Below are 52919 nucleotides of genomic sequence, written 5' to 3' on the forward strand. Positions count from 1 at the left end.
TGCTTGGTCAGGTCTATCAGATGCAGCGAACCACAGGCGAACGTGTTGACAATATCGTCATCATGGGCTCAGGTGAACCTCTCGACAATTACGATGAGTTCACCCGTTTTATCCGTATGATTTCCGATGAAAACGGCCTCAATATATCAAGACGAAACATTACCGTTTCCACCTGCGGACTTGTACCAAAGATTCGCGAACTTGCAGATGCCAACTATGGCATAACTCTGGCTTTGAGTCTTCATGCGCCAAATGACGAAACAAGAAAAACACTTATGCCTATTGCGAATAAATACTCGCTTTCAGAGATCATGCCTGCAATAGAATATTACTTTGAAAAGACAGGTCGTCGCGTAACCTTCGAGTATTCTGTTGTCGAAGGTGTCAACGACAATAGGGATGAGGCTCAGCAGCTTGTACGTCTCATACGAGGTATGAAGGACAATGGCAGACTTCAGTGCCATGTTAATCTGATTCCTGTAAACCCTATTAAGGAACGCGACTGGAAGAGACCCGATCGTACAAAGATCGAAGCGTTCCAGCACATTCTTGAGAGGAACGGCATAGCAGCAACCATTCGCCGTGAGATGGGCTCAGACATTTCCGGTTCCTGCGGACAGCTTCGCAGAGACTATCTTGAAAATGAAGCTTGATTTAAGGAGTAGATGATGGACTTTTTTGCAAAAACGGATAAGGGCCGCAAAAGACGTGTTAATCAGGATTACGTCTTCGCGACCGGTCAACAGATAGGAGCATTACCCGACCTTTTCCTTCTTGCCGACGGCATGGGCGGACATAAGGCCGGAGATTTCGCTTCACGTTTTGCTGTAGAAGAGTTTAAAAAATATATATCAGAAGATACATCAGAGACGCCGGCCATCCAGCTTATCCAGAACGGTATCTCATCTGTAAATGAACGTCTCTTTATTCTGTCTCAGGAAGATGAGAATCTCAGTGGCATGGGAACAACCTTTGTTACCGCATTTATCGACGGAAACAATCTTACTGTCTCCAATATCGGAGATTCCAGGGCGTATCTCATACATGGTAATACAATCAAACAGATCACAAGGGATCATTCTTACGTTGAGGAGATGATAAGACGCGGATTTATGCGCCGCGGTTCAAAGGAATATCTTGATTCCCGGAATATTATCACCCGTGCTGTAGGCATTGAACCGCATGTTACTGCTGATTTCTTTGAGATCGAGATCACTGAAGGGGACTATCTCCTTATGTGTTCGGACGGACTCACAACCATGGTCGATAATGAATCCATCCGGAATATCATTTGCGAACGAAGTTCTGTATCGGATAAGGTACAGGCACTTATTGATATCGCCAACATAAACGGCGGCAAGGACAACATTGGAATCGTACTTGTAGATCCTTTTGGAGAGGAGGTGGCATCATGATAGTTCAGGAAGGACATATTCTCGATGAACGTTATGTAATCGACTCTCTCATAGGTCAGGGCGGCATGAGCTTCGTATATCGTGCCACAGATAAGAAGATGGGCCGTTCTGTTGCCATCAAGGTGCTGAAGGAAGAGTACTGTGAGGATGAAGACTTCATACACAAGTTCCAGAATGAAGCACAGGCGGCAGCAAAACTCAATCATCCAAACATCGTTGCGGTTTACGATATTGTTGATAATCATAAAGACAAACTTCACTATATAGTTATGGAGCTTGTTGAAGGTATCACTCTGAAAACCTATATACAGCGCAAGGGCCGAATGGATTCAAAAGAAGCCATAGCCATCGCTCTGCAGGTTGTGGGAGGTATCGAGCAGGCTCATAAAAACGGCATTGTCCATCGTGATATCAAACCGCAGAACATGATAGTTTCCGGTGACGGGACTGTTAAGGTAGCTGATTTCGGTATCGCAAGAGCAGCCACACAGCAGACTGTGAACACAACAGTCATGGGTTCTGTACATTACATATCACCTGAACAGGCCCGCTCAGGAAAGTCAGATCAGCGCTCAGATATATACAGCTTTGGATGTACACTATATGAGATGCTCACAGGTAAGGTTCCTTATGATGGCAGCACTTCAGTAGCTGTGGTTTTTGCCCACCTTGAGAATTCTATCCCAAGAGTAAAGGATCTTGTACCTGATGTTTACCCTGCACTTGACGTCATCGTCTTTAAGTGCATGCAGAAGCGCCCCGAAAGACGTTATCAGCATGTGGATGAACTCAGAGAGGATCTTCAGAAGGCTGTAAAGGATCCGAGGGGATCATTCTTTAAAGGAAACATACCAGAGGATCTCAACGAAACAAGGGTATTGTCAGCCTCTGAACTTGAAGACATCAAGGCAATGCAGAAAGATTCGGCAAATAACGGATCTTCATCTGATGATATCGATGAACACAAACTTCTCAATGAACGCACACTTTTGATCTACCGTATCATCTCGATCGTTTGTGTGATTGCAATACTTATCCTTGTATTGGTCATAGGAAAGAGTGTCATCAGTTTCTTCAGACACAGTGATACAACACTTGAAACTACTGTAGCAGCAACAGAGCAGACAGAAACCAGCGAAGTGAGCATTACCATTTCAGCACTTGAGACTCATCTGCAGGGCATCATCGGTCTCACTGTTCAGGAGGCCGAAGAGGAATTGCATGAATACAATGTTCACATTGTTTCTGTAAAAGAAGAGTACTCAGACAGATATAACGAGGGTGTCATCATAAGTTATCCGGACAAAAACTACAGAACCGGAGATACCATTGAAGTAACAGTTTCAAAGGGAGCCGAAACCATCGTATTTTATGACAAGAACGATCCGGCAAGTTTTGATGAACTTCACTCAATAAATATACAGGATCTGGAAAATCAGCTGACTGACAGGGGTGTCAAGTATAAGATTACAGAGACATTCTCCGACACCATCCCTGCCGGATATGTCATCAGCACCAGCAGACCGGATTCATCAGGAACCGACACTCTTGAAATCGTAGTTTCAAAGGGACTCAATGAGAATGCTGTTACCGTTCCGGATCTTAAGGGATACAGTGAGAGTGATGCCTTAACCGCATTATCTCTTCTCGACCTTGTTTCCGGTGATATCACCTACCTTCCCGACAACGCTGTAGAAAAAGGCAATGTCATCGGGCAGTCACTGGCAGCAGGCTCATCCGTTCCAAAGGGAACCTCTGTCAATCTTACTGTTTCAGCCGGTCCTGACGGAGAAGTCAGTGTTAAGTCTGCAGAAAGCGAAAGCTCTACGCGCAGCTCATCTTCTGATGATTCTGCATGGTATGGTTCTATCAACACTGTTGTTCCTATCGGCACAGCACTTGAACCGGGTTCAAGCAGTACGATACTGATTTCCATCAGACTTCGTCAGGATGTCAATGGTGAGGAGCATTACAAGACACTTCAGAGTGCACGTTCCTACGCAGTCGGAACCGAGCTTCAGGTACTGTTCCCGAATATCAAGGGAGAATCAGGAATACCTTACGGTGTGGTTGAAGTAGTGGATGCAAGCACTGATACAGTCATTGCCTCCTATGAATGTGCATTTGCCCCGAACAAATGATGAAACATTCCGGAGTGCCCCAATGCCTGTTATAGCGTTGGTGTCACAGTATTGAGGAGTAGTGATTGCCACTTACATAGTGTAATGTGCTGATAATTTATGATTAATCTATGAGGTAAAAATGCCGTTAAAAGGAAAAATATACAAAGGAATAGGCGGGTTCTACTATGTTCATACTCCGGAAGGTGACTATGAGTGCCGCGCAAAGGGTATCTTCAGAAACAGAAATGAGAAACCCCTTGTGGGCGATGATGCAGAGATAGAGCCTGTACAGGACAGTGAGAAGGAACGCGAGGGGTCTGTCATCAGGATTCTTCCGAGAAAGAACCAGCTTATACGTCCTGAAGTTGCCAATGTTGATCAGGCAGTTGTGGTGTTTGCATTGAGACACCCTGACCCTAATCTGAGTCTTTTGGATCGCTTTCTGATAAACATGGAACAGCGTGACATTCCTGTGGTCATCATTTTTAATAAGGCCGATCTTGTAGACTCCGGCGATGATGATACTGCCGATACAGAGGATGAAGAGATACCTGAGTACAAAAAGAGGAAAAGAGATAAAGCAGCCTTTGTTCCGGAGATTCATTCCGATCATCCGGAACTTATCCCGGGAGTTTACAGAAAAGCCGGATATAAGGTGCTTGAGATCAGCGTGAAAACAGGAGACTGCTACGAAAAAGTCATGGAAGTTCTCCGCGGCAAGACAACCGTTCTTTCCGGGCCGAGCGGCGTAGGGAAATCCTCACTCACAAATCTCATTCATCCTGCAGCCAATATGGAAACCGGAGAACTCAGCAGAAAGATTGAGCGAGGAAAAAACACCACCAGACATTCGGAGTTTTTCTACATCGATGATGACACCTATGTTCTTGACACTCCGGGATTTACCTCTCTTTATATCAACGATATAGAACCCGAACGTCTCATGTACTATTTCCCGGAGTTTGAAGAGTACAGACACGACTGTCGCTTCAAAACATGCATTCATATAGGCGAAAAGGATTGCGCCGTCAAGGATGCCGTAGAAAAAGGGCTTATTTCAAAAGAGCGCTATGAAAGCTACGTTTTACTTTACAATGAACTGAAATCACAAAGGAGATACTGATTTATGAAGAGTTACTTATCACCATCTATTCTGTCTGCCGACTTCGGCAACTTAAGAAACAGCATCATGGCAGCAGAAGAAGCAGGTGCAGAATATATTCACTTTGATATGATGGATGGAACTTTTGTTCCTAATATCTCTTTCGGTGCTCCTATCGTAAAGGCAGTCCGCAAGGATTTAAAGGCATTCTTTGATGTCCATATGATGGTTCAGGAACCTATCAGATATATTGACGATGTGGCAGCAGCCGGAGCAGACGGAATCACTGTTCATCAGGAGGCATGCCTTCACCTTGACCGTACCATCGCAAAGATAAAAGAGACAGGACTGAAGGCCGGCGTTGCATTGAATCCCGCAACTCCTGTAGAAACCCTTTCCTGCATTCTTCCTATGGTGGATCTCGTTCTCATCATGACTGTGAATCCGGGATTCGGCGGACAGAAGTTCATTCCATATACCCTCGACAAAGTTCGCGATCTTCGCCGTATCGCAACAGAAAGAGGTCTTGACCTTACCATCGGTGTAGACGGCGGAGTAACACTCGCCAATATTAAGGAAATAGAAACCGCAGGCGCCAATTTCTTCATTGCAGGTTCAGCCGTATTCAATCCTGTTGATAAGATTGCTGAAAATGTCAAGGCATTTAATGCTCTTCTTAAAGGATAAATCACCTGCCCGTTAATAATACAGCCAATATATAGTTATACTTTAGCAGTACATACTTCATGTCACTTTCTGCTGAAGTATATCTTTATTTTACGGAGAATGTTTTTATTATGAAAAAATTAGCAATCATCAACGACCTCAGCGGTGTTGGCAGAAGCTCCCTTTCCATACAGCTTCCGGTTGTATCCTGCCTCGGAATCACCGCCTGCCCTGTTCCTACTGCCATTTTAAGCAGTCATACAGCATTTAACGAGGTTTCAAAAGTAAACTTCAGCGATCATATGACAGCATACTTTGATGCCTGGGACAAAAATGATTTCAGATTTGACGGAATACTTATAGGGTATCTCGGAGATGAAAACGAGCAGAAAATCATAGAACAGTTTATAGTTAAGCAACGAGAAAAGAATCCTGATGTGAAGGTCATCCTTGACCCTGTTATGGCAGACCACGGCAAACTCTACAGACACATGTCTGACAGGAATATTTCGGCACTTCGTTCCCTTGCAAAACATGCCGACCTGATCTGTCCGAATCTTACAGAAGCTGCATTTTTGGCAGACTATGATTACGAAGGTTTAAGGGAAACATTGGACAGCTGTAACCATGACTCTGCAAAAGCTATAGTTTTCAACGCTTTACTTTCCGCACTTCATCATATCACGAACGGTACTGTGGTCATCACGGGAGTGGAAGACATTTCAGAAAATGATGAAGACTGTCTTTTGAATGTTCTTTCCGAGTCTGACGGAGATGTGCGCTTCATCAGAAATCCGAAAACAGGAAACAACCGTCCGGGAACAGGTGACCTTTTCAGTGCGATCCTTGCTTCAAAGCTTATTAAAGGAACCGAGCCTGAAAATGCATGCCGAACCGCCTCTGTTTTCGTAGGACGTGCAATCAGGCACTCAGAAAACGAACATGTACCGGTTACAGAAGGTGTACAGTTTGAAGATCTGCTTCATCAGCTTTCAGACTAATTAAAACGCGCCGCCCTTGAAAAACCGATGAAATAACGCTATAGTAGTTAGGTGTGTATATTTTCATATATAGTTTTCTGTATGATATATGTAGATTTTTACACATACTTTTATTCAGATAATTTCCGGGAGGAGAGAGGATCTTATGTTAGACATAAAATTTGTCAGAGAGAATCCTGAACTTGTAAAAGAAAATATAAAGAAGAAGTTCCAGGATGAGAAGCTTCCACTGGTTGATGAAGTCATCAAGTACGATGCGGAAGCCAGAAAGTGCCAGCAGGAGGCTGATGACCTTCGTGCAAAGAAGAATGCAACTTCCAAGCAGATTGGCGCACTTATGGCACAGGGTAAGAAGGAAGAGGCTGAGCAGGTCAAGGCTGAGGTATCTCAGTATTCTGACAGACTTAAGGAGCTTGAGGAGTTACAGCCAAAGCTCAATGAAGAAATCACCAAGAGAATGATGGTGATTCCTAACATCATCGATCCATCAGTTCCTATCGGTCCGGATGATACTCACAATGTTGAGAATGAGCGTTTCGGTGAGCCTGTTGTTCCTGCTTTCGACGTTCCTTATCATACAGACATCATGGAGTCTTTTGGCGGTGTTGATATGGATGCTGCAGGACGCGTTGCAGGAAACGGTTTCTACTATCTTGTTGGTGATATCGCACGTCTTCATTCAGCAGTACTCAGCTATGCGCGTGACTTCATGATCAATAGAGGCTTCACTTACGTTATCCCTCCATACATGATTCGTTCAAAGGTTGTTGACGGCGTTATGTCTTTCGCTGAGATGGACGCTATGATGTACAAGATCGAAGGTGAGGATCTTTATCTTATCGGAACATCAGAACACTCAATGATCGGACGTTTCATCGATCAGATCCTTCCTGCTGACACTATGCCGCTTACACTTACATCATATTCACCTTGCTTCCGTAAGGAGAAGGGTTCACATGGTCTCGAGGAGAGAGGTGTTTATCGTATCCACCAGTTCGAGAAGCAGGAGATGATCGTTGTATGTGAGCCTGAAGAGGCTATGGACTGGTACGAGAAACTCTGGAAGAACACTGTTGATTTCTTCCGTTCAATGGATATTCCTGTAAGAACACTTGAGTGCTGCTCTGGAGACCTTGCAGATCTTAAGGTTAAGTCATGTGACGTTGAGGCATGGTCACCTCGTCAGAAGAAGTACTTCGAGGTAGGCTCATGTTCTAACCTTGGCGATGCGCAGGCAAGACGTCTCAAGATACGTATCAAAGGTAAGGACGGCAAGATTCACCTTGCCAACACACTTAACAACACTTGTGTTGCTCCTCCACGTATGCTTATCGCATTCCTTGAGAACCACCTTCAGGCAGACGGTTCTGTTACTATCCCTGAGGTTCTTCAGCCATACATGGGCGGAACAAAGATTCTCACACCTAAGTGGAACTCAATTGAGGGCAAGAAGAACTGATTCTGTTTTAAATCACCGTATTTATAGCAGAGGATTTTTGCATTCCCCGGCATTTTATTGATATTTATGAAAACACTGATTATATCAGTGTTTCCTCAGAGCCTCCGGCGTCGGGGCACGGATTTTCAAAGGAATTTGATGCTTCGCATCGAAAATCCGGCCAGAGAAACGCTTTAATCAGCGTTTCCCTAATTTTCCATAGAGCATAATATCAAAACAGCCTTGTCGCTGATCTGCACTCTTTACTGATGCAGGTTGGATTCAAGGCTGTTTTTTTACACTGATTCCTCTGTTTGTCTGTCATACCACATATGATGACGTGAGTGTCAAAAGAATTTTCCACTCACTGATTAGTGCCAACGCACACATTCGTGTGCAATGTGCTGCTGATATGATTTTTTCGTCTTTAATTCTTTCAAAATCCCGCTAACCTTAACAGCATCTTCAAAAAACGTTCAAAATTTCATAGATTGTATAATCATTATCAATAGCCTATAATTGTACTACAAAACAAGGAAAGTAGGATTATAATTGGAACCACTGATAAAAGTGCGGGATCTGTATAAAATCTTTAATATAGGATTGAATGCCGTCCCGGCTCTGAATGGAGTTTCTTTTGATATATATAAGGGTGAGTTTATCGCCATCGTCGGCACATCCGGATCCGGCAAATCCACCTGTCTCAATATGCTTGCAGGACTCGAAGCTCCCAGCAAAGGCATCATTCAGATCGCTAATAAGCGAATCGATCGAATGAATGAAGCTCAGCTTGTAGCATTCCGTAGGCAAAATGTCGGTTTTATCTTTCAAAGCTACAATCTTATTCCATCCATGAATGCCCTGGAAAATGTTGCCATGCCTCTCATGTTCAGAGGTGTGGACTATAAAGAGCGCACAAAAGCGGCTAAACATTATATGGAACTCATGGGGATAGGAGACCAGTGCTTACATATGCCGAATCAGATGTCCGGTGGACAACAGCAGCGAGTCGGTATCGCGAGAGCTTTGGTCATTGACCCAAAGATCATCTTTGCAGACGAGCCAACCGGAAATCTTGACTCACACACCACAGATGATGTTCTCACACTTATGAAAAAGATTGTGTCGGAAGAGCATCGTACACTGATAATGGTAACTCACGATCCCCACATCGCTTCATGGGCCGACAGGCAGATACGTGTAGTCGACGGTCACGTAGTAGAAACGGTGATCAACAATGAAAGTCCCATCGAGATGGAAATCCTGAAAGAGAATGGTGAACCGCCATTCTGTGAAGTAAAAAAGGCCGATTAGGGAACGCCTGTTATATAAGTATTCCATCAGATATCAACCTGAATATAGTACAAAAGAATGTTCCCTGAACATTCGGAGGCAGTATGAAAAAATATAGTTATTTCTGTACAATCAATATCCAAAAGCAGACAAGAAGCATGCTCATCAGCTTCTTTTTCTTTATAGCAGCTTTAGTCATATTCGCACCAAAAAAGACTTTTGCTTCTTATGTAGACACCAATCTCAACACCTTTGTACATGATGCCGATCCCACGCCTGAAGGTATGGTGGGACAGGATATGCAGCTTACTGTACGAATCGGATATAACGGCGTAAATGGTCTCTACAATCCTGATTCCGAAGAAATCAATAACGTCAGAGTCCGTCTGTCTCAAGACCAGAATCTGGTTAATACAAACGGTATCGTTCCAAATGCCAAAAGTTCCAATCCATATGATGAGGATGAGGAATCCTCTGAGTCTGAAGCCTATAACGAAGGCTATCAGGCCGGAATGTCTCGTGCCTACAATGCTTCCCTTGGTCTTACATATCCTGTAGACGGAGGTAAATATCCTCTTGAGATCAATTCATCAACCATGACTCAGGAGAAAAAACTTGGCACACTGAAAAAAGGGGAATATAAGGAAATTACCTTCAATGTTCATATCCGAAGTGATATAACCGCAGGATACTATGCTGTACCCATCTCCATTTTCTATGATGTTCCATATAACTCATCCGGGTCATACGGAAGCTTAAACAGAGCCGAATTCATAAACATTGCCGTACTGTCTCAGGGCGATGTGTCCAACCCTGCCACAACAGAAAAGCAGGCAGCATTCGTAGTGGGGGAGAACCAGACCACACCTGCTGCAAACTATCCGGGCAACCTGAATTTCTCTGTGGATTTCCGTAATCAAACAAACCGTACCTTATATGATGTAACGGTCCATATGGAGAATTCTCTAGGAGATAATGCCGAGGTTCAGAATACAGCACTTGCAAAGACAGCAGCATCAAAACAGTTCCCTTTTGAGATAAGCAAGTCGAACTATGATCAGAACTTCACTTCTGTTGCACCGGATGAAACAGTAAGTCCATCTTACTCCATGGCAATAAAACGAAATGCCGCCAGCGGCTACTATCCGATATCCTACACAGTAACCTACAAGAGCACACCGGATGCAACGCTGCAGTCCAGGGAAACTCATGTATTTTATGTGAACATCAACAACCAGACCATGAATGACACAGAGGACTCCGATTCTACGAGAGAGTTCAATGCAAATGACCGTACAAAAGCACGTCTCGTTGTCGGATCATACCGGACAGAACCTGCCGAAGTTTATGCCGGTCAGGCTTTCAGACTGGTGGTTGAAATAAAGAATGCCAGCACAGATATAAATGCAAGCAACATTCTGCTCACCCTTGATTCCGAAAAAGTCGATAATTCCAATGTTTTCTCAACTGAAAACGGTGCCAATTCAACAGTTATCAACGCACTTGCAGCAGGTGAATCAAAGGAAGTAACCTGGCCGATGATAGCATCTGCCGGAGTGGACCCACGATCCTACGGTCTGATCATTAACGAAAAGTATGATTCACCGGAGTTTAAAAATGCCGAAGAAAAGATCACTCTGGATGTGCCTGTAAGGCAGATTGCCCGACTTTCCTGTACCGGTTTCGATATCACCCCTAATCCTGTGGAAGCAGGCGGAGAATCCAATGTCATGTTTAATATAAACAATACCGGCAAAGTCATTCTTTACAATGTCACTGTAGATTTTTCAGCAGATTCCATTCAGGGAACAAGTACCTACGTCGGAAACATTAAGCCCGGTGATTCAGGTTCCGTTGATGCCATGGTTCAGGGTATCAGCCCTACGATGGATGACGGTAGCATCAATGTAACCATAACCTACGAAGACATAAACGGAGAGCAGCAGACCCAGGAGGAAACCATCAATCTCATTGTCATTGAACCGATTGAGGATGACTCCGACTATATTGGCGATGACATGAATGAACAGGAACCGACTCTTTTCGATAAGCTGAAGATTCCAGTTGCCGTCGTACTGATTGCTGCAGCTATAGGCGGAACCTCATTTGTCATCGTAAAGAAGAAAAAGAACAAAAAGAAGCAGGAACAGGATATAGATGAAACTATCTGATTTATTTAAGCTGGCGGTCAGTAATCTGAGAAGACGCAAAACCAGAACCTTACTAACCGTGCTCGGCGTTGTCATCGGAACTGCTTCCATCGTTGTCATGGTGAGCCTTGGTCTCGGAATGAGCCAGATGATGCTTCAGTCCTTTCAGGATGAAGGCTCTCTCACCATGATACGTGTGTACGAAAGCTATGACCGTGGTGACAGTGGAAAAGCAAAAGACAAGCAGAAAACCGAACTCACAGATGACAATATCGCCATGTTCGGTACCATTGACCACGTTGTCGCAGTCAGTCCGTCCCTTGAAGTCAATGTTTCAGCTAAATGTAACGGCTATGAAGGCGGTTTCACCATATGCGGGGTATCCCAGTATTATCTTTCACAGTTAAAGCTTAGAGAAGGCGGCAAAATCCCCGGGCATGACCAGAATGAGTTAAGCCTCGTATACGGAAATCAGATCCTGTACAATAGCTTTTACAAGCCTTCCAATTACGATACATATACTGTAAATCCGGACAAGGATACTATCTTTATTACTTTTCCGACGTCATCCTACAGTGAAAAACCGACTAAAACCGATTCTGAAAGCAGCAAACCGAAAGAACCCAAGAAATATGTCATTCCTGCAAGCGGAATAATTGCAGGTGGTGAAAACGACTGGTCTTCCTACAGTTACAATGTCTATGCGGATCTTGATACGTTTAAACGTTTCCTGCGAAAGCTTTATAAAAAAGCTCTTGTGCCTGATCCGAGAACACGAAAGAACGGCAAAGCCTACAATTATTACGTTTACGATGCCGCCTACGTTTTCGTTGATGACATGGATAATGTTCAGACAGTTCAGGAACAGATATCAAACCTGGGTTTCAATGTCAGTTCCAATATGGAATGGCTTCAGTCTGCTCAGGAACAGCTAGGAATGGTTCAGATGGTTCTCGGTGGTATAGGCGGAGTTTCTCTTTTGGTTGCCGCAATCGGCATCATGAACACCATGATGATGTCCATTTACGAAAGAACCAAAGAGATAGGTGTAATGAAGGTTCTCGGATGTGATATGTCCGATATCAGAAACATGTTTCTCTTTGAATCCGGTATCATCGGTTTCCTTGGTGGCATAGCAGGCATCATTGTAAGCTACATCATCTCTTTCGTGATTAATTTCTTTACGTCCTCGGGAGGCGATGACACTATGTCAATGTTCTTCGGATACGGTGAAGGAGGTTCACTTTCCTTTATACCTGTATGGCTTGCCGCATTTGCCATAGTCTTCGCCATAGCTGTAGGTTCCCTTGCCGGATATGTACCCGCTGTGAGAGCCATGAAGCTAAGCCCTCTGGCTGCTATCAGAAACGAATAAAATCACATTCATTCCCGGAACAGCATCCTTGTATGTTGTTCCGGGAATATCTGTTATTCTCGATTGTCACATATAGATATATTGTTTAAAAATATCTTAAATGCTATAATCTCAAATCATATTATTCAATTTTTCGATAATTGCGGGGAAATTGTGTCCTTCCCTCAGTGTAAGAGCTGTTGCTTTTTATCAGCCGCATGACGTCGAAACATTGAACAGAACAATCTATAATGCTGAGAAGAATGTCAGACAGATTCATACGCTGACGTTCAAGAATAGGGGAGTAAAATTATGATCAAAGTAGCAAAGTTTGGTGGTAGTTCCTGTGCATCTGCAGAACAGTTTGAGAAGGTAAAGAATATCATTCTTGCCGATAAAACAAGACACTATATCATAGTATCTGCTCCGGGAAAAAGAAACTCTCAGGACACCAAAGTAACCGATATGCTGTATCAGCTTTACAATGCAGCTTCTTCTGAGCAGAATTTCAATCCTATTCTTGCAAAGATCAAGACCCGTTATCAGGAGATCATCGATGGTCTCGGCCTCAAGCTCAGCCTTGACGAGGACTTTGACAAGATCGCCCATGACCTTCTGGATGGTGCAGGAAAGGATTATGCAGCATCCCGCGGTGAGTACCTTAACGGTAAGCTCATGGCAGCATATCTCGGATTTACATTTATTGACTCCGCTTCATGTTTCGTATTCAACAAGGACAGAAGCTGTAATTTCGAAAAGACCGAGGCTGCTATACATGAAGCTCTTACAGATGTTGATTATGCTGTATTTCCCGGCTTCTATGGTGCCAACGAGGATGGAGATATCGTAACATTCAGTCGTGGCGGTTCAGATGTGACAGGTTCTCTTATCGCAGCAGCAGAGCATGTTGATCTCTATGAGAACTGGACCGATGTATCCGGATTCCTTGTAGCTGATCCCCGTATCGTAAAGAATCCCGAGGTTATCGACTACATCACATATCGTGAGCTTCGCGAGCTCAGCTATATGGGTGCCGGAGTTCTTCATGAGGATGCTATATTCCCTGTACGTAAAGAAGGCATTCCTATCCAGATAAAGAACACAAACCGCCCTGATGATCACGGCACACTGATCGTTCAGGATACCCTTAAGAAGCCTCGTTTTGTTATCACAGGTGTCAGCGGAAAGAAAGATTTCTGTGCTCTCAACATTGAAAAGGCCATGATGAATGCAGAGATCGGTTTCGGACGTAAGGTTCTCAGTGTTCTGGAGGATAATCATATTTCTTTTGAGCATCTGCCATCAGGTATCGACACCATGACTCTTGTTATCCATCAGGAAGAGCTTGAATGCTGCGAACAGAAGGTTCTCAACGGAATCCAGCGTGCGGTAAATCCTGATCTCATCGAACTTGAGTCAGACATCGCTCTTGTTGCTGTAGTTGGACGTGGAATGAAGTCTTCACGAGGTGTTGCAGGAAGAATCTTCTCTGCTCTTGCACACGAGTATATCAATATCAAGATGATCGATCAGGGTTCAAGTGAGTACAACATCATCATCGGAGTCAGAAACGAAGACTTTGAGAAAGCTATAAAGGCAATCTACAATATGTTTGTATTAAGCGCCTCCAACTGATCGGAGATCCGGTTAATACGCATCCGGCCAGGGAACTGCTTTAATCATTGTTTCCCTAATATTTCACCTCCTGTATCGGATACGGTACAGAAAGTATGAACATCATAAAATCCAGTCGTCAGAGACTAATTGATATTGCCACCCCCAAGCAGGACACAAAGTATAAAACCTGCCTGGGGGTATTTCCTTGTCCAAAATAGTAAGATAAAACGACAGATCCGGTTCTGAAAGTGGGCTCATTTACACTTTTGCTCTTTTTTTCATCACTTTTTCCGAAGTATAATTACAATAGATTTGAAGATATAGGCATTATATGTTATATTGCTTTTCCGACAGTAGATGTCATGTGAGCGGAACGACTACGTTATTCGTGTCCGGTCGGGTCATAATATAAGATGTAGCATGACATATATCAGGATATTCACATATATCAGTATAGTTTCATAGTGAACTTCTATGAGGAAGGAAACAGTAAATAATTGAAAATATATATAATCGGCGGCGGGGCAGCCGGTATGCTCGCAGCAATAGCCGCAAAGGAATCAAATCCGGATGCCGAAGTGCATCTCATAGAAAAAAATGATAAGCTCGGCAAAAAAATATTTATCACCGGAAAGGGTCGCGGAAATATGACGAACTCTCTTTATATCGATGAGTTCTTCAAGAACTATGTTACCAATCCAAGGTTTCTGTATTCCGCACTCTATGATTTCACCAATCAGGATATAATCGACCTGCTTGAGAAAAACGGATGCAATACCAAGACAGAACGAGGTGGACGAGTATTCCCTGTATCGGATCATGCATACAGCATAACAGATGCATTGAAACACTATATAAAGAAGCTCGGTGTAGAGATACACTACAAGACAGAGGTACGCGGCATACGCTATAAGAACGGTTCCGTATGCGGTATAGACACCTGTTACGGAAACTATACTGCAGACCGTATCATCGTTGCCACCGGAGGACTTTCATATCCGTCCACCGGCTCAACAGGTGACGGTTACAGATTCGCGAAGGAGGCCGGTATGACGGTTACCGAAACTTATCCTTCTCTAGTCTGCCTCAATGTCCATGAAAATGATATATATCGTTTAAAGGGTCTCACTTTAAAGAATATAAAAATAAACATAACAGATGACGACGGAAAGAGTTATTATAAAGACTTCGGAGATATGGACTTCATCGAAGAGGGGCTCAGAGGTCCGGTCATCATCTCTGCTTCGGCAGTCATCACAAAATATCTCAATGCTTCTGACCACAGTAAGCGAAAGATACTCACAGTCCATATCGACCTGAAACCCGCATTGACCGATGAGCAGCTTGACGAGAGAATACTTCGTGATTTTAAGGAGTTCCGAAATAAAGAACTCAGAAATGCTTTTTCCAACCTGCTTCCGTCACAGCTTATCCCTGCATTTATCGCAAGACTTGAACGCCGTGGTGTAGATATCAACAAGAAAGTCACTGAAGTGGATCGTAATGCCCGTAAACAGATTCTCTCACTTTTGAGAGATTTTGAATTCACCATCAGCGGCACAGGAAGCTTCAAGGAAGCCATAGTCACTCAGGGCGGCGTATCCGTAAAGGATATCAATCCAAAGACCATGGAATCAAAAAAGGTCTCAGGTCTTTATTTTGCCGGTGAAGTTATAGATGTAGACGGATATACAGGGGGCTTCAACATGCAGATGGCCTTCTCAACAGGACATCTCGCCGGACTCTCAGCGGCACAGGAATAAACATTATCATAAAGAAGGGAACATTACCCTCAGTATAATAATAAACATAAGAAAGAGGTCATCATGCCATATAGTATTGCTATAGACGGTCCTGCAGGCGCAGGAAAATCAACCATTGCAAAAGCAGTTTCAAAGGAACTCGGTTATGTTTACATCGACACGGGTGCCATGTACCGTACAGTCGGACTTTACTGCATGGACAACAGCATCCCTGTTGAAGATGAATCCAAAGTTGTAGAGAAAATAAAAGATATAGACATTTCCATAGCCTATGATGAACAGGGCGTTCAGCAGGTTTTCCTTAACGGTGATAATGTCAGCACAAGGATACGTACTCAGGAGGTTGGCGCTGCGGCATCCACTGTTTCCCAATACCAGCCTGTAAGAGATAAACTTGTGAGCCTCCAGCAGAAACTTGCCTCCACAACTTCAGTAGTCATGGATGGAAGAGATATAGGCTCAAAGGTTCTCCCCAATGCGGACACAAAGATATATCTTACTGCATCAGTTAAGGAGCGCGCCAGAAGACGTGCCAATGAGCTTAAGGAAAAGGGTATCGACTGCGATATAAATGAAGTCGAAAAGGAAATCGAAGAACGTGACTATAGAGATATGCACAGAGCCAATTCGCCTCTTATACAGGTTCCTGATGCTGTTCTTGTGGACAGCTCTGACCTCACTATAGATGAGACTATAGACGCAATTCTCGACATTGCAATGAAAAGGAATTAACTACTGACATGAATGTAACACTTGCTAAAACAGCCGGTTTTTGTTTCGGCGTTCAACGTGCTGTTGATACGGTATACGAGATAATAGACCGTGAAAACAAAAAGCCGGAAGAGGAAAGAAAACAGATCTACACATATGGACCTATAGTTCATAACGAGAATGTAATAGAAAAAATTTCTTCCTATAATGTCAAGATATTAAACAGTGAAGAAGAATTACGGGCTCTCAGGGATGGCATAGTCATCATACGTGCACACGGAGTGGGCAGAAATATATATAAGATTCTGAAGGAAAGAAATATTGAGACCATCGATGCTTCCTGTCCTTTCGTCCAAAAGATACAGAAACTAGCCTATAAGCATACATTCGAAAAAGAAAAGGTCTTCATCATCGGAAATCCTGCTCATCCTGAGATAGTTGGCATCATCGGATGGGCAGATGGTGATATTTCAGCCATTCCGGACATTGAATCCGCAGAAAATCTACCCGACGGTAACGGTCAGAAGGTAGTTGTTCTAGCTCAAACAACATTCAATGCAGACAAATTTAAACTAATTATTGATATTTTGAAAAAAAAGTTTTATGATGTTAATGCTATTAATACGATTTGTAACGCGACTTTCGAGAGACAGTCAGAAGCAAAGGAACTTGCAAGACATTCCGATGCTATGATCGTCATTGGAGGAAGCAGTTCATCCAACACGAAAAAGTTATATGAGATTTGCAAAGACCAGTGTCCAGTTACCCAGTTGATACAGACGGTTCACGATCTTAACTTTAGTTACGATGGCGCGATTCAAAACGTAGGTATTACAGCTGGGGCAAGCACCCCGAAAGAAATTATTGAGGAGGTTCAAAATTATGTCAGAAATGAGTTTTGAACAGATGCTTGACGCATCATTAAAATCTATTCATGCAGGGGAGATTGTTACTGGTAAGGTTATTAGTGTTAAGCCTGACGAGATTGCACTCAACATTGGGTACAAATCAGACGGTATTATGACAAGAAGCGATTACAGCGCAGACAATACATTAGACCTCACCACAGTAGTCAATGTCGGCGACGAAATTGAGTGCAAGGTAAAGAAAGTCAATGACGGTGAAGGCCAGGTAGCTCTTTCTCACAGAGAGGCAATTGCATCTAAGGCATCAGAGGAGCTTAAGGAGGCTTTCGAGAACCAGACAGTTCTTACAGGTAAGGTTGTTCAGGTTGTTAAGGGTGGTCTTAATGTAGAAGTTGATGGTGCAAGAGTATTCATTCCTGCATCACTTGTATCAGATACATTCGAGAGAGATCTTACTAAGTATCAGGGACAGGATGTTCAGTTCGTTATCACCGAGTTCAATCCTATGAAGCGTAGAGTTATCGGTGACAGAAAGCAGCTCATGACTGCAACAAAGAAGGAGCAGCATGATAAGCTTTTCTCAGAGCTTCACGTTGGTGATGTTCGTACCGGTGTCGTTAAGAACCTTACAGATTTCGGTGCATTCATCGATCTTGGTGGTGCTGACGGTCTCCTTCACATCTCAGAGATGTCATGGGGCAGAATTGAGAATCCTAAGAAGATCTTCAAGCCGGGTCAGGAAGTTACTGCACTTGTTAAGGAGATCAACGGTGAGAGAATTGCTCTTACACGTAAGTTCCCGGATGAGAATCCTTGGAAGGATGCAGAGGTTAAGTTCGCTGTTGGTACTACTGTAAAGGGTACTGTAGCACGTATGACTGACTTCGGTGCATTCGTAGAGCTTGAGAAGGGCATCGATGCACTTCTTCATGTTTCTCAGATCTCTAAGGAGCATGTAAACAAGCCATCTGATGTTCTTACAGTAGGTCAGGATATCGAGGCTAAGATCGTTGACCTTGACGTTGACAATCACAAGATTTCACTCAGCATGAAGGCACTTCTTCCTGATGCTGATGAGAACGCTGATGTAGCTGACGTAGATATCAACGCAGTTGCAGATGCAGAGTAATTGATTAGATCGATAGAGTCGGACTTCAAGCCCGACTCTATTTTTTTATTAATATCGCAGGAATAAACCGGTACAATTCTATAGAGACTTTAATCAGGAGAATAAAATGGGTGTAGAAATAGAACGAAAATTTCTGGTCAGGGAGCTTCCTCATGATCTTTCTGTATATCCGGTTAGATTATTGGAACAGGCATATCTTAACTTCACACCAACAGTTCGTATAAGACATGATCAAAGCGCTGCCCTGGATAAATATGAGCTTACATACAAAGGTAAAGGTGATTTTTCACATGAAGAGTACAATCTGCCTCTTGACAAGGATTCATATGAGCACCTGCTTGAAAAGCACGATGGGACCATCATAAGGAAAAAGCGCTATATGATTCCTGTAGGTAAATACACTGCAGAACTTGATATATTCGAAGGCGCACTCGATGGATACCGGCTTGTTGAAGTCGAGTTTGATTCAGTCGAAGAGGAAATGGCATTTATTCCACCGCCCTGGTTCGGAGATGATGTAACAGCCGGTGGTGAATACAGCAATGCAAGACTGGCCAGAGGCATTTTGCCTGTTCAAAAATCCTTGCGATAAAAGAAAGTACGTGTTATACTTTTTTACCGAACGTGTTTACGCACGGGAGAAGTATGCGCATTTCCCCTGTGGGTTACATATAAAAATTAAGAAACGATAAGTTTTGGAGGTACTCTTAATGAGCGTTAAAGTTGAAAATCTTGAAAAGAATATGGCCAAGTTGACCGTAGAGGTAGAGAATGAGAAGTTCTTAAAGGCCATTGATACAGCATATAACAAGAACAAGAGCCGTTTCAATCTTCCGGGTTTCCGTAAGGGACATGCACCAAAGGCAATGATCGAGAAGATGTATGGCGCACAGGTATTCTTCGAGGATGCTCTCAATGTTATTCTTGATGAGACATATCCTGAGGCTGCCAAGGAGTCAGGTCTTGAGATCGTTTCACGTCCTGAGATCGGTGTTGACCAGATCGGCACAGACAAGAACCTTATCTACACAGCAACTGTAGCTGTAAAGCCTGAAGTTACACTTGGCGAGTACAAGGGTGTAACAGTAGAAAAGGCTGATACAACAGTATCTGCCAAGGAAGTAAACGAGAGACTTAAGCAGGAGCTCGAGAAGAACGCCCGCGTTATCGATGTTGACCGCGCAATCAAGAAGAACGATATCGCAACAATCGACTTCGTTGGATCTGTAGATGGCAAGGAGTTCGAAGGCGGAAAGGGTGAGGATTATCCTCTTACAATCGGTTCCGGAACATTTATCCCTGGTTTCGAGGATCAGCTCATCGGTCACAAGGCCGGCGAGACTGTTGATGTAAATGTAACATTCCCTGAGGAGTACGGTGCAAAGGATCTTGCAGGCAAGGCAGCTCTTTTCAAGGTAGCCATCAAGTTCGTTAAGGAGAAGCAGGTTCCTGCAGCTGATGATGAGTTCGCATCAGAGGTTTCAGAGTTCGAAACTCTTGATGAGTACAAGAAGGACCTTAAGAAGACTCTTAAGGAGGCTAAGGAGAAGTCAGCCACAACAGCAAATGAGAACAGCGTTATCGCTAAGGTTGTTGAGAACGCTACTGTAGAGATTCCACAGCCTATGATCGATGCACAGCTTGATAACATGGTATATGATTATCAGATGAGACTTCAGCAGCAGGGCATTCCTATGGATCAGTACCTCAAGATCACAGGACAGACTGTTAACGACATCAGAGAGCAGATGAAGCCAAATGCTGAGAGAAACATCAAGACATCTCTTGTTATTGAGGCTGTTATGAAGGCTGAGAACATCACTGTATCAGACGAGCGTGTTGAAGAAGAGTTCAAGAAGATCGCTGAGCAGTATAAGATGGAGTACGCTGATCTCATGAAGAATGTTTCTGATTCTCAGAAGGAGAGCATGAAGAAGGATCTTGGATTCCAGGAGACTGTAGATTTCCTAGTTTCAGAGGCAAACCTTGTAAAGCCTGAGAAGAAGTCCAAGAAGGCTGAGAAGGAAGAGGAAGAGACATCTGAGAACTAATTAACATAGTTCACTTATACTTATATGTATTAATCAACGGGCGATGCAGTTAGTTTTATCTGCACCGCTCGTTTTATATCTGATATAAGTCTGCTCCGGCAAAGTCAAGTGATTCATTACCAGCTTTGATACTTGCTTATATTAATGTTTTGTGTGAATCTTAAAGCCTTTTTCACGGCTCAGGTTTCACATACCACGTACATAGTGAAGTACCACTTTATTGTTTTCATTTTCAGAAAATAGTACAATATTCCACAATGGAGGATGAAATATGAACTTTAGTGATATTACAACAATTCCTTATGTTATTCAGTCAACATCAAGAGGCGAGCGTTCTTACGATATTTTTTCAAGGCTTTTAAACGAGCGTATTGTTTTCCTTGGAGACGAGGTTAATCACGATACTGCCTCTTTAGTAGTTGCGCAGCTTTTATTCCTTGAGTCAGAGGATCCTGATAAGGATATCAGTCTCTACATCAACAGCCCTGGCGGGGTCATCACTGACGGTATGGCCATTTATGATACCATGCAGTATATCAAGTGTGATGTATCAACCATTTGTGTGGGTATGGCCGCATCCATGGGTGCGTTTCTTCTTGCCGGCGGAACAAAGGGCAAGCGTATGATTCTTCCTAATGCAGAGGTCATGATTCATCAGCCTTCAGGTGGAGCTCAGGGTCAGGCTACCGAGATTCAGATAACAGCAGAGTGGATCTTACGCACAAAGAAGCATATGGCTGAGATTCTTGCAGCAAACTGTGGTCAGCCTTTCGAAAAAGTTATGGCCGATACCGAGCGTGATCACTGGATGACAGCAGAGCAGGCTCTTGAGTACGGTATCGTAGATCATATCTTCAAGTCACGTGACCAGGGTCTAGCAAGCAAAAAAGATTGATTATCCTGAAACTATTTAGGAATATATGAGGTATATATATGGCTATGAAACCAGAAGACAAAATCCGCTGTTCTTTTTGCGGAAAGTCTGCCAAGCAGGTTCATAAATTAATTGCCGGTTTAAACAACACCTATATCTGTGATGAATGTGTTGATTTATGCCAGGAGATTCTCGACGAGGAAAACGGCTCAGAAGAGACAACTACAGATACATCTGATATCCGCCTTCTGAAGCCAAAGGAGATCAAGGAATTCCTCGACGAATTTGTTATCGGTCAGGATGAGGCAAAGAAAGTTCTTTCTGTTGCCGTCTATAACCATTACAAGAGAATCACTTCCAAGATCAAAGACATCGATGTACAGAAGTCAAACATTCTCATGATCGGACCTACAGGTACAGGTAAGACTTATCTCGCGCAGACACTTGCCAAAATTCTGGGTGTTCCTTTTGCGATTGCAGATGCTACAGCGCTCACTGAAGCCGGCTATGTCGGAGAAGATGTTGAAAACATTCTTTTGAAGCTTATACAGGCTGCCGATTATGACATAAAGCGTGCAGAGATAGGTATCATCTACATCGATGAGATCGATAAGATCACAAAGAAATCAGAGAACGTTTCCATAACAAGAGATGTTTCCGGAGAAGGCGTACAGCAGGCGCTCTTAAAGATTCTTGAGGGTACTGTTGCATCTGTCCCTCCTCAGGGCGGAAGAAAACACCCTCAGCAGGAACTTATACAGATTGACACCACCAATATCCTCTTTATCTGTGGAGGTGCCTTTGATGGTCTGGAGCATATCATTGAGAAGCGTATAGCATCCGGATCCATTGGTTTTGGTGCGGAGATTGTTGAGAAGAACAAAGAGAACTATGATGATGTCCTTAAGGAGGTTCAGCCTGAGGATCTCGTTAAGTTCGGTCTTATCCCTGAGTTTATCGGAAGAGTTCCTGTGGATGTAACATTACAGTCACACGATGTGGATACTCTCAAGCAGATTCTTACAACTCCAAAAAATGCACTTATCAAGCAGTATCAGAAGCTCTTCGAGATCGACGGTGTTAACCTTGAGTTCACAGAGGACGCTGTTACAGCCATTGCCCAGAAGGCCGTTGCAAGAAAAACAGGTGCAAGAGGTCTGAGATCCATCATGGAAGATATGATGACAGATATCATGTATGAGATTCCATCCGAACCGGATATTTCAGTCGTAGAAATCACAGAGAATGTGGTTAATAATAGCGCCGAGCCGGTTGTAACACATAAGGATGAAGAAGCTCTCAAGTCATCAATCGCACATAACGGTTCTCCATTCTTTGACAAAGATGAGGATCAGTCAGCCTGATAACTGACTGTTTCATAAAGGAGTATACATTGAAAATAGTATCAGTTAATCTCGAGCAGGTACTGGGAGTCAAATCAGAACTTCCTTCAACCGGAAAGCCTGAGTTTGTCATGGCCGGCAGATCAAATGTTGGTAAGTCATCATTTATCAATGCATTTGTAAACCGCCGCAATTACGCACGTACCAGTTCCACTCCGGGAAAAACAAGAACTATCAACTTTTATAACATCAACGACAGCTTTTATCTTGTTGACCTACCGGGCTACGGATATGCTTCTACGGGAGCCGTAGAGCAGGAGAAGTGGGGACGCATGATCAACAAGTATCTCGAGACCTCAGAGGATATAGAAGAGGTTATACAATTTGTTGATATACGTCATGAGCCATCAAAGCAGGATATGCAGATGTTTGACTTCATCAAGCAGACAACTGGTTTTGAACCTATAGTTATCCTTACAAAGGTAGATAAGATCAAACGATCACAGGTCAAAAAGCAGGTCGCGGATATACGGAAATGCCTCAATGCAACACAAAATTGTGTCATGATTCCATTTTCATCATCCACAAAGCAGGGCTTGCCTGAGATATATGCCATCATAGATGATATCATTGAAACTCCGGACAAACCGGAAAGCTGATGCATCATCGGCATATTCGCACACTATATCATTCTGAGGAAAAACGATTTATCCGATGTTTCTTCAGAGCCTCAACATAGTGGCAATATAATTATGGATTTTGATACATAGTACCAGAATCCGACAAGGGATACGTTTCAATCACAGTTTCCCGTATTATACACATATAACGACACTGTTATTTCCACATAAAATGACGTGAATGTCAAAAGTATCTGTCACTCACGGATTAGCGCCAAAGCACAACATTCGTGTGCAATGAGCTGCTCAAAAAATTACTTTTATATTTTCGCTTGACAGTATGAATTGTCAGTGATAAAATTTCAAGGTCGTTTAAGACACAGGAAAGTAGGTATCCACCTCACCTCGGCAGTACGATACTGACCCGGGTTCATATTTGATTATTACTTCGTGTATTTTCATTATGGTGGATTTGGCTTACAATCCACCATATTTTTGTATGTACAGATGCAACATGGAGAGGAGTTTATGGCTATTAAGAAAAACGCAGACATCGAAATCAATGAACAGATCAGAGACAAAGAGGTAAGAGTAATTGGAGCAAACGGAGATCAGTTAGGTGTTATGTCCTCCAAGGATGCTTACATGATGGCTAAGGAAGCAGATCTTGACCTTATCAAGATTGCAGCCAATGCAACGCCACCGGTTGTTAAGATTGCCGATTTCGGTAAGTATCGTTATGAGATGATGCGCAAAGAAAAAGAGGCCAAGAAGAACCAGCACGTAACCGAGATCAAAGAGATCCGTATGACACCTAATATCGACACCAATGATCTCAACACAAAGTTATCTGCTGCAAGAAAATTCCTTGAGAAGGGCAATAAAGTAAAGATTGCCCTCAGATTCAGAGGCCGTGAGATGTCACGTATGAATCAGTCCAAGTATATTCTGGACGAGTTTGCAGAGAAGTTAAAGGATATTGCCATCCTTGACAAGCCTGCAAAGATCGAAGGCAGAAATATGGCGATTGTTATAAGTCCTAAAAAGTAAATTCACAGGAGGCTAATATGGCACAGTTAAAGCTTAAGACAAAGAAAGCCGCTGCTAAGCGCTTTAAAGTTACCGGTACTGGTAAGCTCGTAAGAAACAAGGCTTACAAGTCTCACATTCTTACAAAGAAGACAACTAAGCGTAAGAGAGGTCTTCGTAAGGACACTGTTGTTGATGCAACAAACGTAAAGACAATGAAGAAGATTCTTCCATATCTTTAATTTGTAGGCTTTAGAGGAGGAAATTAAAATGAGAATTAAGGGCGGATTAAACGCTAAGAAGAAGCATAATAGAGTACTCAAGCTTGCTAAGGGCTACAGAGGATCTCGTTCAAAGCACTATAGAGTAGCTAAGCAGAGCGTAATGAGAGCTCTCACAGAGTCATACAGAGGACGTAAGGAGAGAAAGAGACAGTTCAGAACTCTTTGGATCGCTCGTATCAACGCTGCAGCAAGACTTAACGGTCTTTCATACAGCAAGTTCATGTTCGGTCTTAAGTCAGCTGGTGTTGACATGAACCGTAAGATGCTTTCAGAGGTAGCTATCGCTGATCCAGAGGGATTTGCAAAGCTTGCTGAGACAGCAAAGGCTCAGATCAACAAGTAATTTTGAGACATTCAATCCCCGGTGTTATTACACTGGGGATTTTTTCATGTTTACATCATTCTTATTAATGTACAGAGTTATTCTTATCTCATTAAGTAGATGTGGTATTCCTATTGAATTCAGCCATGCAGCTTTAACCTGATTAAATGGACATTCATAATCCGGATAGTGAATATTAACTCGGTCATACCATATGCGACATTCCCAAAAAAGCTTACTGGCATGATGCATAAGGTATTTTTCCAGATATGAGACATATGGTATTTTGCTGTTGACGCAAGAATCCTAATATGCTAATATTTAATGGTTCGCGGAGGTGGCGGAACGGCAGACGCGCACGGTTCAGGTCCGTGTGAGGTAACACTCTTGAGGGTTCAAATCCCTTTCTCCGCATTAAAGGCATCGGATTTATCCGATGCCTTTTTTTCAGCTATAATAGTTCAGCCTGGGATTATGTTCTGATTCGAACTTATTTATCCCATTGCTGAGCTTATTCTATTTCTATCAACGAATCACAGATCCTAATAATCCATAGGAAACTATCGACATAATAACAGAAGCAATAATCAGGCCGACACAGATAGCCATCATTGACTTTCTTCGACGCATGTGGAGAAGACCGGCAACAATAGAACCTGTCCATGCACCGGTTCCCGGCAGGGGAATACCGACAAAAAGAACGAGTCCCCAAAAATCATATTTTTCAATTGCGGCCTGATTCTTCTCAACCTTGTTTCTAAGCATCAGCGCAATCTTCTTTGTTGGTCCGAATTTCTCAAGAAGGATCACTATTTTTTCTATAAACAACAACACAAACGGGATTGGCAGAAGATTGCCGATGATGCATATCGTCAAAGCCTTCAGGTATTCAACATTAAGAAAAGAAGCCGCCAATAGTCCGCCTCTAAGTTCCAAAACCGGCATCATGGAGATCACAAACACAATTGCTTCTTTTGAAAGAAGTCCCTTCAGATTTTGAGTTAAAAAATCAACTAAAGTTTCCATTATCCTCCTCATTCAACCGGTCGTTAGTATATATATGGACATTATCCGGCCGGTATCAAATGCTTACATTTTCATTACGCAAGGTGTCATAAAGCTCAAGGTTATCTTCCTTGAATGCCCCCATGAGATGTGCTAAACTTAACTGATAGCTCAATCTCCGGTACTATGTTCTTTTGACACTCTGCTGATTCTAAATGATACATTCATAAGTGTCAAGGAAAGCACATTCTGCTGCTTACCGGATTTGTTCTAAAAGAAAGATGTATATATGATTAATTACGAAGAAGAGATAAATCGTTTTAAACCAAGTCTGGATGTTGACCAGATAGAAGATGCAATAGTAAAAGTAGACCTTACAGATATGAACGACATCATGACAAAGCTTATAGAAGATGCCATCGCAGAGAAGAAGGATACTGAGAAATGAACTATGACGTAACTCTCGCACGTATTGCAAACTGCTATTACAATCTTGGTCTTGAAAGAGCAAAACTGCGCGATTTAAGCGGTGCTGCAGAGCTTTTGAAAAAATCGCTTCAATTCAACAAGTACCAGAAGGATGCCAGAAATCTTTTAGGCCTTATTTTCTTTGAGTGTGGTGAGACTGCAGATGCATTGGTACAGTGGGTCATAAGCATGAACCTGCTTCCGGATGACAACATCGCCGATCACTATCTTGATGAGATTCAACGTAAACCTGCCATACTCCGTATCTGTTCCGACAATGTTCAGCGCTACAATCAGGCACTTAACTATGCTCAGAACAACAACGAAGATCTGGCGATCATGCAGCTCAATCAGGTTATTCAGGACAGTCCCAACTATATAAAGGCGCATATCCTTCTCGCCCTCCTTTACATGAAGCGTGAAAACTGGGTTAAAGCAGGACGCAGCCTTTACAAAGTACTAAAGATCGACAGAAATAATCCAAAGGCACTTGTTCTGATGGATGAAGTAAAGCAAAACACCGGCCGTAAGGAAGTAGAACAGAGCAGACTGAAGAATGCTTTTTCTCACAGAAAGATGACCGATGATGACGTTATAGTACCGCAGGAGGTCAAGGAAATATCTCCGTGGATGGTAGTTGTCAACATACTTATCGGTATCATACTAGCATTATTTATCTTCAATCTTTTAGTACTACCTACCAAGACCAAAGCACTCAATGCCAGCAACAATCAGGAACTTATCTCGTATACAGAGAAACTTGATATGGCAAACAGAGAGTACAGCGACCTGAAAACACAGTACAGTGCTTTGGAAAAACAATACAATGATGCAGCTCAGCAGATACAGCAGTATGAAAATGCCAACGAGTCTTTTATTGGCCAGTTCCGTACACTTACTCAGATTTCCAAGGCATATGAGAGTGGTGACGTAGAACTTGCCGCACAGCTGTATACAGGCGTAGATGCTTCACAGATCACGGATGAGAATCTGCTGTCCCAGTATCAAGAGATAAAACACATCATGGAGACTTCTGTATATCAGAAGCTTGCAAGTGATGCCTATGACATATGGAACGGTGGAAACAAGGATCGTGCCGCAGAGCTATATGCCCTTAGCATCGCACTCCATGAAGACCCGGAAAACATGTATTATCTTGCCAGAATATATAAGACATCGGGACGTGTGGAAGAAGCAAATATTTTATTTGATAAGATCATCGGTTCTTATCCAAGCAGTGATTTTGCAGAAAAAGCAAGAACCGAAAGAGGTTACTGATTAACTACTGATAATTAGTGATTTCCGGATAGAACAGCCGTTAATTACGAGGCCAGATATATGTTAAATGTTGAAAAGATCCGACTCATGACTCAGCTTTCGATATATGAAAAAAAAGAAGGCAAGGGAATCATAGAAACCAGCAAATATTTCAAAGGTGACTATATATCCCGAGGGATTCTTACTGCAGCCATATACTATACATTGTGCTATATACTTATCGCCATCGTATATTGCATAATCAATCTTGAAGAGATATTGCTCAAACTTAACATTCCTTTTATCATGTCCATGCTCCACACCATAGTAGTTATCTATCTTGCGGGGCTTGTACTCATGATATTCTGTGCCTATATACGATACAACCATAGATATGATTCTGCTCACAGAAAGAGTTTATACTACACAGCAAAGCTCGATAAGCTGCTTCGCATGCAGGAAACCGAGAACGGATTTCTTGACATAACAGAAGACGAAGCCGAGTACTACAGGGAAACCGGTGGGAAAATCAGAATTTACGATGATTCAAAAAACACATGGCAGACCATAATGCCTCAGTTTCACACTATCGTAAAATCAGAAGCAGATATTACCTCCGGCAGTAACAAAAACAACGATCTCGACTTTGTTCCTATAAACAATGGTCGCATAAACAGTTCATCCCAGTCCGGATATTTAAAATCTCATCCGGATGCTTACCACGGTTCTTACGAACCGGAAGGCGGATGGCTGGATGATCCTGTTCCTTCCGGAACTCGTGGTGACACTTCCGGGAAAGACATTTCCACTCCTCCTGGAGGATGGCTGGATGAAGACATTTACGATGATGACGGCCTGGATGTTCTGAGCATTCATAAAAAAGACAAATGAAAGGCATGGCGTATAAATGTTACGATTTAAAGAATCTTTGCAGAAATTCTATACAGAAAACGATTTTTGGGCACTGCCTGTTATTAAAGCCGTTATTGCTTTTCTGTGTTTCTTCACAGTAAACAGCCGTGTGGGTTACAGTGACGTTTTGTCTCATCCCGTTGTCTGCTTTGCAGCCTCAGTTCTTTGCTCATTTTTACCATGGACGTGCATACCTGTATTCTTCGGTATGTTTATCCTTGGAAATGCATATGCCGCATCTCTTGATATAACCATCGTTGCCGTAGCTGTCCTGATGCTTGCCGCACTTATACAGTCAGCTTTCCGTGCAGGAAGCTCACTGCTCATCGCTTTGGTACCTTTATTCTTTTATATTCATATACCTTATGTCATTCCGGTCATTGCGGGCCTGACTGTCGGCCTCATGTCGATAGTGCCTGTATCCATAGGTGTTATGCTGTACTATTTCATTGAATACATGTCTACCCAGGCAGCATATACCGCCGCTTCATCCGAAAGCGACATCACCGCCATGGCAACCGCCTATGCCGGACTGTTCGGAAATCTGTTTAAAGACAAAGAAGCTATAGTGGTGATCATAGCATTTGCATTCTGCATCATCATCACATTTATCATCAGCCAGATATCCTTTGACTACAATTGTGTAGTCGCTGTCATTGCGGGAATACTGTCTATGATCATTTCATCAGTGGTGGGCCACATGCATTTTGAACTTTCATTTTCAATCATAGGTATGATGCCTTCACTTATTATTTCATGTCTGATTTCGCTTGCTTATGTTGCGGCATTTCATGCCGTGGATTACCAACGCACAGAACGCCTTCGTTTTGAAGACGATGATTATATTTATTTTGTTAAAGCTATTCCTAAACTGAAGTCAAAAGATGAGGATGAGAATTAATGCCTGAGTTGTTTTCAAAAATGCGGAGCTGGTTCAGCCTGTTGCCGCCATTTTACCAGAATAATATTATGGAGATCATAATCCTGGCAGTTATCGTATACGAATTCCTGCTGTGGATTAAAAACACACGCGCCTTTGAGTTACTCAAAGGTCTTGTTGTTATAGGTGCCTTCATCATAGTCGCATGGTTTTTCAAACTGACCTCTATCATGTGGATCATTGAAAAACTCTCTACCGCTTTTATCATCGCCGCTGTTGTTATCTTCCAGCCGGAGATCAGAAAAGCTCTTGGTCAGCTTGGCAGCCGTAACTTCATAACCAGTCTATTCCCTAATGCCAATGTAGAAGACTCGAGTGTGAACACCATAAACGAGATCGTCAAAGCATCTTTCGAGATGGCAAAGAAGAAGACAGGTGCTCTTATAGTCATTCAACAGGGTCAGTCTCTGAATGATATTGCTGAAACAGGTATCCTTATAAACGGAATCGTTTCCTCGGCACTTCTGATTAATATTTTCGAAAAAAACACACCTCTTCATGATGGAGCAGTAGTTATAGTTGGAGATCGCGTTGTATCCGCAACCTGTTATCTTCCTTTATCAGAAACCGAGATTTCAAAAGACTACGGAACACGTCACAGAGCCGCATTGGGCATTTCAGAAAACTATGATGCCGTGACTGTAGTTGTATCAGAAGAAACAGGTCGTGTTTCAGTAGCCATTAACGGTATTTTGAAACGTGCCATCGATGCAGAATCTCTTCGTGCGATGCTCCCTGTGGCCGAGAGTAATAATGATTCAGATTCAGCCACTCGTTTCCGTTTCCTTCGTGGCAGCAGAAAGGAGAGGGTAAAATGATCAAACGTTTTTTTACCGAAAATCTGTCTCTTAAAGCTGTCAGTCTGATCCTCGCATTTGTTATCTGGATCATGGTTGTCAATGTTTCGAAACCAGAGATAAGTGATACAAAGAATGTCCAATTGGAAGTTCTGAATCAGGATATATTTGAAGAAGATTCAAAAACATGGTCAGTGGATCGTTCAAGTGTAAACATCACCTATAATGTAAGAAGTGATGTTCGTTCTTCTATATCAAGTTCGGATTTTCATGCCTATATAAAACTCTCCGATTTCAGTATCACAGGTTCAGTACCTGTTTACGTTGAAGTTCTGAACGGAAAAGAATCCATAATCGGGGACGTTTCCCCACATCCATCGGTAGTCAGAGTTTCCATCGAGGATGTACAGAAAAAGAAATTCGATATCAAGAAGACAACAGTCGGGGATCCGAAGTCAGGCTATAAGGCAGCCAATATTATGCTAAGTCCGGAGTCCGCTTACATAACAGGTCCGGAGTCCGAGATAGGCCGTATATCATCTGTGGGAGTAGAGATAGACATTGCCAATATCTCATCCAACCAGGATGGTGTAGCAAAGCTCACATATTATGACGCAAATGGCAACACTCTCTCAGGATTACAGGGTGTTTCTGCCAATGTCGACGAGATAAACTATTCTGTGACGGTTCACAAAGAGAAGACCATCAATCTGTTATCATCAGTGACCGGAACACCGGCTGCCGGATATCAGTATGAGTCTACAACTGTATCACCTGACAGCGTAACTCTTGCAGCTGCTCCGGGCGTCATTGACAGTATGACCGTCTTTGAGCTTCCTGAGATCAATCTTAATGATGCGACCGAAAGTCTGAACATCACTTTTAATTTATCTCAGTATCTTCCTGCTGGAGTAGAACTGGGGGATGATCAGGATCCTCAGGTAAACGTTCTGGTGCGTATCGAGAAACTACCTGATACTGGCGGCAATCCACCAAACGGAGGACTGGCACCGGCACCTTTACCGGCACCTACAGAAGGTCCCTCGGGAAACAATTCCTCTCAGGATCAGAAGCATAACGGTGATAACGAAACATCGGAAACTTCTTCCGAATCATCAGCTTCACAAAACGAAACTCAGAACGGGGTGTCCGGAGAAAAAGAATCTTCCGGAGATGATGATTCTGAGCAGTCCAAAGAAACTTCTACTTCAGAGAGTACAAGCAATCAATCATGACCGATTTCAAAAACCTACTTATTTATACAGCAGCCTATCTGATAAGTTTTATCACGGGGAGAGCGGGAATATCCGCTCTTTCCTCTATCTTTCTCATAGGCATTGCTGTATTTTTTTATTTAACCGAATACAAAAAGACCGGAGAAATTCTAAATCTAAGAGGACTCATGGCCCTTGGTCTTTTAGGCGGAGAGGGTATCTCCAGGTTACAACTCAGCCGTTTGTCCACAGAATGGACTATATCTACATGGGCTTCATTTTTCTTTTTTTATTTCATTTTTTATCTAACTTCAGGATTATCTGAAAATATATTGAGAAAAAGGATCCACAAAAAGAAAGAAACCCCTTCCGCTTTTACCCTTGGACTAGCAAAAAGATTTTCTATCACTTTCCTATATAGAATAATCATCCTTTCCATCATTGTTTTATCCTGGAGCGCATTTATATTCGAAGCTATAAAGTTAGGGTTCGTCCCTCTGTTCACAGTGGACACTCCGCATGCATACAGCTACTTCCATCTTAAAGGAATACACTACTTTACAACTCTTGCTATCCTGGTTCCGGGTATATCAATGCTTTATCTTGAATACCGGAAAACAAACGGTCTTCGCCCGGACATCATTTCCATACTTGGCATCATCATGCCACTTGTTATAAGTGTACTTCTGGTTTCCAGATTCCAGTTTATGTTTGCAGCGATACTTGCACTGTTTGTCGCCGGCCTTTCCGGTAGAAAATACAATCTTTGGCAGATATGCCTCATTTTCCTGCTTCTTGTTTCGGTTTACGTCATCATAACCATCGAAAGAGCACACTCAGTAGAGTATCTTAACGGAATATTTGAAATGAAGGATCCAAAAACTCCGATTTTCATCACCCAGCCTTACATGTACATAGCCAACAATTTTGATAATTTTAATGTCATGACAGAAAAGCTGACTGTTCATTCCGGAGGACTCAGGATGCTGTATCCGTTCCTTACATTGACAGGACTTAAGTTCATGAACCCTGATTTCGGAATGGCTTTTCCTCTTTTCACAACGAAAGAGGAGCTTACAACCGTAACTCTTCTGTATGATGCATGGTATGATTTCGGACTGCCGGGCATCATAATCTTCGGAGTGATACTTGGAGTTGTCACCGGCTTTATTCTTTTTGAGCACAAGAACAATTCCAATCCATTCACAAGACTGATATACGCAGAGCTAGCCTTTTATTTTTCCGTATCATTCTTCACAACCTGGTTTTCAAACCCTGCAACCTGGTTTTATCTTGGTTTCAGCGTGTTGTTTTATCAGCTTTATTGACAAAGCAAAATAGCAGAAATATAATTTTAAAAGTAGAATATTTTTTCATACATTTGGAAAAGGGAGATACGCAAATGGAGAAGAATGTAAAAACAATGGAAGTCAAGGATGAAGCCCTTAGGCAGTCCTTTGCCGAGATCAAAAAAGAAGTAAAGAAGGCCGAAGCTTCTGAAAAGAAAGAGGCTCCTGTCAAGAAAGCCACTGCAAAAACTGTAGAGAAGCCTGTTACAGAAAAGGCCGCTGTAAAGGATACTGCAGCTAAGGCTCCTGTTGAGAAGCCTGTTGCAGAAAAGACTGCTCCTGCAGAAAAGAAGGAAGCATCTAAACCTGCAGCAAAGAAGACAGCTGCAAAGAAGACAGAGACCAAGCCGGCCAAGAAGCCAGCAGCAGAGAAGGCTCCTGTTGAGAAGAAGGAATCCCCTGTAGAAAAGAAGAGTATAGTAAAAGAAGAAGTTTCAACCTTTGTGACATTACAGCTTAACGGTCAGGATTATGAGCCTGCAAAGATTCAGGATCAGGCCATAGCCGCTGCAAAGAACATCAAGGCTGATGTTGAAAAGGTTGATGTATATATCAATGTTGCAGAGTCAGCAGCTTATTTCACAGTAGATGGTGTAGGAAGCGCAGACTACCGAATCGACCTTTAATTTGTACATGTTATTGAGAAACGGTACGCTTATGTGTACCGTTTTTTTATTAGGAGATTATTTATGCCCGTTACATTACCAAAAGAATTTCTGGACCGCATGAGATTGCAGATTCCTGATCCTCAGGAATTTGAAGCATTCATCCAAAGTTACGATGAAGCTCCCGTCAGAGGGTTACGTTTAAATCTGAAAAAGCTTCTCGAAAATGAACTCCATCCATCTGAGAATAATATCACCTATGACAGACTGGTGGCGGAATGGAATCTCATTCCATTAAAGGATGCCAGCTTTGCTGTATATAACGGAAAGAAATATTTCCGCGAGTTCTATATGGACGAAGAAATGCTTAATAAAAAGGGCATACGTCCCGGAAGACATCCATACCACGAGGCCGGTCTTTACTATATTCAGGGAACTGAAGCCATGCAGGCAGTAACCCATCTCGACATACGTCCTTTTGACAGAGTAGCAGATCTTTGTGCCAGCCCGGGAGGAAAGTCCACACAGGCCGCAGATATGCTTTCACTGGATGCGGGTGGATTCCTTATCTCCAACGAATACGTTGCTCTCAGAGCAAAAACATTAAGTTCAAACATCGAAAGAATGGGTATACGAAATGCTGCTGTCCTTAATGAAGACACCGGAAAGCTTGCACAGTTCTTTCCTGAATATTTCACAAGAATAATCGTAGATGCGCCTTGCTCCGGCGAAGGCATGTTCAGAAAAGATGAAACCGCTGTTACTGAGTGGTCTCCCGAAAATGTCTCTCTGTGTGCCGCCCGTCAGAAGGAGATTGTCTCCAATGCCTGCCGCATGCTCGCTCCCGGAGGAAAGCTATGTTACTCCACATGTACCTTTGAAAAAGAGGAAGATGAAGATATACGTGATTTCATTCTTGAAAACCACAGCGATATGAAACTTATATTCGAAAAAAGAGTATGGCCTCACAAAGAGAAGGGAGAAGGACACTATATCTCAGTATTTATAAAGGATGGATTGGATCCTTTTGAAAAGGAACTTGAGAAATACGGGGCCGTGATAAGCGCTCCCGAAGGAAGCATCAACACTCAGGATCTTAAGGAAACCAAAGTAAAGGATCAGATATATCTCGTGCCAAAGGTTCTGCCGGATTTACGAGGATTAAAGTTTTTCCGTACAGGTATACTGAAAGCTACAGATCTCACCAGGCGAATCGAACCCGAACACTCACTTACTCACGCCATGAGCATCCATGATGATAAGGAACTGAAGCACTTTGATTTTACCGTATGTGATTATTCATCCGGTGATCCCAGAACAGAGCAATACCTGAAAGGTCTTCAGATACCCGCACCGCAAGATATAAGTGGCAAAGGCTGGTGCGTAGTATCCTGTGACGGTGTGGCACTGGGTCTCGGCAAACTCGTCAACAGTCAGATAAAAAACCATTACCCTAAGGGCCTGCGATTTAATTGATTGAATATATCAGTGTTTCCCTAAATAAAGAATACCGGAATCGACTGTCCTGTCTTAAATACTTAGCCAAAAGGCCAGGAATATAAGTATACCTTTTAGCTGATAGCCCATATAGCAAAAAACTATTGTTTATATGGCATAACTTACATAAAGCACGAAATAATGTGGTTTATGAATGGATATTTTAACGATAAAATATTGTCATTTTTTTAACATGGCTTATAAAATATCGTAAATTTATATTGAAATGCACATATGTTTCGTATACAATATATTCGACATAAACCGGGGCAAATTATGCCCCTTGTTTATATATGAAATGGAGGATAAAACATGGATAATCAGTCAACATCATCAGCTCTGACAAGAATACAGTCACTGCTCGATGAGTTCAGCTTCGTTGAAGTTGGTCGTCTTGTTGAGGCAAGATCTACAGATTTCAACCTTGCTGAGAAGAAAGCACCATCCGATGGTGTAGTAACCGGCTATGGAACTATCGACGGTAACCTTGTGTATGTATATGCACAGGATTCTGCAGTTCTCGGCGGTTCGATCGGAGAGATGCATGCCAGAAAAATTGCCAACATTTACTCAATGGCAATGAAGAATCAGGCTCCTGTGATCGCTCTTGTAGATTGCTCAGGCGTAAGACTTGAGGAGGCAAATGATGCCTTATTCGGTCTTGGACGTATTTATAAGAAGCAGACACTTGCAAGCGGACAGATTCCTCAGATTACAGCCATTTTCGGAAACTGCGGCGGCGGACTTACCGTTCTTGCAGGTCTTTCCGATTATGTTCTCATGGAGAACACTACAGCAAAGGCATATGTAAATGCTCCTGATGCTGTAATTGGCAACAAGGACGACGAGATCGCCAAGGCTGCAAAGCGTGAAGAGTTTGGACTCGTTGATTTCGATGGCACAGAAGAAGAGATTTTCGCTCAGATTCGTAAGTTAGTTGCTGTATTACCTGGAAATAATGAAGACGGTGGAGTTCTTGATGAGACAACAGACGATCTCAATCGTGCTGTTCTTTCATTCGACACACTTGATGCTGATGAAGCTGTTAAGCAGCTTGCAGACAACGGTATCTTCCTTGAAACAAAGAAGGGATACTCAAGTGATGTTGTAACAGGTTTCGCTCAGATTGGCGGCGAGACAGTTGCCATCGTTGCAAATAAGAAGCAGAAGCTCACATGGAAGGGTGCTGACAAGGCTGCAAGACTTGTGTCATTTGCCAACGCTTTCGATCTTCCTGTAGTTTCAGTTGTAGACGTGACCGGATACTGCAACTGTGAGTGCACAGAGAAGCATATGCCTACAGCAGCTGCAAAGCTTGCTTATGCATACAGCAATGCTGATGTACCTGTTATCACAGTTGTTAAGAATGCACTTGGTACAGCAGGTCTTACATTTGGTGCCAAGGCTCTCGGTGCAGATATTGTTTATGCATACAACACATCAAAAATCGGTGTTATGGATGCTGACAAGGCTGCAAAGGTTGTAGCTGACGGTGATGCTGAGCTTGCAAAGGAATTTGCCGAGAAGAACACTGCACTTGCAGCAGCAAAGAGAGGTTATGTAGACGAGATCATCGCTCCTGAGGAGACAAGACAGAGAATTGCTGCTTCCCTTCAGATGCTTGGTTGGAAGAGTGTTTACAGACCGGACAAGAAGAACGGAACAGTTTGATGAGAGGAGACAGAATGAAACAGTGGTTTAGAAAAGCTGCTCTCTGTTTAGCTCTTGTATTTTCCGTTATCACACTCGCAGCTTGCGGAAGTTCAAACACCAAGGCGGTTGAGACTATCGAGCCAACCATCAAGAGTGCTCTCGAACAGCAGGCAAAGCAGTATGCAGAGCAGAGTATCTATACTCTTACAGAGGAAGATATTCAGAAGCAGATAGATTCTGCATACAAGACAAAGGATGCCATTACATTCAACGGTCTTACAAACTACAAAAATGATCTTGATCGTCTGGGTGCCTTTAAGAGTGTAGATAGCGCAGAAGCTTCAAAAACAGAAGACGGCTATCAGATCGTAATCAATTCCACATTTGAAAATAGAGAACTTAAGCTTACTCTCGGCATCAATGAGATGACCGGTGCAACAACTGAGATGACATTCGAGCCTCAGTACTCTATGAGCGAGCTCATGGGTGATGCAGCAGGAAACCTTGTTGTTGGTATGGGTACTGTATTTGCAGTTCTTATCTTCATTGCATGGATAATTTCACTTTTCAAGTTCATCGGTGTATTTGAGAAGAAGATGAAGGAGAGCAAGACTCAGAAGGCAGCTGCATCTGCAGCACCAAAGGCAGAGGCTCCTAAGGCTGCACCTGCTCCTGCAGTATCTGCTCCAACAGCTACAGATGATACAATACAGGCCGTTATTGCAGCAGCTATCGCTGCTTACGAGGCTGATACAGAGACAGCCGGAGCAGGAAACGGATTTGTACCGGGTCCTACACTCAATAACAATCTTCGTGTTCGCCCATTAAGAAGTCGCAGCTTTTCAGCAGCAGCTCCGGTAGAGGCAGCACCGGTTTCAGCTCCGGTAGTTACTTCAGTTGCTCCTGCAGCTGCTCCGGCACCTGCAGCTGCTCCAAAGGCAACAGGAACACAGGGCTCTGTCAAAGTAGATGCACCTATGCCCGGTAAGATTCTTGCTGTCAAGAAGAATGTCGGTGATGCCGTTAAGTCAGGCGAAGCCATCCTTGTTCTTGAGGCCATGAAGATGGAGAACGAGATCGTTGCTCCTCAGGATGGCACAGTAGCTTCTATCAACGTTTCTGTTGGTGATGCTGTAGAATCAGGTTCAACACTTGCAACTTTAAATTGATACGGGCGATTGCCCTTATGTAACTTGTATCAGGTTTCCTTTGAAGCCTGACATGTAGCGACGGCTCTTCGCAAGGCGAAATATCAATGGGCCGTTGTTCCCAACGTGAGAGGTATTAATATGAAGAAATATACTATTACAGTTAACGGCGTCGCTTATGACGTAACAGTAGAAGAGGGTGGCAGCGCTGTTTCTGCTCCTAAGGCAGCTGCACCTGCAGCAGCACCGGCTCCTGCAGCAGCTCCTGCACCTGCAGCATCAGGCGCTCAGGGTTCAGTAAAGGTTGAGGCTCCTATGCCTGGTAAGATCCTTGCTGTTAAGAAGAAGGTTGGCGAGGCTGTTAAGTCAGGTGAGGCCATCCTTGTACTCGAGGCTATGAAGATGGAGAACGAGATCGTTGCTCCTCAGGATGGCACAGTAGCTTCCATCAATGTTGCAGTTGGTGATGCAGTAGAGTCAGGTGCAACTCTTGCAACTCTTAACTGATCGATATATCGATAGTATAGATTGCATTAAGTTGATTTGATTTGCTGTACTGGAGGTTATTAAAATATGAACGCATTACAAACATTTTCAAACCTGCTCCAGCAGACAGCCTTCGTAAGCATGACATGGGGAAATATCCTGATGATTTTCGTCGCTTTTATTTTCCTGTATCTTGCTATCGCCAAGGGATTTGAGCCACTTCTTCTGGTTCCTATCGCTTTTGGTATGCTGCTTGTTAATATTTATCCGGACATCATGATGGCTCCGGAAAATTCAATTAACGGAACAGGCGGATTACTTTGGTACTTCTTCCATCTTGATGAGTGGGCTATTCTGCCATCACTTATCTTCATGGGTGTAGGTGCTCAGACTGATTTCTCACCGCTGATTGCAAACCCGATCACATTCCTGCTCGGAGCTGCAGCTCAGTTCGGTATTTATTCAGCTTACTTCATGGCCATCTTCATGGGATTCAATGGAGCTGCAGCGGCAGCCATCTCCATCATCGGTGGAGCTGACGGTCCTACATCCATTTTCCTTTGCAACAAGCTTGGTCAGACATCACTTTTAGGACCTATCGCAGTAGCAGCTTACTCCTACATGTCACTGGTTCCTATCATTCAGCCTCCTATCATGAAGGCTCTTACAACAGAAGAGGAGCGTAAGGTAAAGATGCCTACACTTCGTCCTGTATCAAAGCTTGAGAGAATTCTTTTCCCAATCGTTGTTACAGTAGTAGTATGTCTCCTTCTTCCTACAACAGCACCACTTGTTGGTATGCTTATGCTTGGAAATCTCTTCAAGGAGTGCGGTGTTGTTAAGCAGCTTACAGAGACAGCTTCAAATGCTATGATGTACATCGTAGTTATCATGCTCGGAACTTCTGTAGGTGGTGCAACATCAGCCGAGGCTTTCCTTAATGTTGATACCTTAAAGATCGTAGCTCTCGGTCTTATCGCTTTCGCATTCGGTACAGCTGCAGGTGTTATCATCGGAAAGCTCATGTATGTTCTTTCAGGCAAGAAGATCAATCCTCTGATCGGTTCTGCTGGTGTTTCTGCCGTTCCTATGGCTGCCAGAGTATCACAGAAGGTTGCTGCCGAGACTGACCCTACAAACTTCCTGCTCATGCAGGCTATGGGTCCTAACGTTGCCGGAGTTATCGGTACTGCCGTTGCAGCCGGTACATTTATGGCCGTTTACGGCGTTAAGTAAAAAGAGGAGATAAAATGGCTAAGGTTAAAATTACAGAAACAGTACTGCGCGATGCGCATCAGTCATTGATTGCAACTCGTATGCCGAGTTCAGTTATGGAGCCGATCCTTGATAAGATGGATCAGGTTGGATATAACGCAGTTGAGTGTTGGGGTGGAGCTACTTTTGATTCATGTCTCCGTTTCCTTAAGGAAGATCCTTGGGAGAGACTCAGAATGATCAAGCGCCACATGAAGAACACAAAGCTTCAGATGCTTTTCAGAGGTCAGAATATCCTCGGATACAACCACTATGCCGACGATGTTGTTGAGAACTTCGTTGAGAGATCAATTGCAAACGGTATCGATGTTATCCGTATCTTTGACTGTCTCAATGATATCCGTAACCTTGAGACAGCCGTAAAGGCAACCAAGAAGGAGGGCGGTCATGCTCAGATCGCACTTTGCTACACACTTGGTGATGCATACACACTTGATTACTGGGAGAAGCTTGCCAACGACGTTGAGAGTCTTGGTGCAGATTCACTTTGTATCAAGGATATGGCAGGTCTTCTTCTTCCACAGGCCGGCTATGATCTTGTTAAGGCACTTAAGAGAGGAACAAAGCTTCCTATCGAAATTCATACACACTACACATCAGGTATGGCTTCTATGACTTACCTCAAGTGTATCGAGGCAGGAGCTGATATCATCGATACAGCTTCAACACCTTTCGCACTTGGTACATCACAGCCTTCAACTGATGTTATGGTTAAGGCTCTTGAAGGAACAGAGTTTGATACAGGTCTTGATGTTAACAAGCTCATCGACGTATCCAACTACTTCGAGCCATACCGTGAGGAGTGCCTGAAGTCAGGTCTTCTTTCCACAAAGGTTCTTGGTGTTAACGTTAATACACTCAGATATCAGGTTCCGGGCGGAATGCTCAGTAACCTTATCTCTCAGCTTCATCAGGCCGGAAAGGACGACCAGCTTACAGAGGTTCTTGAGGAAGTTCCAAGAGTTCGTAAGGACTTCGGTGAGCCACCTCTCGTTACTCCTTCTTCACAGATCGTCGGAACACAGGCTGTTATGAATGTTCTTATGGGCGAGAGATACAAGATGGTTCCTAAGGAATCACGTAAGCTCGTTGCCGGCGAGTTCGGTAGAACTGTAAAGCCTATGGATCCTGAAGTAGTAGAGAAGATCCTTAAGGGCGAGGCTCAGATGACTGACCGTCCTGCAGATCACATTGCTCCTCAGATGGAGAAGTATACAGAGGAAACAAAGCAGTATGTAGAGAATCCTACAAAGGAAGATGTTCTTTCATATGCTCTTTTCCCTGCTGTAGCAAAGGATTTCTTCGAGTATCGTAATGCTCAGCAGACAGGTGTCGCTGCAACAGCAGCTGACAAGGCTAACAAAGCATATCCGGTTTAATAGACTGATTTATCCTTAATCAAAGGCGGTGTCGGAAACGGCACCGCCTTTGGTTTATAATTCCATGTATAATGTGCAACTGACAGAGTGTAATATCATGTCGGTTGCACATATTTTTTATCGCAACTCAGCAAAGTTTTTATTTCTGATACAGCCTCGTATATTACGATTCTTTGTCGGTTATCTGAATTAATTGAGTTATCCATTGACGGTTTACGGTGCTGATTTTATATTGTAAAAGTGGTAAAAGTATACCTTGATTTTGTTTATCGGTCATTTGATATACATACTTCATCAGTATGTACACAGATTCCTCCGATAAATCAGAATTGTCTATATTCAGTTAATGATAAAGCTCGAAGCTTTATGGATCCCATAGGGATTCCCAATCAGCCCTTCGCTATGCGAAATTTCAATGGGCCGATGTTCCCAACAAGGGGGAGATTTAATTATGAAAAAATCCGCAATGAAACGACAACTTTATAAGACAGGTGCATTACTTTCGGCCTTCAGTATTTTTATGTCATCACCGGCAGCGTCTTACTTCAATCAGACTGCCATAGTTTATGCCGATTCTGCTTCCGTTATACACGGAACCAATGTAAATGTACGATCATCTGCAGGTACAGACGGTTCTGTAGTTACGGCTCTTGGAAACAACACTGCTGTAACCGTATTGAATCAGACTACCGGGAGTGACGGAAAAACATGGTACTATATATCATTTTTCGGCGGAACAGGATATGTACGTTCAGACTTTGTATCAGCACAAGCCACATACTCAACAGATGCAAGTTTTGAAGCTTATCTTGCACAACAGGGCTTTCCTGAAAGCTACAAATCAGGCCTCAGACAGCTCCACGCGCAGTACCCAAACTGGGTATTCACTGCGGTAAACACCGGCCTTGACTGGTCCACTGTCATTCAGGCAGAGCTTCAGGGAACCAACAGCCTCATAGAGAAAAGCGTGAAATCATCCTGGAAATCAACCGATCCCGGCAAGTTTGACTGGACTACTTCATCATGGCCAGGATTTGACGGTGCCACATGGGTAGCTGCCTCAAAAGAGATTCTTGAATACTATATGGATCCGAGAAACTTCCTTGATGCAGACTATGTATTCCAGTTTACAGCTCATAAATATGACCCATCCAGGCAGACAATTGAAGGACTTAAGTCAATGATTAAAGGCACTTTCCTCGAAGGATCTGTTGCCATTGATTCATCAAGTCCTCTGTATCAGTCTGCACTCCAGTCTGCTTATGCCGGAATGACCACCGGTACATCTGCCGATACTTCCACAACTGTAGTGAATTCCATAGCAGATCTTGTAGGTTCAGGTATGAGTTCTGATGAAGTCGTTATCAACTATGACGCTCCTACAGTTTCTGATGCAGCAACTACTGATACTTCCACATCAGAATCTTCAACCGGTGTAATCGAAGTTACAGATGCTACAACCTCTGATACTTCAGTTTCTTCCAACAGTACCACAGGTCCTACAGTAGGTTCATACGTAAATGCAGGAGACGGCACCACAGCAGGTCCTACAGGAACTGCAAATACTTCAGTTTCAACGGATACTTCAACCGCTGCAAACAGCACCGCAGCTGTTTACGGTTCAACAGTGACTGTACCTTATGCCGATATCATCATGGAAGCTGCGCAGATCACTCAGGTCAATCCTTACGTTCTCGCATCCATGATCATTCAGGAACAGGGAACAAAGGGCACCAGTGGTTCTATTTCCGGTGCAAGCGGATACTATAACTTTTTCAACGTAGGGGCCTATGCAACAGGCGGCATGACAGCAGTAGAGCGTGGCATCTGGTATGCTTCACAGAACGGCAGCTACAACAGACCCTGGAACTCCCAAGAACGCGCAATCATAGGCGGAGCCATGTTCTACGCCGAGAATTATGTCAATGCCGGTCAGAACACCCTTTATCTTAAGAAGTTTAATGTTCAGGGTTCAAACATGTTCAAGCACCAGTATATGACAAACACACAGGGCGCAGCGGAAGAAGGCAAGAAATTGGGCAAGGCATACAATGCGACTATGCGAAATGATGCCATCGAATTCTTCATTCCTGTATATAACAACATGCCTGAGTCACCATGTGTGATGCCTACAAAGGACGGTAATCCAAACAACAAGCTTTCTTCACTCAGCCTTGACGGATTCACCATTACACCGGGGTTCAACATGGATACAGAATCATATACACTTATCGTTGATCCTTCTGTATCTTATGTTAATGTCTCTGCCACAGCCATCCACCAGAAGGCTACGGTAAACGGAACCGGTCAGATACCTCTTTATCAGGCATCAACAGTTATTCCGGTAACCGTAACAGCAGAAAACGGAGATCAGCGAACATATCAGATCACTGTAAACAAGGCTGCCGGCGGACAGCTAAACGCTTACCAGGCTCAGACAGCGACTCAGAATGTTTCATCTGATACCGTCATAACCGGTACACAGTCCATAGATTCACTGGGACAATCTGTTTCAGTGACCGTTCAGGCAGACGGAAACAACGGTACGGTTTCAGCAACTGATGCAGCTATCACATCTAATATGGTTGAAGTTGTAGCCGGTCCGTTGTAAAATAAATCGAATATTAATTAAAAAGAGGTTTTCATGAGACATTTTAAATATTATTTAGCCACAGCAGCCATTTCCTTAGTCATGTCATTACAGGCACTGGCTGCCACAGCTTCGATCTCATTTTCTGATCCAACTGTTACAGCCGGTTCAGATGTTAATGTTACGATGAAGATTTCCAGTCAGGACGGAACACTTTCCAGAGCTGATGTCACACTTGGATATGATTCAAACCTCCTTCAGTTTGTAAGCGGTACAGATGCTGAAGGCGGTGCCGGTACAGTCCGCGTCAAAGGTGCAACAAACGGTGCCGGTACAGGTACCCTTGAGTATAACCTTAAGTTCAAAACATTATCATCAGGTAATGCGGCTATAACATTATCAAACTATGAGGTTTATGACACCGATGAAGCCATAGCAGAGGTAACTCATCAGGGTTCATCCAATGTCACCGTAAGTTCAGCATCAACAGCCTCTAACAATGCCATACTTTCATCACTGGTAGTTTCTCCGGGTACACTTACTCCTGAGTTCTCAAGCAGTGTCACCGAGTATTCCGTTATCGTAGGTACTGATGTAAACACATTGGCTATCAATGCTGCAACAGCAGACAGCGGTGCATCAACTTCAGTCAGCGGCAATGATAATCTCAATATGGGTGAGAACAATGTCACAATCACTGTAACCGCTGCGGATGGAATGACCCAGGCTGCTTATAACATCAAGGTTACCAAGCAGGAAGGCGGCCCAAGTGCTGAAGATGCAGCTCAGGCAGCCGGCTCCACAGAGACTGTAAACGAGGGCGTTAAACTCAGTTCAAAGGAAAAGACCATAACCATCATGAATCCGGGTTCTGAAGTAGAGATTCCTTACGGATTTGCAGAGAGCACCATAGATATCGACGGTCATCAGGTTAAGGGATGGGTATGGAAGGAAGATACAGAGCATAAGTACTGCATAGTATATGGTATGAACGATGCAGGAGAACTCAACTTCTACAGATACGACCTTCAGGAAAAGACCATTCAGCGTTACTTCGAGGATCCTGTTGCAGCCGATATGAAGAAGGATGCAGAGAGTTATCCGGAAGTAGTTGAGAGATATGACAAGCTTGTAGGTCAGTACAACAGCATGTTTATCCTTGCATGTGTACTCGGCGGTATAGTTCTCATTCTCCTGATCTTTATCATCGTACTTATAACCAGAAAGAATCCGACTAAGTCTGATTTCATCCGCCGTTCTTCATCTTCAGATAGAAAGAAGGAAGAACTTCCGGAGCGATCATCTTCAGTACCTGATGAGACTATTGCAATTGATACATTCAAGAGATCCGCTGCCCCTGAAGAGGATATGACCAATTCCGACCTTGAGATGACAAGAGTTATCACAAAGAAGGAACAGTCTTCATACCAGAATAGCGTATCTCCTGAAGAGAAGCTTGCCGTAGATGCAGGTCTTGATTTTGAAGATCTTGATGCAGACGATGACACAGATTCTTCCGAGGAAGATCTCGGTGCCACAAAGGCATTTGACTTCCAGAAGGAATGGCAGTCATCAAGCCCTCTTACCAAGTATGCAAGCACCAACTCATCAGGCACAGCTACAGATTCAGACAGAAAAGAAGATGAATCCGTAAACAACGGGCTTGATATCGAAAACCTGTAATTCAGGTTCATAAGACTTATATATTTGCATTATTTATCCGTCAGTACTAATGAGAGATTGTAGTACCGGGTGATCAAATATGTGATTTAAATCATTTTATAAAAACAGCAGACGTCATTAAGACGCCTGCTGTTTTTATAAAAAAATTAGAGTGAGTGAATACAGTGAACATTGATTAAATCCTACAAATGTTCTAGAATATCCTGTATGAAAGGTGGTAAAGCATGAATCAATTTACTATTCAGGCTCAACGTTCTCTTCAGCTTGCCATAGAGTCAGCGGAGGAACTGGGGCATAATTACATAGGAACAGAACACATACTGCTGGGGCTTCGCAGAGAAGGAACAGCTGTGGCTGCCAAGGTTCTACAGTCAAACGGCATCGATGACGACCGCATCCGTGAGATGATTGCCAAGTTCATTTCACCGGATAACAGCATTGCCGTCACAGACCGTGCAGGCTATACACCTTCAGCCAAAAAAATCATGGAAAACTCTATGCAGGAGGCTATGCGTTCAGGATCAAGACTTGTTGGTACCGAACATATTCTGATCGCACTTCTCAAGGACACAAACTGTGTCGCTTCAAGGATCATTGCAACCCTCGGCGGCAATGCACAGCGTATTTATCAGCAGATCATGGCTGTCATAGGCGATGATGTCATAGTAGACGACCGTTCATCACGTCAGGCCCAGCCGGCAAGACAGTCAGACACCCCTACACTGGATCAGTATTCCAGAGATCTGACAGAGATGGCTGCCGATGGAAAGCTTGACCCTGTCATAGGCAGAGAATCCGAGATTATGCGTGTGATCCAGATTCTTTCGAGACGTACCAAAAACAACCCTTGTCTCATCGGTGAGCCGGGTGTCGGCAAAACTGCTGTTGTAGAAGGTCTTGCAGAAAGAATCTACTCAGGTGATGTACCTGAGACTATTCAGAACAAACGTCTTGTAACTCTCGACATCTCCGGTATGGTAGCCGGATCCAAATATCGTGGAGAGTTTGAAGAGCGTATAAAGCGGGTTATTGCCGAAGCAAGAAATGATGGTAATATTCTTCTTTTTATCGACGAGATACATACCATCATCGGTGCAGGCGGAGCAGAGGGAGCCTTGGATGCTGCCAATATACTTAAACCGGCACTCGCACGTGGAGAACTTCAGATCATCGGTGCCACAACACTTGATGAATACAGAAAGCACATAGAGAAGGATGCCGCCCTCGAGCGTCGTTTCCAGCCGGTCACTGTAGATGAACCGACCGAAGCGGAAACCTATGACATACTTAAGGGTATCTCTTCAAAATACGAAGAGCATCATCATGTTATCATCGACGATGAAGCATTGAAGGCTGCTGTAGCATTATCGGTACGATATATCAACGACAGATATCTTCCGGACAAGGCCATAGATCTTATAGATGAAGCAGCATCCAAGCTTCGTATATCGGCTTCAGGAGAACCTCAGTCCATAAAGAAGCTTAGAAGCCAGATAGAAGATCTGGAGAGTGATAAGGAGCAGTGCATCCGTAAGGAAGATTTTGAGGGAGCTTCAGAGATAAAGAAGAAGCAGGAGCAGAAAAAGCAGAAGCTCGATAAGGAGCTTGAAAAGTGGCAGCGTGACAAGGAAGAAAACAAGCTTCATGTCACCGAAACCGATATCGCCAATGTTGTCTCCGAATGGACAAAGATTCCTGTTCAGAAGCTCACAGAGGGCGAGACTGAAAAGCTCATGAGACTCGAGGATACTCTTCACGAGAGAGTTGTCGGACAGACTGAAGCTGTTTCTGCTGTTTCAAAAGCCATCAAGAGAGGAAGAGTCGGACTCAAGGATCCTAAGCGTCCTATCGGTTCCTTCATGTTCCTGGGACCTACAGGTGTTGGTAAGACAGAACTTTCAAAGGCATTGGCAGAAGCGATGTTCGGTTCCGAGAATAACCTCATAAGAGTCGATATGTCCGAGTACATGGAGAAATACAGTGTCTCCAAGATGATAGGTTCGCCGCCAGGATATGTGGGCTACGATGAAGGCGGTCAGTTAAGTGAGAAGGTCAGAAGAAATCCATATTCTGTCATCCTCTTCGATGAGATCGAGAAGGCTCATCCTGACGTACTCAATATTCTCCTGCAGGTTCTCGATGACGGTCACATCACAGATGCTCAGGGCCGTAAGGTTTCTTTCAAGAACACCATCATTATCATGACTTCAAATGCCGGTGCAGAGCAGATCGTAAGTCCTAAGCGTCTCGGATTTGATACCGGAGACGGTTCTCAGGAAAAGGACTATCAGTTCATGAGAAGCAGAGTCATGGATGAAGTCAACCGTATATTCAAGCCTGAGTTCCTGAACCGTATTGATGAGATCATCGTATTCCATCAGATCACACGAGAGAACATGAAGGATATACTTGATATCATGATGAAGGATGTAGTTCGCCGTGCTTCCTCACAGATGAATATCCATCTCAGTCTTGATGCAAAGGCAAAGGAATGGATCATTGACAAGGGCTTCAACCCTAAGTTTGGCGCAAGACCTCTTCGTCGTACCATTCAGACAGAGGTTGAGGACAAGCTGGCCGAAGAGATTCTCAGCGGAACAGTTCCGGAAAGCTCAAATGTCAGAATATCAGTAGACAAGGAAGGCAAGGAGCTTAAGTTCTCGGGACGCAAAAAGCCTGAGAAGAACGAGGGCGGATCCTCAGATAAGAAACCTTCTTCGGGAAGAAAAACCTCTTCCATAAAAAAGACTTCAGAAGATAAGGTTACGGAAAAGACTGAAAACTGACATCCTAAGATATATCCAGGAAAGAACCGGCACATAGAATACTAAGTATCCAACACATAATGTGCTGCTTTATCACAAAAAGCTTAGTCAGCATAACAGATATGATGTAACAGATACTTATTCATTCTGTCCTGGTTATATATGAGACAATTTCACTTCGGGTCGGCACCTGCCGGCCCGATTTTTCAAATCATGATATCCTTGTGTTATAAAAGTCGAAAGCAGCAGTGATTCTGATATGGTTTTACACACAGCGGATATCAATAGAAGTAAGGAAATTTTATGGCAAAAGCTACATCAAAGTTTTTTTGTAAAGAATGCGGTTACGAATCCGCAAAATGGCTTGGGCAGTGCCCGGGTTGCCATGCCTGGAATACATTTATCGAAGAACCTGTGGCTCCATCCGGGTTTTCAAAGGCTACGGGAAAATCATCCGGAGGTATAAGACCAGCCAGACAAAAACCGGTCCGTATAGACGAAATATCTCTTCAGAAGGAAGACAGACTTCCAACAGGTTTTCGTGAACTTGACAGAGTTCTGGGAGGAGGGATAGTTGTAGGCTCTCTGGTTCTCTTAGGAGGAGATCCGGGAATCGGAAAGTCAACATTACTGCTTGAAGTTTCAAGAAACCTGTCAGCGGACGCAAACAAAAAGGTACTCTACATTTCCGGTGAGGAAAGCCTCAAGCAGATAAAGATGAGAGCTGAGAGAATCGTAGACATTAGCGGTGATCTCAAATTCATGACGGAAACCAACATTGAAAACATCGTCGCAACCGTTCAGGAGGAGCAGCCTGACTTCGTGGTCATCGATTCAATCCAGACCATGTACACGGAAACCGTCACTGCAGCTCCCGGATCAGTAAGTCAGGTTCGCGAATCATCGGCCCAGCTTCTCAGACTGGCCAAGGAAAACGGCATCGCCATCTTTATCGTCGGTCATGTCACAAAGGATGGTAATGTTGCCGGTCCGAAAATCCTTGAACACATGGTGGATGTAGTTCTCTACTTTGAGGGTGAAAGCAGCGGAAGTCTTCGTATCATGCACGGACAGAAAAACAGATTCGGTTCCACTAATGAGATCGCTGTGTTTGAGATGGAGGGCACCGGACTTCATGAGGTCCTTAACCCTTCAGAACTGCTTCTTTCAGGCCGTCCCATCGGAGCATCAGGATCTGTGGTTTCATGTGGCATGGAAGGCACCAGACCTCTTCTTATAGAGATTCAGGGGCTTGTCGTTCAGAGTGCCTTTAATCTGCCAAGGAGAACCACAAACGGTTTCGATTACAACCGTCTCAACATGCTCATCGCCATCATTGAGAGACGTTTGAATCTTGAGATTGGTAAGTATGACGCATATCTCAACATCACCGGAGGACTTCATATCGCAGAACCTTCCATGGATCTCGCCATCATCATGTCTCTGATTTCATCGTACATGAATATCGAGATAAACGATGATATCATGATCTTCGGTGAGGTTGGTCTCTCAGGAGAAGTACGTGCAGTTTCCAATGCTGAACAACGAGTGGAGGAAGCAGTAAGACTCGGTTTCAACAAGGTTGTTCTTCCGGCATATCATGCGAAAAAGCTGAATGACCGAAACTTAAAGGATGTGCAGCTGATTCCCGTCAGAAACATTCGCGAAGCACTGCAGATAATGAAAAAATCATAAAAATATATAACCCAACCATAGCTCTTTGCATCGCTATCTGTAAGGCTTTGAACAGGACATTGGATGACTTGTTTTGGGAATAAGTGTATAGTGCTGTGGAATTTACATTTACACTTCACGACTATTTGGAGAAATAAAAAATTTTAAAATAACGCTTGACGTAGAAGAAAATAATCGGTATATTATACGAGTCGCTTGAAGAGAGCGACGCACAGGGGTTTCATCCAATGGTAAGATATCGGTCTCCAAAACCGCTCATGGGGGTTCGAATCCCTCAACCCCTGCTCTATAAAAGGGCAGTAAATCAAGGATTTCCGAGTAATCGGGAATCCTTTTTTGTTGTATATTGACATGGATTTTTATCAAAAAAGGTCACCGATTTGGTCTCCAATTTGGTCTCCAATTTGGTCTCCAAAAAAGTCTAAGAAAGCCTTATCATGACTGACTTAGTGCTTTTGATTGAATGATTTTTTAATCTTTCAAAGGAGCAAAAATGGGAAAAATCTATAAAGAAGAGAGTACCGGAAAGTATGTCTATAAAACGGCAGAAGAATATAAAGGAATAAAATGCACCTGTAAAGGCAGCTCTCGAACCTGTAAGTCAGAAGCCAAAGAGAACTGGAAAAAGAATCTCGAAGCCAGAAAAAAGAAGATTGATAATGTTGATTCCAGCTGTGACTTGTCTGTCCCTCTTAAGAAAGCTTTGCCTGCGTGGTATGAACTTTATCACGAACACTCATGGAGAACCGAACGAACAAAGCATACTGACCACGATACTATAAGTCAAATCTGCAAAAGCATATTAGGAGAGTTTCCGGTTAATGCCATTACTTCTGATCATATCCAGAAATATCTTATCAGTGAAACATCAACGCTTTCTAAGAGTTCTCTTAAGAAACGCCGCAACATGCTCAATATGTTTTTCTCACAATACCGACTTAACGACAATCCTGTAAAAAGAACAGAATTACCTACCTCGATAATATCTAAGGAAACCATTGATGCCTACAACGACGAAGAAATAGCCAGACTTACAGAAGTTCTCTCAGCTGTGTATAACCCTGCCATCCATGCAAACTCAGAACACTCTTTAAGAGGTTTTATATACGGTAATGCACTGATTGTATGCCTTTTTCAGTATCTCCGTTACTCAGAACTAACTGAGCTTAGGGTAAAGGATATTAATTTCGATGAAGGTCTGATTTACGTTTCCAGACAATATGATGAATACACCGGGGAAATAAAGCTACCTAAGTACAATATGAGGATCGTAAATGGTGATAGATAAAAATTGAGCAATATCAGTGTATTTGTTGACTGAAAAATTGATAAAAATTTCGTGAAAAATTCAGTGATGTTTTCATTTGTATTTGTCGACATAGAAGTTGTTGGTAAATAGGTGTAGCATGTGTACTATGGTTAAATGTTAGAAATAGTAGTTGAGAACCATTAAATCAAATATTGAGTGAGGGAAAAAAGATATGGCAATGATTGTGTGTCCTGGTTGTGGAGAACAAATTTCTGATAAGGCAAAAAAATGTATTCATTGTGGATATATCTTAAAAGAAGATTCTCCAAAGTTATGCCCTGAATGTGGCGCTGAATTAGAAGATGGTGCGTCGATATGCTCTAAATGTGGCTGTCCAATAGAAGAAGCTAAACCAGAAGCTAAAGATCAAATACCACAACAAGTAGAAGTTACAAAGGTTAATATTGCGTCCCCCATAAATAAGAAATCAATAATTATGGCTATGGTCGCTCTGGTTGTTGTTGTCGGTATTATTTTTGGCGTAAAGAAAGTGCAAGAAGACAAAGCTGTTCAAGAAGCGGCTAAATTAAGTGCTGATTACGGGGAAAACCTAAAAAACATATCGTATTTAATGCTATCAGGTGCTTCTGATGCAGAGGAATGTGGTAATCTAATTAAGAGTGTATGGAGTAACGCAATATATGAAAAGCGTGATGCTACTACAGATAAGTACACTAGACCAAAAGGCTATTTTCCGGATGATTTTAATGTTGCTTTAGGAAATTTGTTTGGTGATAGTAGTTTTCAAAGCAAGATTGACAACATCGAAAGTAACCAGAAATCTGTTACATCTGCTATGAAAGACATGAAAAATCCTCCTGAAGAATGGGAAGATGCTTACGATGATCTTCAAACATTCTATGATTCTTACTTAGATTTAACAAATCAAGTAATAAATCCAACAGGTAGCCTTCAAACATTTGCTGACAACTTTAATACAGCGGATACAGCTGTCGCAAATGCTTATAGCCGAATGAAGTTGCATTTTAATTAAATTACGGAGCGAGAGATGGCATTAGTTACTTGTCCGGAATGTGGTAATAAAGTCAGCGACAAAGCTACTGTTTGTTTAAAATGTGGCTATCCTATAGAAGATATTCTAGCTGCAAAAGAAATCGAGGAAAAAGAGAAGGTTGAAAAAGAAAAACAATTAAAGCATCAGCTTTTTGCAAAGAGAATAAAAGTCACATTCACTATTGTGATAATTTGCTTGATGCTAGCTATAGCATTTGTTATTGCTCATCAACCAGATAGGAGCGGGTTATTTGATGGGATAAAATGGCGTTCTCAACTATCAGAGATTGAATTAAAGTACCCAGATGGATGGATGGTGAATGAAAAAGATGGCAAAACTTCTTATTACATACGAATTGAACAATACGAATCCATTGATGGAGTTTCGGCATTAGTATCATTACAATTTGATGATAACGACTTATTATATAAGGTTTTTATTGTTGTTATGGTTGACGAAGATATTTTGCCATACTATAAAGCCGCTCAACAACTTAAACATAGATTTGAAAATTTGTATGGAGAATCTTCTAGAATAGATAATACAGAATATTGGAATACTTCTGAAAGCAAGATTGAGCTATGGCATTTAAACGCAATGATTACAGTTATATATTATGATGTAAACCATCTTGAATAGATAAGAGAAACAGAGACTGTAATTTATTCTGTGTAAACCTAAAGAAGGATATAATCCTCTTGGATTGATGTTAGAATTAATATTAAT

Annotated in this window: 45 protein-coding genes, 2 tRNA genes and 1 pseudogene (1 of these 48 only partly in view); 47 read left to right on the plus strand and 1 reads right to left on the minus strand. The window is 43.0% G+C overall.

The window, feature by feature from the left end:
• The 24 genes from rlmN to BM294_RS10385 all read left to right on the plus strand — a co-directional run.
• Positions 1–653, plus strand: partial view of a dual-specificity RNA methyltransferase RlmN gene (rlmN, locus tag BM294_RS10265; RefSeq protein WP_091207814.1) — the 3' portion only. 400 nt of this gene lie to the left of the window's left edge; the window shows 653 of its 1053 coding nt (coding positions 401–1053); its start codon lies beyond the left edge, outside the window; the stop codon is at positions 651–653.
• 15 nt (positions 654–668) lie between these two features.
• On the plus strand, positions 669–1415 hold the full coding sequence (locus tag BM294_RS10270; protein WP_091207816.1) for a Stp1/IreP family PP2C-type Ser/Thr phosphatase: 747 nt from the start codon (positions 669–671) through the stop codon (positions 1413–1415).
• Positions 1412–3556 carry a Stk1 family PASTA domain-containing Ser/Thr kinase gene (pknB, locus tag BM294_RS10275; protein ID WP_091207819.1) on the plus strand — a complete coding sequence of 715 codons (2145 nt, stop codon included), beginning with the start codon at positions 1412–1414 and terminating at the stop codon, positions 3554–3556. The genes BM294_RS10270 and pknB overlap by 4 nt, the downstream gene beginning before the upstream one ends.
• 121 nt (positions 3557–3677) lie before the next feature.
• On the plus strand, positions 3678–4661 hold the full coding sequence (gene rsgA, locus BM294_RS10280; protein ID WP_091207822.1) for a ribosome small subunit-dependent GTPase A: 984 nt from the start codon (positions 3678–3680) through the stop codon (positions 4659–4661).
• Between the two features lie 3 nt (positions 4662–4664).
• On the plus strand, positions 4665–5327 hold the full coding sequence (gene rpe / locus BM294_RS10285) for a ribulose-phosphate 3-epimerase (protein ID WP_091207825.1): 663 nt from the start codon (positions 4665–4667) through the stop codon (positions 5325–5327).
• 110 nt (positions 5328–5437) lie between these two features.
• Complete coding sequence (locus tag BM294_RS10290; protein ID WP_175494631.1) at positions 5438–6307, plus strand: pyridoxamine kinase; 870 nt, start codon at positions 5438–5440, stop codon at positions 6305–6307.
• Positions 6308–6452: 145 nt separating this feature from the next.
• Positions 6453–7766, plus strand: coding sequence for a serine--tRNA ligase (gene serS, locus BM294_RS10295; protein WP_091207830.1), 1314 nt, complete (start codon positions 6453–6455; stop codon positions 7764–7766).
• Between the two features lie 531 nt (positions 7767–8297).
• The gene (locus tag BM294_RS10300) at positions 8298–9059 is read left to right on the plus strand and encodes an ABC transporter ATP-binding protein (RefSeq protein WP_091207833.1); all 762 of its coding nucleotides are present in this window, start codon (positions 8298–8300) and stop codon (positions 9057–9059) included.
• Positions 9060–9142: 83 nt separating this feature from the next.
• Positions 9143–11209, plus strand: coding sequence for a COG1361 S-layer family protein (locus BM294_RS10305; RefSeq protein ID WP_091207835.1), 2067 nt, complete (start codon positions 9143–9145; stop codon positions 11207–11209).
• Positions 11196–12563: an ABC transporter permease gene (locus BM294_RS10310; RefSeq protein ID WP_091207838.1), complete on the plus strand. Its 1368-nt coding sequence runs from the start codon at positions 11196–11198 to the stop codon at positions 12561–12563. The genes BM294_RS10305 and BM294_RS10310 overlap by 14 nt, the downstream gene beginning before the upstream one ends.
• A gap of 291 nt (positions 12564–12854) precedes the next feature.
• Positions 12855–14177: an aspartate kinase gene (locus BM294_RS10315; RefSeq protein WP_091207841.1), complete on the plus strand. Its 1323-nt coding sequence runs from the start codon at positions 12855–12857 to the stop codon at positions 14175–14177.
• 479 nt (positions 14178–14656) lie between these two features.
• A complete protein-coding gene (locus BM294_RS10320) occupies positions 14657–15922 on the plus strand; it encodes a BaiN/RdsA family NAD(P)/FAD-dependent oxidoreductase (protein ID WP_091207844.1) in 1266 nt (421 codons plus the stop codon).
• Positions 15923–15985: 63 nt separating this feature from the next.
• Positions 15986–16654, plus strand: coding sequence for a (d)CMP kinase (gene cmk, locus BM294_RS10325; protein WP_091207846.1), 669 nt, complete (start codon positions 15986–15988; stop codon positions 16652–16654).
• Between the two features lie 8 nt (positions 16655–16662).
• The gene (gene ispH / locus BM294_RS10330; RefSeq protein ID WP_091207849.1) at positions 16663–17535 is read left to right on the plus strand and encodes a 4-hydroxy-3-methylbut-2-enyl diphosphate reductase; all 873 of its coding nucleotides are present in this window, start codon (positions 16663–16665) and stop codon (positions 17533–17535) included.
• Positions 17516–18628, plus strand: coding sequence for a 30S ribosomal protein S1 (gene rpsA, locus BM294_RS10335; RefSeq protein WP_091207852.1), 1113 nt, complete (start codon positions 17516–17518; stop codon positions 18626–18628). Before ispH ends, rpsA begins: the two co-directional genes overlap by 20 nt.
• 106 nt (positions 18629–18734) lie before the next feature.
• Complete coding sequence (locus BM294_RS10340) at positions 18735–19220, plus strand: CYTH domain-containing protein (RefSeq protein WP_091207855.1); 486 nt, start codon at positions 18735–18737, stop codon at positions 19218–19220.
• A 118-nt stretch (positions 19221–19338) separates the two neighbouring features.
• A complete protein-coding gene (tig, locus tag BM294_RS10345) occupies positions 19339–20679 on the plus strand; it encodes a trigger factor (RefSeq protein ID WP_091207857.1) in 1341 nt (446 codons plus the stop codon).
• A 271-nt stretch (positions 20680–20950) separates the two neighbouring features.
• Positions 20951–21574 carry an ATP-dependent Clp endopeptidase proteolytic subunit ClpP gene (gene clpP, locus BM294_RS10350; protein WP_091207860.1) on the plus strand — a complete coding sequence of 208 codons (624 nt, stop codon included), beginning with the start codon at positions 20951–20953 and terminating at the stop codon, positions 21572–21574.
• A gap of 38 nt (positions 21575–21612) precedes the next feature.
• Positions 21613–22917, plus strand: a complete 1305-nt coding sequence (gene clpX, locus BM294_RS10355; RefSeq protein WP_091207862.1) for an ATP-dependent Clp protease ATP-binding subunit ClpX — start codon at positions 21613–21615, stop codon at positions 22915–22917.
• Positions 22918–22946: 29 nt separating this feature from the next.
• Complete coding sequence (yihA, locus tag BM294_RS10360) at positions 22947–23555, plus strand: ribosome biogenesis GTP-binding protein YihA/YsxC (protein ID WP_091207865.1); 609 nt, start codon at positions 22947–22949, stop codon at positions 23553–23555.
• Positions 23556–24044: 489 nt separating this feature from the next.
• Entirely contained in the window at positions 24045–24566 is a 522-nt protein-coding gene (gene infC, locus BM294_RS10365) for a translation initiation factor IF-3 (RefSeq protein ID WP_091207868.1), read from the plus strand.
• A gap of 17 nt (positions 24567–24583) precedes the next feature.
• Positions 24584–24787 carry a 50S ribosomal protein L35 gene (rpmI, locus tag BM294_RS10370; protein ID WP_078037972.1) on the plus strand — a complete coding sequence of 68 codons (204 nt, stop codon included), beginning with the start codon at positions 24584–24586 and terminating at the stop codon, positions 24785–24787.
• A 28-nt stretch (positions 24788–24815) separates the two neighbouring features.
• Positions 24816–25172 carry a 50S ribosomal protein L20 gene (gene rplT, locus BM294_RS10375; RefSeq protein ID WP_091207871.1) on the plus strand — a complete coding sequence of 119 codons (357 nt, stop codon included), beginning with the start codon at positions 24816–24818 and terminating at the stop codon, positions 25170–25172.
• Between the two features lie 310 nt (positions 25173–25482).
• Positions 25483–25565, plus strand: a tRNA-Leu gene (locus tag BM294_RS10385).
• A gap of 111 nt (positions 25566–25676) precedes the next feature.
• Here the strand turns inward: BM294_RS10385 and BM294_RS10390 are convergent.
• Positions 25677–26177 (minus strand): COG2426 family protein, encoded by a 501-nt coding sequence (locus tag BM294_RS10390; protein ID WP_091207877.1) that lies wholly within the window; start codon positions 26175–26177, stop codon positions 25677–25679.
• Positions 26178–26445: 268 nt separating this feature from the next.
• Here BM294_RS10390 and BM294_RS15910 point away from each other — a divergent pair, with 268 nt between their 5' ends.
• From BM294_RS15910 to BM294_RS10500, 23 genes and pseudogenes are all read left to right on the plus strand, one after another.
• Positions 26446–26604: a hypothetical protein gene (locus BM294_RS15910; RefSeq protein WP_175494632.1), complete on the plus strand. Its 159-nt coding sequence runs from the start codon at positions 26446–26448 to the stop codon at positions 26602–26604.
• Positions 26601–27902 (plus strand): tetratricopeptide repeat protein, encoded by a 1302-nt coding sequence (locus BM294_RS10395; protein WP_091207879.1) that lies wholly within the window; start codon positions 26601–26603, stop codon positions 27900–27902. The genes BM294_RS15910 and BM294_RS10395 overlap by 4 nt, the downstream gene beginning before the upstream one ends.
• A gap of 60 nt (positions 27903–27962) precedes the next feature.
• On the plus strand, positions 27963–28772 hold the full coding sequence (locus BM294_RS10400; protein ID WP_091207882.1) for a hypothetical protein: 810 nt from the start codon (positions 27963–27965) through the stop codon (positions 28770–28772).
• 16 nt (positions 28773–28788) lie between these two features.
• The gene (locus BM294_RS10405; RefSeq protein WP_091207885.1) at positions 28789–29694 is read left to right on the plus strand and encodes a hypothetical protein; all 906 of its coding nucleotides are present in this window, start codon (positions 28789–28791) and stop codon (positions 29692–29694) included.
• The gene (cdaA, locus tag BM294_RS10410; protein ID WP_091207887.1) at positions 29694–30551 is read left to right on the plus strand and encodes a diadenylate cyclase CdaA; all 858 of its coding nucleotides are present in this window, start codon (positions 29694–29696) and stop codon (positions 30549–30551) included. The genes BM294_RS10405 and cdaA overlap by 1 nt, the downstream gene beginning before the upstream one ends.
• A complete protein-coding gene (locus tag BM294_RS10415) occupies positions 30548–31765 on the plus strand; it encodes a CdaR family protein (protein ID WP_091207890.1) in 1218 nt (405 codons plus the stop codon). Before cdaA ends, BM294_RS10415 begins: the two co-directional genes overlap by 4 nt.
• 167 nt (positions 31766–31932) lie before the next feature.
• On the plus strand, positions 31933–33072 hold the full coding sequence (locus BM294_RS10420) for an O-antigen polymerase (RefSeq protein WP_175494633.1): 1140 nt from the start codon (positions 31933–31935) through the stop codon (positions 33070–33072).
• A 74-nt stretch (positions 33073–33146) separates the two neighbouring features.
• A complete protein-coding gene (locus BM294_RS16310; protein ID WP_091207896.1) occupies positions 33147–33719 on the plus strand; it encodes a DUF6465 family protein in 573 nt (190 codons plus the stop codon).
• Between the two features lie 63 nt (positions 33720–33782).
• Positions 33783–35174 (plus strand): RsmF rRNA methyltransferase first C-terminal domain-containing protein, encoded by a 1392-nt coding sequence (locus BM294_RS10430; protein ID WP_091207899.1) that lies wholly within the window; start codon positions 33783–33785, stop codon positions 35172–35174.
• A 333-nt stretch (positions 35175–35507) separates the two neighbouring features.
• On the plus strand, positions 35508–36866 hold the full coding sequence (locus tag BM294_RS10435; RefSeq protein ID WP_091207902.1) for a carboxyl transferase domain-containing protein: 1359 nt from the start codon (positions 35508–35510) through the stop codon (positions 36864–36866).
• 464 nt (positions 36867–37330) lie between these two features.
• Positions 37331–37588, plus strand: a pseudogene (locus BM294_RS16690) (OadG family protein); the annotation flags it as partial.
• Positions 37568–38017 (plus strand): acyl-CoA carboxylase biotin carboxyl carrier protein subunit, encoded by a 450-nt coding sequence (locus tag BM294_RS16695; RefSeq protein WP_442950780.1) that lies wholly within the window; start codon positions 37568–37570, stop codon positions 38015–38017. The pseudogene BM294_RS16690 and the gene BM294_RS16695, both read left to right, overlap by 21 nt.
• 120 nt (positions 38018–38137) lie before the next feature.
• The gene (locus tag BM294_RS10445; protein WP_091207907.1) at positions 38138–38503 is read left to right on the plus strand and encodes a biotin/lipoyl-containing protein; all 366 of its coding nucleotides are present in this window, start codon (positions 38138–38140) and stop codon (positions 38501–38503) included.
• A gap of 66 nt (positions 38504–38569) precedes the next feature.
• The gene (locus BM294_RS10450; protein WP_091207910.1) at positions 38570–39718 is read left to right on the plus strand and encodes a sodium ion-translocating decarboxylase subunit beta; all 1149 of its coding nucleotides are present in this window, start codon (positions 38570–38572) and stop codon (positions 39716–39718) included.
• Between the two features lie 14 nt (positions 39719–39732).
• Positions 39733–41136: an oxaloacetate decarboxylase subunit alpha gene (locus tag BM294_RS10455; RefSeq protein WP_091207913.1), complete on the plus strand. Its 1404-nt coding sequence runs from the start codon at positions 39733–39735 to the stop codon at positions 41134–41136.
• A 451-nt stretch (positions 41137–41587) separates the two neighbouring features.
• Positions 41588–43747, plus strand: a complete 2160-nt coding sequence (locus tag BM294_RS10460; RefSeq protein ID WP_175494635.1) for an SH3 domain-containing protein — start codon at positions 41588–41590, stop codon at positions 43745–43747.
• 33 nt (positions 43748–43780) lie between these two features.
• Positions 43781–45409 (plus strand): cadherin-like beta sandwich domain-containing protein, encoded by a 1629-nt coding sequence (locus tag BM294_RS10465; RefSeq protein ID WP_091207918.1) that lies wholly within the window; start codon positions 43781–43783, stop codon positions 45407–45409.
• 224 nt (positions 45410–45633) lie between these two features.
• The gene (locus BM294_RS10470; protein ID WP_091207921.1) at positions 45634–48195 is read left to right on the plus strand and encodes an ATP-dependent Clp protease ATP-binding subunit; all 2562 of its coding nucleotides are present in this window, start codon (positions 45634–45636) and stop codon (positions 48193–48195) included.
• 282 nt (positions 48196–48477) lie between these two features.
• Positions 48478–49869 carry a DNA repair protein RadA gene (gene radA / locus BM294_RS10475; RefSeq protein ID WP_091207924.1) on the plus strand — a complete coding sequence of 464 codons (1392 nt, stop codon included), beginning with the start codon at positions 48478–48480 and terminating at the stop codon, positions 49867–49869.
• 213 nt (positions 49870–50082) lie between these two features.
• A tRNA-Trp gene (locus BM294_RS10485) sits at positions 50083–50153 on the plus strand.
• A 209-nt stretch (positions 50154–50362) separates the two neighbouring features.
• Complete coding sequence (locus tag BM294_RS10490; RefSeq protein ID WP_091207927.1) at positions 50363–51157, plus strand: site-specific integrase; 795 nt, start codon at positions 50363–50365, stop codon at positions 51155–51157.
• A 193-nt stretch (positions 51158–51350) separates the two neighbouring features.
• Entirely contained in the window at positions 51351–52172 is an 822-nt protein-coding gene (locus tag BM294_RS10495) for a zinc ribbon domain-containing protein (RefSeq protein WP_091207930.1), read from the plus strand.
• A 15-nt stretch (positions 52173–52187) separates the two neighbouring features.
• The gene (locus tag BM294_RS10500; RefSeq protein ID WP_091207933.1) at positions 52188–52832 is read left to right on the plus strand and encodes a zinc ribbon domain-containing protein; all 645 of its coding nucleotides are present in this window, start codon (positions 52188–52190) and stop codon (positions 52830–52832) included.
• The last annotated feature ends 87 nt before the right edge of the window (positions 52833–52919 follow it).

Origin of the sequence: Oribacterium sp. WCC10, assembly GCF_900113415.1 — a bacterium.
In the GTDB taxonomy this organism is placed as follows: Bacteria; Bacillota; Clostridia; order Lachnospirales; family Lachnospiraceae; genus Oribacterium.

Excerpts from the sequence above, each read along its gene's own strand:
- BM294_RS10395 (WP_091207879.1), top strand. The coding sequence starts at position 26,601 with ATGAACTATGACGTAACTCTCGCACGTATTGCAAACTGCTATTACAAT.
- BM294_RS10435 (WP_091207902.1), top strand. The coding sequence starts at position 35,508 with ATGGATAATCAGTCAACATCATCAGCTCTGACAAGAATACAGTCACTG.
- BM294_RS10495 (WP_091207930.1), top strand. The coding sequence starts at position 51,351 with ATGGCAATGATTGTGTGTCCTGGTTGTGGAGAACAAATTTCTGATAAG.
- clpX (WP_091207862.1), top strand. The coding sequence starts at position 21,613 with ATGGCTATGAAACCAGAAGACAAAATCCGCTGTTCTTTTTGCGGAAAG.
- BM294_RS10455 (WP_091207913.1), top strand. The coding sequence starts at position 39,733 with ATGGCTAAGGTTAAAATTACAGAAACAGTACTGCGCGATGCGCATCAG.
- BM294_RS10420 (WP_175494633.1), top strand. The coding sequence starts at position 31,933 with ATGGCCCTTGGTCTTTTAGGCGGAGAGGGTATCTCCAGGTTACAACTC.
- BM294_RS10310 (WP_091207838.1), top strand. The coding sequence starts at position 11,196 with ATGAAACTATCTGATTTATTTAAGCTGGCGGTCAGTAATCTGAGAAGA.
- infC (WP_091207868.1), top strand. The coding sequence starts at position 24,045 with ATGGCTATTAAGAAAAACGCAGACATCGAAATCAATGAACAGATCAGA.
- serS (WP_091207830.1), top strand. The coding sequence starts at position 6,453 with ATGTTAGACATAAAATTTGTCAGAGAGAATCCTGAACTTGTAAAAGAA.
- cdaA (WP_091207887.1), top strand. The coding sequence starts at position 29,694 with ATGCCTGAGTTGTTTTCAAAAATGCGGAGCTGGTTCAGCCTGTTGCCG.
- BM294_RS10450 (WP_091207910.1), top strand. The coding sequence starts at position 38,570 with ATGAACGCATTACAAACATTTTCAAACCTGCTCCAGCAGACAGCCTTC.
- radA (WP_091207924.1), top strand. The coding sequence starts at position 48,478 with ATGGCAAAAGCTACATCAAAGTTTTTTTGTAAAGAATGCGGTTACGAA.
- BM294_RS10290 (WP_175494631.1), top strand. The coding sequence starts at position 5,438 with ATGAAAAAATTAGCAATCATCAACGACCTCAGCGGTGTTGGCAGAAGC.
- BM294_RS10270 (WP_091207816.1), top strand. The coding sequence starts at position 669 with ATGGACTTTTTTGCAAAAACGGATAAGGGCCGCAAAAGACGTGTTAAT.
- BM294_RS10415 (WP_091207890.1), top strand. The coding sequence starts at position 30,548 with ATGATCAAACGTTTTTTTACCGAAAATCTGTCTCTTAAAGCTGTCAGT.
- rpe (WP_091207825.1), top strand. The coding sequence starts at position 4,665 with ATGAAGAGTTACTTATCACCATCTATTCTGTCTGCCGACTTCGGCAAC.
- pknB (WP_091207819.1), top strand. The coding sequence starts at position 1,412 with ATGATAGTTCAGGAAGGACATATTCTCGATGAACGTTATGTAATCGAC.
- rpmI (WP_078037972.1), top strand. The coding sequence starts at position 24,584 with ATGGCACAGTTAAAGCTTAAGACAAAGAAAGCCGCTGCTAAGCGCTTT.
- ispH (WP_091207849.1), top strand. The coding sequence starts at position 16,663 with ATGAATGTAACACTTGCTAAAACAGCCGGTTTTTGTTTCGGCGTTCAA.
- cmk (WP_091207846.1), top strand. The coding sequence starts at position 15,986 with ATGCCATATAGTATTGCTATAGACGGTCCTGCAGGCGCAGGAAAATCA.
- BM294_RS16310 (WP_091207896.1), top strand. The coding sequence starts at position 33,147 with ATGGAGAAGAATGTAAAAACAATGGAAGTCAAGGATGAAGCCCTTAGG.
- BM294_RS10390 (WP_091207877.1), bottom strand. The coding sequence starts at position 26,177 with ATGGAAACTTTAGTTGATTTTTTAACTCAAAATCTGAAGGGACTTCTT.
- rplT (WP_091207871.1), top strand. The coding sequence starts at position 24,816 with ATGAGAATTAAGGGCGGATTAAACGCTAAGAAGAAGCATAATAGAGTA.
- BM294_RS10465 (WP_091207918.1), top strand. The coding sequence starts at position 43,781 with ATGAGACATTTTAAATATTATTTAGCCACAGCAGCCATTTCCTTAGTC.
- BM294_RS10490 (WP_091207927.1), top strand. The coding sequence starts at position 50,363 with ATGGGAAAAATCTATAAAGAAGAGAGTACCGGAAAGTATGTCTATAAA.
- BM294_RS15910 (WP_175494632.1), top strand. The coding sequence starts at position 26,446 with ATGATTAATTACGAAGAAGAGATAAATCGTTTTAAACCAAGTCTGGAT.
- clpP (WP_091207860.1), top strand. The coding sequence starts at position 20,951 with ATGAACTTTAGTGATATTACAACAATTCCTTATGTTATTCAGTCAACA.
- rpsA (WP_091207852.1), top strand. The coding sequence starts at position 17,516 with ATGTCAGAAATGAGTTTTGAACAGATGCTTGACGCATCATTAAAATCT.
- BM294_RS10340 (WP_091207855.1), top strand. The coding sequence starts at position 18,735 with ATGGGTGTAGAAATAGAACGAAAATTTCTGGTCAGGGAGCTTCCTCAT.
- BM294_RS10500 (WP_091207933.1), top strand. The coding sequence starts at position 52,188 with ATGGCATTAGTTACTTGTCCGGAATGTGGTAATAAAGTCAGCGACAAA.
- BM294_RS10445 (WP_091207907.1), top strand. The coding sequence starts at position 38,138 with ATGAAGAAATATACTATTACAGTTAACGGCGTCGCTTATGACGTAACA.
- BM294_RS10405 (WP_091207885.1), top strand. The coding sequence starts at position 28,789 with ATGTTACGATTTAAAGAATCTTTGCAGAAATTCTATACAGAAAACGAT.
- BM294_RS10430 (WP_091207899.1), top strand. The coding sequence starts at position 33,783 with ATGCCCGTTACATTACCAAAAGAATTTCTGGACCGCATGAGATTGCAG.
- BM294_RS10400 (WP_091207882.1), top strand. The coding sequence starts at position 27,963 with ATGTTAAATGTTGAAAAGATCCGACTCATGACTCAGCTTTCGATATAT.
- tig (WP_091207857.1), top strand. The coding sequence starts at position 19,339 with ATGAGCGTTAAAGTTGAAAATCTTGAAAAGAATATGGCCAAGTTGACC.
- BM294_RS10470 (WP_091207921.1), top strand. The coding sequence starts at position 45,634 with ATGAATCAATTTACTATTCAGGCTCAACGTTCTCTTCAGCTTGCCATA.
- rsgA (WP_091207822.1), top strand. The coding sequence starts at position 3,678 with ATGCCGTTAAAAGGAAAAATATACAAAGGAATAGGCGGGTTCTACTAT.
- BM294_RS10460 (WP_175494635.1), top strand. The coding sequence starts at position 41,588 with ATGAAAAAATCCGCAATGAAACGACAACTTTATAAGACAGGTGCATTA.
- BM294_RS10305 (WP_091207835.1), top strand. The coding sequence starts at position 9,143 with ATGAAAAAATATAGTTATTTCTGTACAATCAATATCCAAAAGCAGACA.
- BM294_RS10315 (WP_091207841.1), top strand. The coding sequence starts at position 12,855 with ATGATCAAAGTAGCAAAGTTTGGTGGTAGTTCCTGTGCATCTGCAGAA.